The organism is Colwellia sp. BRX8-4, assembly GCF_014077345.1.
GTDB lineage: Bacteria > Pseudomonadota > Gammaproteobacteria > Enterobacterales > Alteromonadaceae > Colwellia_A.
The window spans coordinates 1-57,671 of sequence record NZ_JACGVS010000011.1; the positions used below are offsets into that span (position 1 = coordinate 1).

Consider the following 57,671-nt stretch of genomic DNA (forward strand, 5'->3'; position numbering starts at 1 on the left):
GTCTAGCGACAATAGCACTGTGGCACCACCTGATCCCATTCCGAACTCAGAAGTGAAACGCAGTAGCGCCGATGGTAGTGTGGGAGTTCCCATGTGAGAGTAGGACATTGCTAGGCTCCTAATTAAGTTTAATAATAACCACTTGAATGGTATTGTTAAGCGGCTGTTTAAGATAATACAACTAACAAGTTGAATTATCGGCCCCGTGGAGGGGTTCCCGAGTGGCCAAAGGGACCAGATTGTAAATCTGATGGCTCAGCCTTCGGTGGTTCGAATCCACCTCCCTCCACCACTTTATGCAAACATAAATCCTTACTATTTAATAATATTAGCGCTTAGCTAATTTTTATCATATCTGAATACTTATCACTTAACTTTTTAAACCTAATATAAAACTCACTAGTAGAATCGATCAAGGTTAATGCTTTAATTAATATCTCAGCCTGTGCTAGATCGCCAACCCTCTCATTATCTTTTTCAAACGAAACAAGTAACACTTGCAATAAATTCAACTTAATCCCAGTGTGATTAGGAAAATGAACCAGTGCATCATTGAGTTTATCAATCGCCAGACTGTATTTATGCTTCTTATATAGACTAACACCTAACTCTAATGCGCTTTGTGCCGCAATCCTTTCATGGTCAGAATAAGGCTTATCTGCAATAGTGTTTAATTGTGTCAGTATTGGGGAATTATCTTGATTTACATGAGCTAGCTCAGTTAGTAGGTTATCAGCATAAGACTTCTTTCCCATAGCCATGAGTGATTTGGCTATTGCAATTGTACCTACTGATGATATTTGATGTTTACAGTTTATTAGTAACAACTCAGCTTCTTTTAGTGCTTCTTTAGCAAGCCTTGGATCTTTAATTTTATCATACAACCTTGCTGCTAATAATTTACTATGAATCTTAATCTCTATGGTATTAAAGTCCCTGACCATATCAGTAAGTAATTTAAAAGCTTTGTTACTTAGTCTGCGTGATTTTTGAGGTTCTAGATCTGTCATGGACTCAAGTAGCGCTTCGACAAAATGTAAGGTGTTATCAGGTTTTCTATGAACAGAGTGAAAGGCAAGCGCTGCAGTTTTAGCAAAAGCTTGTGTTGCTTTATCGAAGTTCTGATTTGTTAAACATAAGTCTGCATATTTTTCTAGACGCGGTACAGAAAGAGGTGAAACAACCAAAGCATTTTCTAAAATTGCTTCTGCTAACAGAGGCTCTTTATTTAATTGGTAGGTATTGGCTAGCCAATCGTAAGCTGACAAATAAAGTGGATTATTTTCTATTACCGTATTAAAACAATCAGCGGCCAAGTTATAATCATGATCGAGTAATGCTATCTTTCCTAGGCCAATTGCCGCCCACTGACAATTAGGAGAACAAGCGTAAGTCTCGTAAATATCTCGGGCCCTATCAAATTGTTTTAACTCAAAGTATTGTCTAGATTGAATTCCTAAACATTCATTTTTATAAATTGAATTTATGGAGATAATATCTTGGCATAATGAAATAACTTGTTGGGAGTCGTTGTTATCCATCGCGTTATATATATCAAGCATAGCTGTTTTTTTAGCGAAACATCGCGCTAATCGAATGTTAAGATCGTTAAGTGTATATGGCTTAGCAAGGTATTCATCGGGTTTATGTTCGAGGGCAGCTAACACCATAGCTTGTGAAACCTCAGCGGTTATCATAACGATAGCGCAATGACGTGAGATAAACTTTTTAGACCTTAATTCTTCAAGAATATGTTGACCATTTTTTTTATCTTCGCCCAGGTCATAACCTAATAATATAACGTCAAACTGAATTTTTTCACAAAGTATTAATACATCTGAGGCGCGGTTACTCGTATCAACACTAAGAGCACCAAGCGTGTAAGCGAATAATTTCAATGCATCACGTGATTGGCTGATACTTTCAACGATTAAAAAACGCATCTTGCTGTATGCAATCTTGTTCATAAACTCCCTTGAATATTCTTTTATCTGTAGAGACTTTTAGCGGAATTAAAACCACTTGTCTAGCTTTGCAACTGACAATAATTAAATATTAGGATATATAGCTTATTTGCTTGCAGATAACCCTTCTCGTAATTGCACTTATAATAGCTATACTGTATTCTGCAACGCCGCTGTACATTGGCTAACTTCCACTTTTTATAAAGAGATTTATCTATGGGTTTTACCTCGTTGGGCTTATCTGCCCCGATTCAAAAAGCGATTGCTGAAAAAGGTTATACCGAACCATCACCAATTCAAGCACAAGCAATTCCCGCCGTACTAAGTGGGAAAGATGTCATGGCAGCAGCACAGACGGGAACCGGTAAAACAGCAGGGTTTACACTACCAATATTAGAACGTTTATCAGGTGGCAACAAGCCACAGGCTAATCAAGTACGCACACTAATCTTAACGCCAACACGAGAGTTAGCGGCACAGATATATGAAAATGTCGAAATGTACGGTAAGTACTTACCTTTAACTGCGACAGTGGTCTTTGGTGGTGTGAAAATTAATCCACAAATGATGCGCCTTCGCCAAGGTGTCGATATATTGGTGGCAACACCAGGAAGATTGCTTGATTTATATAATCAAAAAGCAGTCAGCTTTAAGCAACTTGAAATACTAGTGTTAGATGAAGCGGACCGTATGTTAGATATGGGCTTTCTTCGCGATATTAAAAAGGTATTATCGGTCTTACCTAAGCAACGTCAGAATCTTTTATTCTCTGCAACCTTTTCAGAAGATATCCGTGATCTTGCGCGAGGGTTAGTAAATAATCCTGTTGAGATCTCTGTTAGCCCACGAAATACCACCGCTGAAAAAGTTGAACAGGTAATTTATCCTGTTGATAAAAAGAAAAAGCCAGCCTTGTTAACAGCACTCATTAAAGATAATGAATGGCCACAGGTCTTAGTGTTTATGAAAACTAAACATGGAGCAAATAAGTTAACCAAACAATTAGAGGCTGAAGGTATAAGAGCAGCGGCTATTCATGGTAATAAAAGCCAAGGAGCTAGAACTAAAGCATTAGCTAACTTTAAAGATGGTACAGTGAATGTTTTAGTTGCTACCGATATTGCAGCGCGCGGTATTGATATTGACCAGTTACCACAAGTTGTTAACTTTGAATTACCTAACGTTGCAGAAGATTATGTTCATAGAATCGGTAGAACTGGTCGAGCGGGTGCAAGTGGTAAAGCGGTTTCATTAGTCTGTTCAGAAGAAATTGATTTATTAAACGATGTAGAGCATTTAATTCAAACCCATATACCTCGTGAAATAGTGCCAGGATTTGAACCTTTTAATTTTTTATTAGAATCACGTCCTTTAAAACCTTTAAAAGCAAATAAGCCTAAAAAAGCAAAAACTGAACATCATGACGGACAACGTTCTGCCGATAATGCACGAGGTCATAAGCCGCAAAGTAAAAATCCTCGTCATAGAAATGACAGTAACGCGAATAAAGATTCAAATGCAGGTGGTCGTCGTAAAAACCCAGCAAGTACAGCACCAAAAAGTAATAGCGACCCATACTCTGCGTCACGCTAGTTTAGAAAATTAAATTAGGGCTCTTAATGAGCCTTATTTAATTTTGCTAATAGTTGATCTAGGTTATTTGCAAATGCCTGTCTGTCAGCTTGACTGATCGGGGGTGCACCGCCAGTTTGAATACCGCTAGAACGTAAAGTATCCATAAAGTCACGCATGTTGAGTCTTTGCCTGATGTTACTCTCGGTATAAAGTTCGCCACGAGGGTTTAGGGCTAAACAGCCTTTCTCTACAGCTTCTGCTGCTAAGGGAATATCTGCCGTGATCACTAAATCATGCTTTGCTGAACGCTTAACTATTTCATCATCGGCAACATCAAAACCAGCATTAACCTGTATAAAAGAAATAAATTTTGAGGGTGGCGTTTTAATGAAATGATTAGCGACTAAGATTGTTTCAATCTTTGCACGTTCAGCAGCACGAAATAATATTTCTTTAATAACAGTTGGACAAGCGTCGGCATCGACCCAAATTTTCATTATATTCCCTATTACATTTATTTTTTGCACTCGTTAGGTGCAAACTATTGCTATTTTAATCTGATGATTGCTGTTATACCTAATAGATTTCAGATAATAATATATATACCAAGCTGGAACGATACCTGCTTAGTACGATAAAAATATTTAACAAGAGAGTTAACCAATGAACAAACCACAAAGAGATATTACCCTAAGATTTCTAGCTGAACCACAAGATGTAAATTTTGGTGGTAAAGTTCACGGTGGTGCCGTAATGAAATGGATCGATTTAGCCGCTTATGCATGTTCAGCCGGTTGGAGTGGTCGTTATTGTGTAACTGCTTATGCAGGGGGGATACGTTTTATTGCCCCAATTCATGTTGGCAGCTTAGTTGAAGTAGAGGCTAAAGTCATTTATACCGGCAATTCATCAATGCATATCGCGTTAGAAGTAAATGCCTGTGATCCAAAGTTACTTAATCGCACATTAACAACCCATTGTATTGTTATTATGGTGGCTGTTGACGAAAACGGTAAGTCAGAAAAAATCCCTAAATGGATCCCTGAGTCGCCAGAAGATATTAAACAAAATGAGTCAGCGATAAAATTAATGGAAATGCGTAAACTCATCGGCGAAGAAATGCAAATCTTTGTAGAATAGTATGTAACCTAATACAAATCTGATAGGAATATTTTATAGTGCAAGCTCTAGACGAACAACAAATCAAACTTGTTTTAAATTACGATGATGCTCAACGAGCCAATTACTTTCTGAAAGAAGTTGTCGTAAATAATGAAATTTGGATATTAAAAGACGAGCACGGCTGTGTGATGCTTAATACCGAAGATGAAGATTGCGTACCTGTCTGGCCAAATAAAGAATTTGCCCAGGCTTGGGCCACAGATGAATGGCAAGAATGTCAGCCAGAAGCTATTTCATTAAGTAAATGGTTTAGTCACTGGTCGCATGGTTTGGCAGACGATGAATTAGCCTTAGTGGTGTTTCCTAGTCAAAATGAGCAAGGGTTAGTTTTTTACCCAGATGAGCTTGAACAAGAACTAAAAAACAAACAAAAAAATCAATCAGCCAAAGGTCAGCGTTAATTACATGAGTTTTACTTCTTTAGCATTAGATAAGAGCCTAACCAACGCTGTAAAAGCACTTGGTTATGATGAGGCCACCCCTATTCAGTTAAAAGCTATTCCTGCGATCTTAGCTGGAAAAGATATTATGGCTGGAGCGCAAACAGGAACAGGAAAAACAGCGGCCTTTGCTTTACCTATTTTACAAAAGTTAATGGCAACACTTCCTGAAAATCGTCCTGTTCGAGCTTTAGTGTTAACGCCTACACGTGAACTTGCTCAACAAGTCTATAAAAGTTTTGTTAGTTATGCTGAAAACACAGAACTCAATATTGCTGTTGCTTACGGTGGTGTCAGTATTAACCCACAAATCACTGCATTAAACAAAGGTGTGGATGTTTTAGTGGCAACCCCCGGACGATTACTTGACCATATTATTAATGGCTCTTTAGCGTTAACGGAACTGGAATTTTTAGTCTTTGATGAAGCTGACCGTATGTTAGATATGGGCTTTAAAGATGAGATAGACCGTATCTTAAATCGGGTACCACTTAAGCGCCAAACCCTCTTGTTTTCAGCAACTTTCGACGATGCAATTTTTAAACTGAGTAAAAACTTATTAACCGATCCTGAGTTAATTGAAGTCAGTGAGCGAAATGCAGCGGCAGCAAAAGTAGAGCAAATTCTTTATACCGTTGATAGTGATCGAAAGCGTGAATTAACCTCATTTTTAATCGGTTCAAAGAATTGGAAACAAGTACTTATCTTCACCCGTACTAAGGTAACTGCCGACGCATTAGCGAAAGAAATGTGTAAAGACGGTATTAAAACGCAATCGATTCATGGCGATAAATCTCAAGGCGCAAGAGAAAAAGCCTTAGCAGAGTTTAAAGAAGGAAAAACCCGTGCCTTAGTGGCTACCGATGTTGCCTCTCGTGGTTTAGATATTGCAAACTTAAATTATGTCATTAACTACGAACTCCCTTATATTGCTGAAGATTATATTCATAGAATAGGAAGAACGGGTCGAGCAGGTAATGAAGGGGTAGCTGTTTCGTTGATGAGCCCTAGCGAAGAGTGGTTATTAGAAGCGGTTGAAAAGGTACTCGATACGCGCTTATTGCAGCAATGGTATCCTGGTTATGAACCTGACTTAACAAAAACAGAAAAGCCCGCCCGTAAAGGTGGCCAAAAACAGCGCGATAGAAAAAAAGCGTTAGGTGAGCATAGTGACGCTAAAAAACGCTCAGGACCGAAAAATAAATACACCAGAAGATAGTTAGCGTATTAAACGCCATATCACTGCAATTGAGTTTCTAAACAATAGATTCTTAATTTGCAGTGAATACTTTATAGGTCTTCTTTTACATATTACAAGGTAAAGAGGTGCGCGACTAATGCGGTGTAGTCAGCGAAAAAGTTTTTATCATCAAGGGCTTTAGAATTTATCAAATATTTACCATTAACCACCATAGTCGGAACACCGGTTAATTGACGAGCCGCTGATAACTTATCCTGAGTCTGCTTATTACGCTTAGCTTCACTAATAATGCTAAAATTTTTCATGCCTTTATCAAATTTAGCACCATCTCCGCCACTCAATACAAAAATGTTACGAATATCTTCTTCGCTATTTATCGTTGCACGCTCGGTCTGTAAATAGTTAAAAATGGCAGGAGAGAATTTTTTAGCAACAGCCGTCTTCTCGGCAATAATAAGGGCTTTACTTAGCATAAACTGAATTTCTGGCGAAGTTTGTTGCATAAAGTCCACGTGCGTTTTTTCCAGCTTCACCCCTTTGGGCAATACCTTTTCGAATTCATTTAAATAGGGCTCATAAGCGCGACACGCAGGACAGTAATAAGAGAAGTATTCACGCAGCTCAGGATTGTTGGTCGTTTGTTCAGATATAACCGTATAGTGCTTACCTTCTTCAAATTTACTGTCTTGTGCTGCAATCGCTGTCGCAGCGAATAAGGTCAAGGCGATGAATCCGCCAAATAGTGTTTTAAGAGCTTTCATGGTTATCCTCAGAGAATCATTTATTAATTTTTATTGTTGCGAGTATAGACCAAAGTAAAAAGCGTCGGTTCATCGTAAAATGTAAAAGTTTATTACGAAAATTTTTTATCGAAAGTCATTATTTAAAATGAATTAAAAGACATAAGTTTAAATTATTTGAAATAATAGTTAAACGTTGTTGAATTGTAGCTGTTTTGTTTTTTAGTACATTACTATTTTTATCAGCAAATGGTTTGTTTATTTCATTATTATCAGTGGTTAATGTTTTTTGTGGCTTTTCCATTATCTATCCTTATTTGTGGGTGTAAGACTATTCTGTCAAAACAAAAAATGACAAACCAACGATATAAACTTACACTTAATATAAGTAAAACTTATGGGTAATAAGTAAAAATGGATCAACGACTCAAGTATTTAAATGCAATGCGTACCTTTGAAAGTGCTGCTCGACATAAAAGCTATAGTCAAGCGGCAGAGGAGTTGTTTGTTTCTCAAGCGGCGGTTAGCCAACAAATGCGGCAATTGGAAAACGTTTTATCCGTAAAATTATTCGTTCGTACCGGCCGTAAAATGTTGTTAACGCCAAGCGGTGAGACTTTGTATGAGTCGACACATCAAGCGCTTAACACCTTAATAAAAGGGCTTAACAGTATTCAACAAGAAGATATTGCTGGCGATTTAACGATTACGTCAACACAAGCATTTTGTTCTTTATGGTTAATGCCTCGTTTATATAAATTTTCTCAAGTACATCCGGATGTTAATGTACGCATATTAGGCTCAAATCAGAAAGAAGATTTACAACAAAAACATATAGATTTGGCGATACGCTTTGGTGTTAAAAAACAAGTGTCCAACGCTGACAATCTCGTCATGGAAGATTTTGGTGAAGACGTTGTTTATCCCGTTTGCTCCCCCAAGTTATTACAGCACATGTGGCTTCAAAGCCCCAAAGACCTCCTAGACTGCACCTTAGTTAGCTTAGCTAATGAGCAGGTAGTTACTTGGGATAAATGGTTTGAGCATGCAGGCGTCAAAGGCTTTGAAAACATGACTAAGAAAACAGAAGTTACCTCGAGCGACATGGCCTTAAATGCGGTATTAAGTGGTCATGGCGTTACACTTGCTGCCAGTGCAATGTTTTCACAATACATTCAGACTAAGCAATTAGTTGTGCCTTTTAAAATTAAGCATCCAGTGATTTGGAAACGCTATTTGGCTTACGACCCCAATTCAGCCAAGCGCAAACGTATTGAGGTTTTTATTGACTGGGTGCGCGCCGAAATGGCAAGCTCAGCACCGAAAGTATTATTAAGATAATTTTGCTTTCGTTACATTTATCTAAGGAATATCAGTAGATGCCCTGTATTTTAGTTATTGATGACCGTCCAGATATCCGTCTAAGTTTAGCGGTATTGTTAGAAGATCATCACTACACCGTTATTGAAGCCGACAACCCTCAAGTTGCACAAGTGAAATTAAAAAACCATGCTATATCCTTGATATTGCTTGATATGAACTATCAATTAGACACAACGTCTGGTGAAGAAGGTTTAGCTTTTCTTACTTGGTTACAAAACTCTTCATTTGGACATACACCAACAATAGCAATGACCGCTTGGTCGAACACCGACCTAGTCGTAAAAGCAATGAACTTAGGTGCCAACGACTTTATTGAAAAGCCTTGGCGTAATAAACACTTATTACACACCGTGGCGCAGCAGCTCAATCTTTTAAACCTTTCAAGTCAAAATAAAAAATTAAAACAACAACTTATCAATGAAAATTGTGACGACTATGTCTGGCAATCACCCGTTATGACGCAATTATTGAAAAAAGTAAAAGCGGTGGCACATACAGATGTCAGTATTTTATTAACCGGTGATAATGGCACAGGTAAAAGCGAACTTGCTCGTTTTATTCATCAAGAATCACCGCGTAATAACGAAGCTTTTATTGCCGTAAATATGGGCGCTATCAGCGAGTCACTGTTTGAAAGCGAGATGTTTGGCCATAAAAAAGGCGCTTTTACTGATGCCAAACAAAACCGTATTGGGCGTTTTGAACTCGCTGAAAATGGTACTTTATTTTTGGATGAAATCGCCAATATTCCACTTTCCCAACAAGCTAAACTACTACGTGTATTAGAAAATGGAGAATACGAAACCCTTGGGTCAAGCCTGACACAAAAAACAAATACTCGTATAATATCAGCGACTAATGGTGACTTTACTCAGTTACTAAGTACTGAGCTATTTAGAGAAGATTTATATTATCGTCTTAATACTATTGAATTTAGAGTGCCGTCGTTAAAAGAACGCACGGAAGATATTTTATTGTTAGCGCAATTCTTTGTTGATAAATTCACTAAAAAATATCAAAGGTCTGTTCGCTCTATATCGCACGGTGCACAGCAAGCTATGCTTGATTACCATTGGCCAGGAAATGTGAGGGAAATGAGCCATTTAGTTGAACGAGCGGTATTGTTAGCTGAACATGAACAGTTATTGGCAGAAGATTTGCACATTAGAAATGTCAGTCCTATGGGTGCAGTCGAAAACTTAGCCAATAATGCGCTTCAAAATAATGAGCCGAGTAATCAATTACCATTAATGACATTGGCTGAAGCGGAAGTTGCTATGGTTAAATTAGCGCTCAAACAAAGCGCAGGAAATGTACCTCAAGCCGCGATATTACTGGGTTTAACAAAAGCGTCGATGTATCGACGTGTGGAGAAATATGGCCTTGCTAAAAACTAATTCTCTAGAAAGCTTTATACAAAAAAAACTTGCTATACTCTGTACTGTTATTTTGTTGTTAAGTGGTTATATTTTGTGGCTTTTAACGATAAAGTGGCAGTGGATCGTTATTGTTGAATTAGTGCTTTTTACGATTTGTTTTGGCTTTACTTTGTCAATAAAGCAGCGTGTGATGCGATCTTTTACTCGTGCTTCTTTACATATAGATGCCATTACTCAAGAAGATTATAACCAATTTGGAAAATCAACTTTCCCAAAGGGTAAAGTTAGCGAATTTCATCAGCAATTGAAACAACTGAGTGAAAAGTTACAAACACAAAAGTCTCATTATGATCAGCAGGCTTTTCTGGTTTATCAATTGATCTCACAGTTAGATACACCAGTTTTGATATTTAATGAAAAACAACAGCTTACACTTGGTAACGAAGCGTTTTATTATCTGTTTAAGCAACCATGGCAAATGTTTCGTCACGCCACTGCCGATTTATTGGGTTTACATTACAATGACGGACACTGGAAGTTCATAGAACAAGCGAAACAAAACCGCTGGCAAATACGTCACAGTGAATTTATAGATGATGGTGAAAATCATCAACTGCTGCTTTTTATTGATATTGAACCCGCATTGCGAGAAAGCCAATTAAATGCCTGGCAGCAAATCATTCGCGTACTCGGCCATGAGATCCGTAATTCATTAACACCAGTATCTTCGATGGCAGAGACACTAGCAGACAAAGCAAGAAACGAAAGAGACAAAATGGTGCTTGGTGTTATTACCGAGCGTTGTTTGCATTTACAATCTTTTGTGAACCGTTACTCGTCGTTATCACAAAAGTTACAAATAAATTGCCAGTGGTTGTCTGTAGAGCACGTTATTAAGTCTGTTTCGGGTTTGTTCTCCGATATAAATATTACCCTCAACGCGCGTGTTAATGAATTTTGGGCAGATGGCGAATTTATAGAACAAATTTTTATTAACTTATTTAAAAATGCTAAAGAGGCAGGCGCCACTGAAATAGCGGTTAGCCTTGCTTTAGAAGATCAATATTACATTATTGAAATTACCGACGATGGCCATGGTTTCTCTAACATGAACAACTTATTTGTTCCGCTCTATTCAACTAAACCACAAGGGCAAGGAATAGGGTTAAGCTTTTGTCGTAATATCATTGAACAGCATCATGGGGTAATGGAACTGCATAATAATAACGAGAGTGGTCAACTGCAATCAGGCGTTACCGTAATGATGATTCTACCTAAGCCCAACATTAACAAGGGTTAGCAGCGAGTTCAATTATGAACTAGGTAAAAGTTCGAAAATGAACTTTTGTTTATCTGAGTAAGCTGAACCAATGAAACTGGTTTAACAATATGTTGATTTGTAAATAATATTTATTGTCATTTAATAGTGAAGTTTTGCTATAGTGATAAAAATTACAATAAGGACAATAAATAAAATGAAATTATTTACAAAAATAGTAGCCGCGAGTATTTTTACTGTATTAGCTACAGGTGCAATCGCTAACTCAGCAAGCTCTTTAAAACATGCAGAAAAAGCGACTGATTTACGCCAATCAATATTTAGTTTGTTGGGCAGCAACATGGGTCCTTTAGGCGGTATGGCTAAAGGAAAAATTGAATTTGACGCGGAAAAAGTATCAACGCATGCTTTACGCATTAATCAATTATCACTGATGATTGCCGACTATACCCGCACGAACACTTCGGCACATAAAGTGAAGACTGAAGCACTCGACAAAATTTGGGAACAACCTGATGCATTTTCAAAACGTATTGATGACTTAACACAAGCATCGGCTAATTTGCAAAAAGCAGCTTTAAGCGGAGATGAAAGTCTTATTAAAAAAGCGATTGGTGGTGTAGGTAAAACCTGCGGCGGCTGCCATGATGATTTTAAAGCAGAATAGTGCTTAACCCGTGACCATTTAAACGACTTTAGTACTTTGAAGTCTGATGGTTTAGGGGTTTATTAACACAAATTAATAAGTGATTTCAGCGGTGTAAAACATCCTGTAATCACCTATCGTTAAAATAACAAATGTATTAGTAGTAATATTCTTCTATAACCGGTGCATTCAGCACCACCAGCCAATAAACAAAAACCACAGCCACTATTACCATTAAAAGCGCAATCCATAACTTAGAGTGTTTGATCACATTTGTTTTATCTACTTTAGCGGCAAGCTTTTTTCCTGTGATCATTGGGAGTATTATCGATTGCTTTTTCACTCGCTCATAATAGGCGATTGCCAATAGGTGCATAGCAATGGCTGCAATCATAAAATCAAAGACATTGTGATGTAAAAACATCATAACTTGTTCGACTTCTTTGCTAACACTATCGTAGTAAGGTCCAGAAGAAAATACATCGTCATTGATAAATAAACCACTTATTGCCTGTAAACTGATGAGAAAAATCATCAAAAAAACCATCAAACTGCCTAATGGATTATGACCACTACTATTTTTAACTTGATTGTTTTTTAGATCACCAATGTAGTTAATAAGGCGCTTAGGTGTTGGAAAAAAAGATCTAAACTGCGAGTGTTTAGTACCGAAGAATCCCCACAAAGTTCTGAAAACAAGTAAGCCTAAAGCGAAATAGCCAAGTTTCATATGAATATCAATCAGGTCATTGTCTTGATCAGAAGTGTACCAAGAGGCAATAACAGTAAAGGCAAATAGCCAATGAAAAAGTCGTAAAGGTAAATCCCAAATAAGAACATGTTTCAGCAAGAGTCTATCCCAAATAGAAATAAAGTATTAATTGTAATGGCTACAAATTATGAAGTAAAAAGGAATCACCGAATTACTTCACATCAATAACGAAATATTTTGAGTTCATTATCGAACTAGTACGAGAATAAGATTGTCGATTTAATGTTTTACATTGATTTATATAGGAAATATTATTGGCACGAAATTAGCTATATCAATATATATAGAAAGACGGTTAAGCAACAACCAAGAGAATAATGTGGATATTTTAAAACAGAAACCTAAAAAAACATTGCTCAATAACAAAGGACTAATAGTAACGATCGCCGTTGTTATTGTTATTGTATTGGTAAGTTATGCAAAAGCGTCACTTAATAGTGTCAGCCTAGCGAGAAAAGATTTATTGCTTGCAACGGTAAAGCAAGGAAATATAGACGTTACCGTAGAAGGATACGGCAAGTTAACCTCAGATAAATTGCAATTAATTACTACCCTCACCAAAGCAACGGTTGAAGAAATCGTATTGAAACCTGGCGCTACTGTTACCAAAGAAAGCGTAATCGTAAAATTAGCGAACCCAGAACTGCAGCAACAAGTGCAAAGTGCTGAATATTCAGTAGCTGAGTCAAGAGCCAATTTACGCCAACTAAAATTAAACCAAAGACGTGAAACACTCACCGAAAAGTCAAATTATTTAGAACTTGTATCACAGCATAAAGGGGCTCGTTTAACGTTAACGGCACAAAATAAATTGGTAAAAAGCGGTATTGTCAAACAAATAGACTATCAAGAAAGCATATTGCGTGAAGATCAGTTAAAAGAACGAATTGAAATTTTTAAAGAACGTAATGAACAGCTTAAAGAAGTACATAAAGAGGCGATAAATATACAACTAGAACGAATTAAGCAAGTTGAACAAAGACTAACAATCGCTAAAGAGCGGAAAAATAAATTAGTGGTAAAGGCCGGTTTTGACGGTGTACTACAACGTTTATCTGTAAATTTAGGGCAAAGCTTGTCTCCAGGGCAAGAAGTCGCCTTAATTGGTAGTGTTACCGAATTAATTGCGTTGATCCGCGTGCCACAAAACCAAGTGCAATTAGTTAAAATTGGTCAGAACGTTATCGTTGATACCCGACAAGAACTCATTGAGGGGAAAGTTAAGCGTATTGACCCTATTGTTGACCAAAACACCGTCGAGGTGGAGATATCATTCCCTGGAAAACTACCTAAAAGTGCAAGGCCCGAACAAAATATTGATGCGGTGATCACGGCTAAAGTACTCAAAAACATTTACTACATCGACCGACCTGCCAATGTGCAAGCGCAGAGTGACACTTCGCTGTATCGGCTTAATAAAGAAATGTCTGAAGCTATAAGAGTCAATATAAGTTTTGGGGAAAAAACGGGACGATTTATTGAAATAAGTGCGGGAGCCAACTTGGGCGACCAATTTATTATTTCAGATTTAAGTAACTATAAAACAGCCAAAATTTCGATTTTATAATTGAGTCATAAAATTACAAAAGGATAGGTACATGAGCACAGCCATTTTATTATTAAAAAATATCGGTAAAATTTTTGAAACCGAAGAACTTGAAACACATGCTTTGAAATCAATTAACTTAACCGTTAATAAAGGAGACTATGTTTCAATATCTGGTCCTTCTGGCTGTGGTAAATCAACACTTTTATCAATTATGGGCTTACTGGATGTAAGTAGCAGTGGAGAGTATTTCATTGAAGGTGTCAATGTTACTGACCTATCCCTAGATCAAGCTGCAGAAGTTAGAAATGCAAAGATTGGTTTTATATTTCAATCGTTTAATTTAATAGACGAGCTTTCAGTTTTCGACAACGTGGCTTTGCCACTGCGCTACCATGCCGACAAGCCTAATAACGCGACAATCAAAAAACGTGTTATAGAATGTTTAGAAAAAGTAGGCCTGTCACACCGTATTAGTCACAAACCAAACCAACTTTCTGGCGGTCAACAACAACGTGTTGCCATTGCTCGTGCGTTAGTTGCTAATCCTGCAGTGCTATTAGTGGATGAACCAACGGGTAACCTTGATTCAAAAAGTGCTGACCAAGTTATGGATGTACTCGACCAATTAAATAAAGCGGGTACAACCATTTGTATGGTAACGCATGATCCGCGCTATGCAGATATGGCACGTACTAAAGTACAGCTTCTTGATGGCGCTATTTTACACTCGCCGGGTGTAAAACTAGTCGGGTAAATCGGCTAACTCAATAAGTACTTTGTACCGTCATACTGAACTTATTTCAGTATCTAAAGTTGTTGAAAAGTTTAAAAACCAGATCCTGAAACAAGTTCAGGATGACGCTATTTTAGACCCGCTGGGTGTAAAACTAGCGAGATAACTCACCCTGAACCTTATTTAGGGTGATGGTCAGAAGATAGGGTCATGAAAAATGAACAGTTATTTAATCAAACAAGCGTATTTAAGCTTAAAGCAAAAACCGATTTTTGTGCTTAGTGTGGTTTCTACCATGGGCGTAACCTTAGGTGCATTATTATGTGTGCTGACCTTAGCGTATGTCATGTTAATAAAACCCTTACCGTATCCTGACCAAGAGCGTTTATATAATGTTGAACATCAATTAATCAGTAATGAAAATGCTATTGATGGCCGCGCATTTACCTACCCTAATCTAATGCATTTATATAACCAGCAATCGTTATTTGAGCAAAGTGTTTTAATGTATGTTGATGGCGGGGTCATTACTTCTTTGCCAAGCGAACCCATGGTGGCAATATCATTTATAACGCCGCAATGGTTTTCATTGTTCTCTGCAAAAATGGAGTTAGGGAAGGGATTTGCAGAAAGTGAAAAAGTTAACAGTTATAACCCCGTTGCCGTTTTAACTTATGAAACATGGCATAATAAGTTTAATGGCGACATTAATGTACTTGAAAAAAGCCTGACGTTAAGCGGAAATAACTACCGAATTATTGGTGTACTCGCAGAAAATAACATTGAAGCGCCACTCGCCGGCGCTGGTTTTAAAACCGAGTTATATCTTCCATGGGATTATAATTCGGTAAGTGAAAGAGAACGAAAACGTTGGGGAAATGATGATAGCGGTTTGATATATGTTGGTAAGCTGAATAAGCAATATGCGGAATATTCCAAGCCACAAATTGATCAAATACTAACAAAGGTCGTCAATGAGAATTGGCAAAGTAAGGTATCGGGTCATGACTTTTTTAAAAATTGGTCGATCGTACTTGAAACACAAACATTAAAATCTTTTATTGTTAGCGATGGTGAACGTAGTGTTTACTTATTATTGATTGGATCATTAGGTTTACTATTTATTGCTTGCGCTAACATCGCCAATTTATTTGTTTCACGAACAGTAGAACGTCAACAACAACTTGCTATTTCTGCAGCTGTTGGGGCTTCTAAAGCACAATTATTTCGCAATATTTTAGCTGAAACAGGGCTGTTAATGTTTGCCGCTATTATACTCGCGCAGGTTGTTATTTTTGTTGGTTTTAGTGTTTTACAATATTACCTTGGTGATTTTCTACCACGCATTGATGAACTTGAACTCAATGCATTTTCATTTTCAGCTTCTATTTTACTCTTAGTCTTGTTAACACTTACCTTCTCACATTTATGTTTGAAAATGATCAACTATCATGCACTTAACGCTACGTTGCAATCAGGTGGCAAAGGCAGTGGTATTCAAGTGTCAAAGCGTGTGCGAAACTTCTTAATTAGCAGTCAAATAGCGACAGCAACCGCCTTAGTCTTTATTAATGTCGTTTTGTATAAAGACGCCAATGAATTAGTAAACCAACCTTTGGGTTATCAAACAAATAACATTACTTCGGTCGTATTGGCATTACCCAATGTTGAAAGCGAGATAAAAGCACAAAAACTTACTGCCCTTAAAGCTGAGTTATTAGCCCATCCGAAAATAAAAAAGGTAAGCCAAGCGATGCGACCCACAGGCTTTGGTACTTTGGCATTAACAGCTATGGAAACAGACAATCGTTATACTGTGCTAGGGAAAGATATTGACGATCAATACTTTAGCATGCTCAAACAAGCGATTATTGAAGGTGACAACTTTAGTGCTGCAGATATTAAAGACGACAGAAAAGTGATGATTGTTAATGATGTTTTTGCACAAAGATTAGCGCCAAATGGCAGTGCGATTGGCTTTAAATTTAAAAATGGTGTTGAAGTTATTGGTGTTGTAAAAAGTATTAATATGCCTGGCATACAGAGAGTAGAGTCTCGTTTTTATTACCCCGCAAGTTTGGCAAGAAATATGTTGCTAATAGAACAGCATCAAGGGCAAATATTTAATCGTGATGAAATGATTAGTGCGATGAAAAGCGTTGATAAAAAATTAAGTTTATTCACCTTCACATCACTCAATGAATATAAAGACCGTCGATTATTTTCTTCAGTAACTACAGCCGTTACGACACTAGTATTGGCTATTTTAACGTTATTACTATCAGGTTTAGGTTTGTACGGTATTCTTAACTATTCTAGCCAAATGCGTCGTTTTGAAATTGGTACTCGTATGGCTATTGGTGCAAAGGGTAAAGATATTGTTAGCTTAGTCTTTAAAGATAATGCTGGCGCATTAGGCATTGGTTTAGTGGTAAGTTTTGTTGTATTACTTGTTTTGTATCTTGGTTTTAGTGACAGTTTAAATACTTATATTAGTTTAGAACTTTTGCCGTTATTTATTCTCACAGTGGGAGCAATATCACTGCTTTCATCACTTGCCTGTTATGTGCCGTTACGCCCGTTTATTAAAAACCCCGTTATTCATGCCTTAAAGGGGAGTGAATAATGAATTTATTTATCTATCAGTTAAAACAAGCATTTTTAAGCCTTAAGAAAAAACCAGGCTTTGTTTTTAGTGTTGTTTCAACCATGGGCGTTACGTTAGGCGCGTTGTTATGTGTGTTAACACTAGCCTATTTATTGTTGATTGAGCCATTGCCATACCCTGAGCAAGATCGACTTTTGGTTGCTGAGCATAAGGTTCTTGGCGATAAAAAAGAGACCAAAACAGTTGCTTATAGTTATGCTGGCTTGGTGCATTTATACCAGAGTAAAGCCGCATTTGAACAAGCGGCCATCATGTATTATGACCAAGATGTGATCCTTTCTCACCTTAACCAACCACTCGTCAATACCACTTATACCACGCCGGAGTTACATCAACTGTTAGCGTCGACTATGGCAACAGGTCGAATGTTTACGGCTAGCGAAGCTCTGGATGCCAATAATCCAGTAGCTATGCTCAGTTATAATACTTGGCAGCAAAAATATGATGGCAGTGCGGATATTCTTGAACAAAAAATCAATATCAGGGGTGTTAGTTATCGCATTGTTGGTGTATTGGCAGAAGGTTTTGTTGAACCTGAATTAGCTGAAATTGGGCGTGAAACGCAAGTTTGGCTGCCATGGGATTATAATCAGACTGACCAAGTAAGCAGAAAAAGTTTTTTGAGCATAAAAGGTAACTTTAAATTTATTGGTCAATTGAAAAAAGGGCTTAGCAAAAGCCAAGCACAACAACTTTTAACCCCTTTAGTGAGTAAACGCTGGCAAGAAGGTGTTGCTGATATGGAATTCTTCAATGATTGGTCAATCGATATGCGAGTCCGCTCAGTGAAGGACGTTATGCTCGGGGATAGTGAGTCTATTGCGGTAATGCTGTTAGCGGGTGTGATTGGTTTAGTATTGATTGCCTGCGCAAATATCTCTAATTTGTTTATCGCACGTACTGCAGAAAAGCAACGTCAAATGGCGATTCAAGCAGCGATTGGTGCCACTAAGAAACATTTATTTAAAGCGATGTTGGCTGAAACCAGTTTACTGATGTTGATGTCGATCATACTCGCCTTGATAGTTGCTAAGGGCGGGTTTTATATTATGCAGCAATATTTGGCCTTGGTATTACCGCGAGTTGACGAGCTATCTCTTAATCCGATAACGCTTAGCTGTGCGGCACTAGCAACCATTATTCTTGCATTGTTTTTTGCTAAATTAAGTACTCGTATTATCAATTATCGTGCACTCAATGCTAGCTTACAAAGTAGTGGTAAGGGCAGTGGTTTACAGGTATCAATAAAGACACGCCAAGTCTTAATCGCCAGCCAAGTGGCATTAGCGACGCTATTAGTATTTGCCAACTTGAGCTTACTTAAAGATGCCGTTAAAACCATTAATGCACCGATAGGTTTTAGCACCAATAATATCTCGATTTTAACGCTAAACTTCTCTTCAACCCAATTATCTAGCCAGGAAGAGGTCATCGCCATTATGGCTGAGATCATAGAAAAGCTTAAAGCCTTACCACAGGTGGAAGCCATTGCGCATGGGAGTTCACCTTTAGATGGCTTTGGTATTAAATTGCTAACCAAACTTGATGATAATGAAGGGCATTCACCGTATTTAAAAAGAATTGATCATAGATATTTTAAACTAATTGAACAACCGCTATTACAAGGTGAAAATTTTACCAAGCTAGATAGACGAGATAACAACTATTCGATGATTGTTAACCAAGCGTTTGCTAAGCAGTTAACACCTGACGGTGATGTCATAGGTATGCGGCTAGTATCGATAAATGAGCCTGAATTTAAAATAATAGGTATTGTTAAAGATATTGCTATTCCCGGCGATACTCCGTTTGGCAGCGACGATGTAGCTGCGCCTATACCAAGGGCCTATGTGCCTGATAATCTAAACGACAACAAATTTATGCTTAAAATAAAGGCAGGTCAGTCTATAAGTCGCGAAGAACTGGGGAAATTGTTAGCTGGGATTGACTCAAGATATTCTGTTTTTAGTTTCAATACCGCCAATGATCTTCTTACCAAAAGCTTGTTCACCGAAATAACGACCGCAGTAACAACCGCAGCTTTATCGTTAATCACTTTTTCTCTCGCCGGTCTCGGTTTATATGGTGTTTTAAGTTATAGCACTCAAATGCGCCGCCTTGAATTAGGTACACGTATGGCTGTTGGTGCAAAACGCCGTGACTTAATATTACTGATCATAAAAGACAACGTGAAGCCGATTTTTTTTGGGATATTGTTTAGCTTAATTATTTTATTCACAGCGTATTTATTCTTTAGTGTTGAACTTTCATCGTATATCAACACGCAATTAGCGCCAATGTTTGTCGCGACACTCCTATTAATTTCTACTCTTTCGTTATTGGCTTGTTATTTACCATTAAGACGATTTATTAATTCTCCTGCGATAAGCAACTTACAAGGAAGTGAATAATGAACTTATTTACCTATCAACTAAAACATGCATTTTTAAGCCTTAAGAAAAAGCCAGGCTTTGTTTTTAGTGTTGTTTCCACCATGGGCATTACCTTAGGCGCTTTGCTGAGTGTGTTAACGCTAGCTTATGTGATGCTAATTAAGCCCTTGCCGTATCCTGATCAAGACAGATTATACCGTGTCGACAGCCAACAGTTTGATGCTGCTGGCGCTTTAAATGTTACTGCTTTTAGTTACCCGAGTCTCGTGCATTTATACAGGCATCAACAAGAGAAGAACCAGCAGGTTTTCGACCAAGTGGCTTTATCAATTTATGACGATGAAGTACTAACGTCACTCGCCACACAGCCAACATTATCAACCGCCTATGTTACCCCTGAATGGTTTAAGCTTACTGCGGCAAGCATGGCTATAGGGCGACCATTTTCTGAGTCTGAGCACATTAATAGTAATATTCCTGTTGCGGTATTAAGTTATCAAACATGGGTGAATGACTTTGCTGAAGCAACGGATATTCTCGATGAAAAAGTGACTTTTCGTGGTATAAGTTTTCAGGTTATTGGTGTTTTGTCGTCAGCGTTTATTGAACCTAAAATATCAACCATTGGCCGAGAAACCAACGTTTGGTTACCTTTTAACTTTAATGCTGGCGGCGAAACGTATCGAGCACGTTGGTGGGACAGGGCGAATAACTTAACCTTTATTGGCAAACTTGCTAAAGATGAAAATGTTGCACAAGCGCAAGCGAAAGTTACCCAGCTAGTGAATGAAACCTGGCAAGAGAATATCGACCAAAATGGCTACAACAAAGGTTGGCATATCGAAGTGAAATTATTGTCATTTCAATCAGTAATTTTAGGTGATAGTGGCCGTAGCGCTTATTTATTGTTATTAGGCGTTATTGGCTTGTTAGCCATCGCATTTATTAATATCGCTAACTTACAACTGTCACGCACGGTTGAAAAAAAGAACCAATTAGCTTTACGTGCAGCGGTTGGTGCTAAACGTAAAGACCTTTTTAGTGTGCTTTTTGCTGAATCATTTCTGCTGATGTTTGGTGTATTGTTACTCGCCTTACTTATTGCGCAAGTAGGTTTTGGTGTATTGCAAACAAACTTGCAACAGGTATTGCCTCGCGTTAATGAGCTAAGCCTTGGCTTATTCACCTTAACCAGCGCGGTAATAACCTCTTTGCTCTTAGCCATTCTATTTGCTTTGTTAAGTTACCGAGCGATAGACTTACGTCGCTTAAATAAAAGCATTCAAACCAGCGGTAAAGGAACAGGGCTGCAAGTGTCGAAAGGGATGCGTACTTTCTTAGTGATCAGTCAAGTTACCGTGGCTACCGTATTAATTTTTATTAATATAAATTTATTAAAAACATCATTACAAACTATTTACGATCCGTCAGTGATGAACGTTGAGCAATTAAGCAGTGTAGTACTGACTCAATCTGATGCCGTTGAATTAACGCGCGCAGAGAGCTCTGCTATTACCGCAGAGATTCAACAAAAAATTTCAGAATTACCGCAAGTGAGTGTGGCGAGTAGAAATAGTTCACCGTTAACCGATGGTGAAGGTACTTGGTCGCTAACCGAAGTAACCTCTAATCAAACCGTATTACCGCTGGGTAAAAGCGTCGATAGTCATTATTTCTCATTAATGGGACAGAATTTATTAATGGGCGATAACTTCATTGAAAGTCACTTTACTGACCGAGCGCCAGTACTGATTATTAATGAGCAACTCGCCAAGCAATTAGTTACCGAGGAACAAGGTAATTTAAGTGCAGCACTCGGTAAGCAGCTTTCTTTTGGTGGCCCTAGCGCGTATACCATTATAGGTATCGTTAACGATCATAAATTGCCGGGAAAAACATCTATTCCAACGCGTGTTTACATGCCTAATTTAAGTCGTTCTAACTTACTGATTAAACTAAAAGACAATCAAACGTTAACGCGAGAACAGTTAGTGTTTGCGATTAAATCGACCAGTAAATCGATCAGTTTATTTGAATTCTCAACCTTAGCACAGCAAAAGGCTCAACGATTATTTAGCCAGTATACGGCGGCAATTACTACTGCAACACTCACGGTTATTACCTTCGTTTTATCAGCGATTGGTCTGTATGGCATTTTAAGTTACAGCACCCAAATGCGCCGTTTTGAAATTGGAACACGCATGGCCATTGGCGCTAAACGAAGCGACTTAATTAAATTGATTATTAAAGACAATGCCAGTGCAATATTATTGGGCGTACTGCTGAGTGTTGGCGTGTTGTCTCTATTAACCATTGGTTTTAGTGAACAAGTCAGCCACTACATCACCTTAGAATTACTGCCGGTGTTTATAGTGACCTTAGCGATGATCAGCATGCTGTCGTTATTTGCCTGCTACTTTCCTTTGCGTCAATACATTAACAAACCAGTGATCCATGCATTAAAGGGTAGCGAATAATGACGTTCACTATCACGACTTTAATTCTATATGCGTCTACTAATCTTTTCGTAATTAATGCTTGTATGATTTTTGTACCAATGGTATAAAAAATAATGGAATAAAAAAAGAGTATACAATGGAATACAGTGAATCAACAATTGAAGGTAGTATAATCAATGAGTTAACTTGTCCTGATTGTGGTTGTAAGCATCATCAGGTGAAAGGCGTGATTAAATATGCCTTCTTTTTTATTGAGTCTATTCCATTTTACCCGGTTAAAAAAAGTACTATTATTCAATGTCAGCAATGCTGGGTTCAAACCGATGCAGCGACTTTACCAAAACAGCGTGTCAAAGAATTGTCAAAAAATCTATTTCCCGCTTGGCGATTGTTCAGTAAATTTTTAGGATCGCTTTTAACGTTAATGTTCCTAGGTTACTTAGTACAAGGTGAAATCAAGCAACATCAATTGTCTGATCAGTTTATCGAAAACCCTGCTGTTAATGACTTCTACCATGTTGATTTTCGGTATCTTTCTAGTGAGTTACGACCCAATGAAAAATACCGTGTTGGGAAGGTTACTGATATTACCGGTGATGTAGCAACCGTGGTCTATAGCCGATTATTTTATCGTATGCAGCATGGTGCAGATGAAAGCATTAGAGTCGGGCATGTAACCCACTTTAGTTTTTTTTCAAGAAAAGAATATCATTACAGTTTTGCTGAATTACATAAAATGCGCACGCAAGGTGCTATTTATCGGGTTGAAAGACCGATTAAAAATGAATTAAGGGGTAAGCCCGTTGTAACCGCGAAAAAGCGTTTTTTAAGTAGTACTTACTTCCCTGGCGCAAGACAGAACAATTCAGGTTTAGCTTTTTTAGAAGCGAGCTATATAGATAACCATATCGAATTAGCCTTTGAAAAATTCAACCTCTCAGCTGAAAGAGGCTATAAGCTTGGGCAAGTTAATTTAGCTGAACTTTACATCACAGGTAAGCATGGTGAGCAAGATTTAAACCAAGCACTATTTTGGTTACAAGAAGCAGCCTTACAAGACCACCAACCCGCCATAGATAAATACCTTATTGTTTGCCAGCAAGTTGCACAGTGCAGTAAAAGTGTCTTTATCAAGGTATTATCAGAGCAAGGTGTTAATTTTCATATAGACAAATAGAACCTAAATAGACTTGGTGGGTATAGATTTAAAAGTAAGAGGCTGCAATATCGGATTTATTGTCGATGTTCATTAAGAAAACATATTCTTTATGCGGCTAAGGAGCTTTCCATCACTTTGCGCAGACTCATCGTATTCGTAAGGTGAATCTAATACGGCTAAACGCAATGAATACGTGCCTCCGTGTCCCCAAGGCCACCATAACGCTATAATCGCTGGTGTTGAATCTGTGGCAGGTCGAGCTAAAATAAGTTGATCTTTGTTAAGTTTAATTAAGGGACCTAAGTATTCTTTAATTTCTTGTGGTGCTTTTTTTGCCGTTTTTTTATTCCATTCATGTTGAAATTGTTGGCGAAGTGCGTCTAGCGTTTTATCTTTTTTATCACGAGAGAATTCAGACAGCATAGCGGAAAATCTGTCTTCCCAGCGCCATGTTAATTGCTCGCCTAATAAATGAATTATGGGATGAGTAAACTCTTCGATTTTTTCTTGGCAATATGACACAAACAAGTCCTATAAAATACGCTAAAAAGAAACTAGCTCTTAGCATAACAACAAATTATAGCCGATATATTACAACTGAATCACCATAAAAATAAAGCCTTTATTGGTAATAATTATCATTTGTAATAAATGTAATATAAAAGTGATTAAAATGTAAACTTACAATAAGCAATTGAAAGAAGTAAAGTTAATGGTTAGGTTAACTTTACTTCTCGCATAACTTTTACCGGTTAGGAGTTAGGACTCCATTTATTTTTATCGCTATTTTCTTTTGGTTTATCTGCGCCAAGCCATGCCAATATAAATGCTTTTTGTGATTCACTTATCTCTTCATCATCTAGGGCTATTACTTTCACTTCTGGATTTTCAATAAAGGTAATCGTGGTTGATAGTTTTTCGCCACGTTGAATGTATTCAATCGTTGTACTTTCACCCGGTTTAAATTGCTCTAATGCACTTGTCCATTGACTGTAGTTACCTATAGTTCTTCGACCTACTTTAACTATTTGGTCAGTACGTTCAAGACCTGCTTGATAAAGAGGAGAGCCAATTTTTATTGGTTTCTCAATAATGGCAGCTTCACCATTAAAATTAAATTTAACCTGACCTAAAAAAGCATCACCTGGGTGAGCACTAACTATTTTTAAGCCAGCATGAGTTAATAGTGATGCGTAATCAGGTTTTACTTGTCCATAAATATATTGCTCAAAGAACTGCTTAGCAAAGGCATCATTATTTAATAAAGTCCCTAAGGTGTGGCGCAAATCTTCACGGGTGTAAGGAATTTCTGGTTTACCAAAATCTGTCCACATTTTTCTCATAAAATCATCAAGTGATTTTCCTGGAAATTGCTGGCGAATAGATAAATCTAGTGCTAATGCCATGGCACTGCCATAGCTGTAATAGCTGAAAAAGATATTACTAAAATTAGTTTTATCAATAGAAGTACCCGCATCGGTAAACGTTGCCAGCATACTCGCACCTTCAGGGGTGAAAAATTGTCGACCAGGTACTTGCTCAACCTGATTAACCGTCTTGGTAACAGCTTTTAAGTATTCATCAACCGTAGACTCTTGCGCTCTGCGGATCATTAATTTGTCATAGTAAGAAGTAAAACCTTCGGCGAACCATAAGTTTGTTGTCATGTTATGAGCACTGAAGTTAAAAGGTTCTAATGCTTTAGGTCTTATGCGTTCAACATTCCAAGCATGAAAGAACTCATGTGATAAGGTGCCTAATTGTGAAAAATTCCCTTCATCTAATGATTGAGTATTAGTGAGAATTGTTGAGTTTCTATGCTCCATGCCATCGCGATTGACGTGGGGTAAATAACAGGCAATAAAAGTGTATTCTCCGTAATCAAAAGCAGGTAATTCGCCATAAACTTTAATTTGTTCAGCAACTACAGCTTTAGCTTGACGGGTAAATTCAACTAAATCTTCCTCGAGACCATCGTGATGCACAGCTAAGTTAATTTGGTAATCTTTGCCACTTGAGTGAACAGTCCAGCTTTTTACTTGGTGGTCACTAAGCTCTGTTGGGCTGTCCATAAAATAGGCTAAGTTGGGGGCAGTGAAGGTATATTTATCTTGGGTTTTTTGTAGCTGAGTGGCCACTTTCCATGTTGAACTAAAAGGTTCAAATGTTACTTTTATAGGACGCTTCTCATGGTTTGATGCCCACATAAACGTAGCAGGAATATTCAAGTGAGCATGTGTTCTGTCTATTTGAGCATAAGTACCATCAGCGCGGTCACCAAATAAGGTGTACGTTACGGTTACCTCACCATCGTGATTGTCGATTGCCCACTGATAAGGGTTAGGTCGCGTAATTTCTAAGGGCTCGCCCATACTGTTTACAGCAGTCACGTTATAAACGTTTTTAGCAAATTCATGTAAAGCATAGCGCCCTGGAGAGGTGCGGCTCATTTGAACGGTCAAAACTTGGCTTTCAATGTCTGGAAAGGTTACCGAAATTCGCGCTTCATGATGAACCGCGTTTTCGAAAGTCACTTTATAATGTGTAACGTTGTCTTTAACAGGTAATGAGTGACTTGAAAAAGACACTATTAATGCTAAAAGAACTGTGGGGGCAATTCTCATTTTTTAATCCTAAGCGTTTTATATTGTATAATTATTGGCTTAGTGTAGAGAATTATTACTATTTTTTACAGTAGTACTTTTAACAATAATGAAAGTAAGCAAGCCATATCATTAAAAAAAGCTCATAATAAACAATATTATAGCGTTAGCATTTTATTGGTGGTATTAATTAACTGATCTCTTGTTTCCGGTTCAATTGAAGCATGGCCAGCAATTGTACTGAACAATGTAGAATTTGGCAGTTGTTGATGTAAGAGCCAAGCATTGTCAAAAGGGCAGACAATATCGTAACGGCCATGAACAATAACCATAGGAATATTTTCAATCTTATGACAATTTTTTAGTATCTGATTTTCCGACAAAAAGCAGCCATGCACCATATAATGAGCTTCATGGCGAGAGAGAGTCCAAGAAGAATCATCGCCGGTGAGTGCAGCAACAAACTCTTCGTTAGGCTTTAGCGTGCAACAACGGATCTCCCATTTAGCCCATGCTTGAGCAACTCGCTCTGCAGCTACTTTATCGTCACCTGTCATAATGTCGTAGGCTGTTTTAACACCGGTCTGAATTTCACCATTAGGCAGAGCATCAAGATACTCTTGCCAATAATCAGGAAAAATTCGAGTACCACCTCCGCCTTCAAATGCCCATCGAGTATCCTCGGCACGCCCTAAAAAAATACCGCGTAATACCAAGCTGATCACTGATTCAGGGTGAGTTTGTGCATAGACTAAAGCCAGTGTTGATCCCCAAGAACCACCAAAAGCATGCCATTTTTTAATCTTTAGCTTTAGACGAATTTTCTCAATATCGGCAACTAATAACTGAGTATTATTATTATCTAAACTACCAAAAGGCAACGAACGACCACAGCCACGTTGGTCAAATAATATAATGAGATATTTCTCAGGATCAAAGAAACGTCGGTCATTGGCTGAACTCCCGGCTCCTGGTCCACCATGAATAAAAACAACGGCTTGTCCTTTTGGATTACCACATTGTTCTACATAGAGTTTATGTTGGTCACCAACGGGTAATAAAAAATGATCAAAAGGTGTGATTTCTGGATAAAGTTCGTTCATTGCTACGCTCATCGTTAATAATGAAATGAATTAATCTCACTAGGGTTAATGTTATCGCTATCTAGCTAGTTCATGAATAAATACATAGTTACACTGGAGTATAAATTATTTATAAAGTGCAGGTAAATCGGTAGGTAAATACCACCGCTACTATAGCGTGATACACCTAAAATAATGGCTAAAGGAAATAATACCACGAGTATGTTTATATCGTACTGGCCCGCATGAATTAAAGTAAATAACACACTGGTTATAATAATCGTAACAATAACACCTAAAGGCGAGCTTGCTAATCCTTTAAAGATAAAGCCCCTAAAAATAAGTTCTTCAAAAAATGGGGCGGCTATCACGACGGCAATAAAGAGCAAGAATAGATAATCAGTAGTGTTATAAATATTTATCATACTTTGTGGCGTTTTTATACCTAAGGCATCTGAGGCAAAGTAAGAAAAGATAAAATAACCTATTAGGACAAGATTATAATTAATGAAGTTGGCTTTATTTGGCCATTTGTTAAAACCTAAATAGGCCGCAGCTGTTGTTAGCTTTCTTCTTGCTGCGCAATAAAAGATCAAGGGGGTTAAACATAAAGCCGTGATCAGATAGTTAATCGCATTAAAGTCACCATCGAGTGCTAATCTTTGACTTATTTTTACTCCAGCGGTTAGGACGCGATCTATACTCATTGCTGGTGCGGCGACTTCTATGCCTGCGGCTATAGCAAGAACAGTAATCGAAATAATAAAGTAGAGGATAAAAAACAGTAAGGTTAACCCTAACGTTGCTGTAGCGCTCCACGGGCGACGAGTTCCAGTTAATGTTACCGCTATTTTTTGTGCATCAGCTAACATTGCTTTTCCTTGGTATTAGGACATAAAGAGAAAACACTCAGTAGTAACATTTACAGTAAATAGGGAAAGTGTTTTTTTCTCTGTTGATTAAGTGCTTGCAGTGCTAAATATTTAAAAGATTAGCGAGTTGAGAATTTCGTTAAAGTGCTGTGAAGTTATCTTTTTCAGTTAAATTAAATTTTCTAATACATGCTTGGCAGATACAACTTTTACCCTTGGCTTTATCAGGAACTTGTTGAATTAAGGCTTTGGGCACTTTTTCTAAAGTGCACCAACATTGCTGAGGTGAATTGACATCACAACGATTTTTTTGTTGGCAAAGAGGGCAGTTGCTGGTCTCTATATTTATAGTCATAGATTATTTACGCTTGAATTGTAGGGCGACAGTGTAGCTCGACAAGCATAGCAAGAAAAACCTAAGCTGACTTTACTTTTATGGGTAGTGTAGTTTTTTGATTCGCATGGCTAATGTTGTTAAAAATGTTGCTTTATTGACCTCATTAAAGGCAAACTAGCTAGATAATAAAAACAAAAAGGATTTTTTTTGCGTATTTTCAATTCTTTACCCCCAATAAAAATATTTATCGTTAGTGCCTTATTACTCTTACTGAGCGGCTTAACGCACGGCGAAAAATATGATGACATTTATATTGAAGCAGCCCCTACTTGGGTTGAGTCTCGTGATATCACACTAGCAAAAGACATTCCCGTAGACGAAATAACCGATGGTGTATTTTATCAATTACTGGATTCACAAAGGAAATTATCTGAAAAACAACAAAGTGCTTGGTATTCTCGCTATGTTCAAACAGTTGTAAACCAAGCTGGTGTTGATTATATCTCGCAAATAAATCTCGATTTTGACCCTACTTACCGAAAGCTGGTACTCAATACCTTGTTCGTTATTCGAGATGGGCAACGTATTGACAAATTGTCGAGTGCAAAGATTTCATTATTAAACCGAGAAACCGAATTAGAAAATCAAATTTACAATGGCTCCTTAACACTCAATATCCTTATTGACGATATTCAAGAGGGTGACACCATTGATTATAGTTTTACGCGTTATGGCGACAACCCGGTTTATAAAGGTATTTTCGCTTATAGCCGAACACTGAGTTGGAGTGTACCAATACGAGATCAATTTGTTCGAGTGCTTTGGGGGAAAAGTAAGCCTTTATTTTCCAGCACGCGCAATGTGTCAGTGCCAATTACAGAAAAAAAACTGGGTGAGTACACCGAATACCAAGTGCATATGCATAACGCTGAAACACTGTCATCAGCAAGCGAAGTGCCGGGTTGGTATGAACCTTATGGCTTAGTATCCTTTAGTGAAAGTAAAAACTGGGGCGATGTTGCTGTCTGGGCTGAAACCTTATATCAACCGAGTGAACAACATAAAACGATTATTGAAATTGCTAATGAGCTTCAGCAAAAAAATAAAAGCCAAGCAGAGCAAATTGCAGCAGCATTAAAATATACGCAAGACAATATACGCTATGTTGGCTTAGAAATGGGGGTTAATTCCCATTTACCGACACCGGCCCATGAAACCTTAGCGTTGAAATATGGCGACTGTAAAGACAAAGCCTTATTGTTTATTACGCTGTTAAAGGCATTGGGCATTGATGCATATCCCGCCTTAGTTAATACCGAAGAAACTAAATTTCTTGTTGAACAACTCCCTGCGGTTAATTTGTTTAATCACGTTATTGTTACCTTAGAATTTAATGGTAAACGTATTTGGTTAGATCCGACGTTAAGTTATCAAGAAGGGCGTTTAGCCTACCTTTTTCAACCCGATTATGGATTTGCGTTGGTAGTCAAACCGGGAGAAACAGCATTAACATCAATGGCTAATAGTCAGTCAAATTCTTATACTCATGTTGAAGACCGTTATGTTATTGGCGAAAATGTAGAGCAAGCAGTACCCTATTATATTGTCAGTGAATATTTAGGTGATACCGCGCAAACTAAGCACAGTCAAATTGAACAAGCGGGTAAAAAGAAACTTTCCACAGACTATGAAACCTTTTATCAAAGTACTTATCCTAAATTAACAGCTACTTCCGCCGTTGATATTACAACAGATTATTCAACAGGCGTTTTGAAATTAGCCGAAAGCTACACGATTAACGAATTTTGGAAAAAAGGAGAGGTTGATTATGAAAGAAGCTTCTATCCTACGGATATCAGAAATGCTGTTTATAAGCCCAAGCAAGTCGCAAGAGTTGCGCCGCTGTGGTTCGCTTACCCAAATAATATTATTAATAAAATCACCTTAGAATTCGAAGAACAAAACTGGGAATTTGATGATGATAGCTTCGTTGAAGACAATGATTTTTTCTTTTTTAAACGCGATGTTTCCTTTACCGATAATATCTTAAACTTAACCTTTGAATACCGCTCTAAGACTGATCATATTCCGGCAAATGAAGTGGAAAGTTATCTTGCTGCAAGAAAAACGTTAAGAAGTAAAGCTTACTACGGCATTACTAAATATGCGAAACAGACAGCCAGTACGGTTGACGTTGACGATGAAGAAAGCCCTTTAGCGAGTTGGATGCTTATCGCAATGTGGACTTATGCTATCGGCTTGGTTGCACTTCTTGTTAGCTGGCGAATCGAGTCTAATAAACGACCGGTATTTGCTAATAGTCATTTTTTTCCTGTAGCACTAGTTAAATTTATTACCCTGTCATTTTTTACCTTTGGACTTTATAGTGCCTATTGGATGTATCGAAATTGGCAGGTTATTAAACAAAAGCAGCAAAGCGATATCATGCCAATCGTACGAGGTTTCTTTTCTATCATTTGGTTCTATCCACTATTTTTAGCATTAAAAAATGACAGTATTGAACGTTTTGATAAAAACAAAGTGATGCTGCCTTTTATAGCGGTAATTTTTGCATTGGTGTATTTAATACTCTCATTAGTGGGTAACTATACAGAGCAAAAGGTTTTGAATGTATTGATAATGCTATTACCTTTACTCTTCATTCCTTTTGTAAAATACATTAATAGTATTAACGATCGAAACAGTGAGGCCATTCAGTACAATTCAAGATGGAATATACACAGCATTGTTGCGATTATATTATGTTTACCACTGCTGAGTTTTACCGTCGCCCAAGAAACGCCTTTTTTGCCAAGTGATTCGGTTATTTCGCAAAATGAAATTATGCAACACGACATGAAATATCTTTATCGACAGAATGTTGTTGCTGCCGATGAAACGATCCATTATTTTTATAGTGATGCTTTTCTAACTATTCGTGATGACGGAAATGGCTTTACCGATAAAGAAGTTTTCTCTTATTGGCAAGATGACAATGATGGTTTCCAGCTTGAAAAAGTCCAATTTCATGAGATTAAAGACATCAGTGTTACTTATGGCAAAGCAACAGATGAAAATACCATAGTGACGGTTACTCGTCTTGATGACACTAACTTTAAACTGTTTGTTGCTTCGACAAATACAGGCGATAAATTATTTGTCGATAAGTTAACGGCACTCTGGGAGTTAGCTAAGGTACGTTAGCGGTATCTTTGTAATGGGATAAGTAAATGATGGATATTTCAATTGAGAAGATAATCATTGAGTCTTTAGCATTAACTAAAGATGGAGTCGGAATTTTCAATAGAGATGATCGTCTCATTTATTGTAATGATGCTATCGGTCGATTATTTGGTATGTCTGCTGAAGAGGCGCTTAACAAAAGCTTTTCTGAGCTAAGTGCAGACTGCTTCAATCGTTCAAAAGGGATTAATATTGAATTTACAACTATAGAAGCTTGGTTATCTAATGCCTCAGCGAAGAGAAGAAGTTGTCCTTATAGAACGTTTGAAGTCGATACCCAAGAAGATCAGTGGTTTCTCGTTACCGAACAGATTGTTCACAATGATTACCTTTATATGTACATCACAGATATTACAGAAAAAAAGGCAAACGCGAGAGCGTTACAGCTTATGTCTGAACAATTTCAAAAGCTTGCTACTACAGACTCTCTTACCGGTATTTATAATCGCCGTTATTTTTATGAAAAAGCTGAGGCCGAGTTCAATCGAAGTAGCAGGAAAAACAAAATATTTTCAATAATGTTTCTGGACTTAGATAAGTTCAAGCATATTAATGATAAATTTGGTCACGCCGCCGGTGATGCATTTTTAAAGGGGTTTGCAGACAATGTTCAGACGCACCTAAGAAACTATGATACTTTTGCTAGGGTGGGTGGAGAAGAATTTGCCATATTATTACCTAATACTGACAAAGATAATGCCAGTATCATTGCCGAACGAATAAGAGCATCAATAGAAGCCCTTATTATTCCTTTTGAAAATGAATCATTAAAGATCACGGTATCAGTGGGTGTGGTAGAAAGTTCAAATGAGATCAAATCGATTGACCAAATAATGAATAATGCAGATAAACGCTTATACCAAGCGAAATGTAATGGTCGTAACCAGATTTGTTAAAAAGGGGTTTAACAAAAATCTGCATAACTACTGATGAGTAGTGGTTTTATAGGGCGTAGTTCTTAGTTGAGTCAGTAGACGTTAGAATAACAACCCGAATAGCGCAGACTAAGATACTATTATTTATCACACTACCGCCAAGCCGGTCGCCACTCCTTGAGCCCAGCACGCTTGAAAATTATAACCACCCAACCAACCCGTAACGTCAATCACTTCACCAATAAAATACAAATCATCGCTCTTTTTGGCGGCAAAAGATTTTGAAGATAATTCGTCGGTATCAACACCGCCAAGTGTAACTTCCGCTGTTCGATAACCTTCAGTACCATTAGGCTTGATTTGCCATTGGTGAATAAAAGCATGAATGGCTTGAATTTCTGCATGGTTGAGTTGGTTAACCGCTTTGTCAGGAATGTCTTTGCTTTCAATTAAGCACTCAATGAACCTTTTTGGTAGTAAGGTCGCGAGCAAATTTTTAAGCGATTTTTGCGCTTGATGCTGGCGCCATTCAGCGATGATGTCATTTAAGCTGTGATCGGGTAACAAATTAATGGTTACTGCTTGACCTGCTTGCCAAAAAGAGGATATTTGCAAAATGGCGGGGCCAGACAAACCTCGATGGGTAAATAAAATATTTTCTTTAAAGGTTTCGCCGCTGTCACTAGCGACTTCGGTAAATATACTTATACCAGATAAACCATCAAAGCGGGTTTTATCGTGATCATGTAAAGTAAAAGGCACTAATGCCGCTGTTGTTGGTAATACATTCAAGCCAAACTGTTCTGCTATTTTATAGCCAATAGGACTTGCGCCAAGCTTCGGCATTGTTAAGCCACCAGAGGCGACCACTAATGATTTACAGCTATAACTCGCTTCTGTTGTTTGGACTTGGTAACCACTGTCAGTTTTAGTGACTGAAAGTACTTCATTACGCATTTTAACTTCAACGCCTGCCCAATCACATTCGGTCATCAAAACGTCAACAATATCTTTTGCACTGTCATCACAAAATAACTGCCCTAATGTTTTATGATGATAATTTACGCCATGGCGTTCAACAAGTTCAATGAAGTCTTGTGCTGAATAACGACTTAATGCTGATTTTATGAAGTGAGGATTTTGGCAAATATAGTGTTCAGCACCGGCATCTTCATTAGTGAAATTACAGCGTCCGCCACCACTGATCAGTATTTTACGGCCTGGTTTCTTGCCCATATCGACGACAACGACTTTTTTGCCTCTATAACCAGCTGTTGCGGCACACATCAATCCTGCAGCACCGGCACCAATAACTAACACGTCAATTTGCAAAGCATTTTCCTATGATTTTAAGTTTACTTTATTTCTTATAAATCATTATATCTTGAATAGTCGTGTTATTACACGAGATGTTGTTTAAACAAAAAGCCGCCAAGATAAAGAAATGCAAAGATTGTGTAAATGTCAGAACTAATCAGCAGCACGTGACTCTATTGCCATTGAAACTGCCAAAATTTCATTGGCAATATTTAAACGGCTAATAAAGCGCAGACAACAATAAAGAGTTAGGTGAGTCAATGAATACTAAAAAGTACATACTTTGCATTAAAAGAATAAAGTTTTTAATGGTAACGACGGTAATATTAAGTCTTTCAGCCTGCGGTGGGTCTGATAGTGACTCTAATGCAGAAGGTTATGTGAAGCTCTACAACACCACGAAGAATTCTCCTGCGATCTATTTAACGATAGATGAAGATTTTTCGACAAGTGACGATGAAATTGAGTTTACTTATAACGGTGTCCCTTATGGCAGTGCATCAAACGCAAACATTGTAGACAATGGCTCTTACTTCTATGAGCTGGCGTGGCAAGATGGCGATAGCACAGACAGTAGCGACTTAACGGTCGTTTATACCGATAGTATAAAAATTAACAATGATGCGATTCAATTGATTGTTATCGGAGAAGATATTTTAGCGCCTTCAGTGACCACTTACGATATAGATATTATTGATGATGAAGATGATGATACCTACGATCGCTTCAATTTTAGAGTGCTGAACATGCATGACGATAGCGAAGGTATCGATGTCTATTTATCTAAAGCAGATGAAACCTTCAATGAAGCTAACTTTATTGGCAGCTATAGTTATCAAGAATTATCGGTTAATCAAAAATTTGACCAAGATGATTATATTTTTTATATCACGACACCAGGAAGCACTGAAATTTTGTTTCAATCGAATGATATAAGCTTTTCATACAGTAGCCAATATATCATCGCAATACGCGAAAATAATGGCGTGGGAAGCTCACCATATATGCTTGATAAAATGTCTAATTCACTCATAGAATCATTTATTAATACCGACTCAGAAGCAAAACTTAATGCGTACAATGCGATTGGTAAGCATGATTTACTACCTGATTATCAAGGTGAATTTTCCTTATATTTAAATGGTGTAGACGACTCGCCAGAAATTGAAGCCTTATCGCTAGGTGAGCTAAGTCAGCCGATTGAACTTGTTAAAGGAGACTACAGTGTCGATTTGGTCGTCGGTGATGGAAATGAACTATTGTTGAAAAACCATTTACTTTCTTTAGGAGAAAATAGCCATAAAACCGCTTTCTTTTATATTGATGAAGTGGCCGTCGATGACGATGGAGATGGTGATGTTGATGAAGACGGTGATGGTAATATTGATGAGATACAGCTAGATGTGCATTCGTTAGTCGTTAGCAATAGTAGTAGAACGAGTATTTATGATCATGAAATTAAAATGGTTAATCTTGTCGACAGTACTGAATTTGGTGCGTTTACTATTTATTTTGTCCGAAGTGATGAAACCATTGAAAGTGCTTTTTATAAAACAGCCGTTAGCTTTGCCAACAGCGAACTCGTGTATTTAAAAAATAATACCTACCAAGTTTATGTGGTTGCTCAAGACAACAGCAGTGAGATCATCTTAAATGCTTTTGAACTCATCCTAGATGAAGAATCGAAAGAACAATTTATGGTTGTTGAAGTTGATGATACTGCTCCTACTGGTTATAAAGTGAGTTTGTTTGATCAAACAATATAATGTTGGTATCTGATAAAATTATAATCGCCGATGTAGAAATTTTTCCGGGTAGTCGAGAAGTTTATTGCTGCAACCAGTTGGTTACACTGACCGGATTAGAATTTAATTTATTGTGGTTGCTGATGAGTGATTTTCCACAACTAGTTACCCGTGAAAGTATCGCTGAGCATATATTTAAGCGTAGCCTGGTCGAGTCTAATCGAAGTATTAATATGCATATTTCAACCATCAGGAAAAAGTTATTGGTGAACACTGACAAATCACGGATTAAAACTTTTCGTGGTGAAGGATATGTTTTTTAACGAATAATGAGAGGTTATTATTTAAAAAGGCTTCATATAGAAGCCTTTTTTATGCGGTATATTATTGATTGTGACTAAACGGGTGCGCCCGTCATGATACTTGTAGTACCTACTTTAGCCATTTCGGCTAAATCTTTATCAACAAAAAATAAAGCATGGCCGTCTTGACCTACTAAGTTAATTTTATCTAAGACACTTTTAAACAAAGTCTCCTCTTCATGTTGCTCAGCTACATACCATTGCAAGAAATTAAACGTTGAATAGTCTTGGTTAGTAAAGGCTTGATGCGCTAAAGAATTGATACGTTCGGTAATTGAACATTCATGTTCATAAGTTTTTTCGAAAACGTCAGCTAATGACTTATATTCGTGTGGCGGCGCATCTATGGTACCTATAATAGGTAATGCCCCTGTTTCACTGACATAAGTAAATAAGCGTGTCATGTGGTCCATTTCTTCTGCTGCATGTTTACGCATAAATATTGCTGCACCTTCAAAGCCTTTTTCTTCACACCAGGCACTCATTTGTAAGTACAAGTTGGAAGAGTAAAACTCTAAGTTGATCTGTTTATTTAGTTGTTTGACCATTTCAGGTTTTAACATGTTGGTACCTCATTAAAAAATATCAGTAAATTTTGCCTGTTCTATGGCTGGGACACAAGCTATAAAGTGTAACATTTTTGATTTGTAAGATTTAAAAGTCATAAAAAACAATATGATAAACAACACAAATCATTATCATTACATCTCATCTATAGTGTTTTTAGAATAGATTCAGCGGTACTTACTTCAAATTCTTTAGGCTTTTCAATATGTAAATTTGTTACTGTACCGTTTTCAATGACCATAGCATAACGCTGAGAACGTAAACCACCAAATCCTGCGGTCTCCATACTTAAACCAAGTGCTTTAGTGTAACTGCCGTCGCCATCAGCAAGCATCATAATATTTTCAGCATTTTGTGCTTCGCCCCACGCATTCATTACAAAAGCATCATTTACCGATAAACAGATAATGGCATCGACACCTTTAGCTTTTAATTCATCCGCTGATACCACATAGCCGGGTAAATGAGCGGCTGAACAAGTTGGGGTGAAAGCACCGGGAACGGCAAATAGCACCACTTTTTTGTTGGCAAAAAGCTCATCGGTATTATGGGTAATCATGTTGCCGTCTTTTAACTGTGACAATTCGCCTGAAGGCATGGGTTTATTTTCTTCAATCATAAAATTCTTCTCATTTAACGTTAACTATGTTGATGGGGTAAAGGCAGTATTATCGCTTTACATAAAAAATCTTTGCTGTTTGCAGAACGCGCACAGTCTTTACAAATAAAACATGGTTTATCAACAATACGAGCAAGTTCGTGAAGACTTTTTTCTATGTCTTTTTTTTTCCACTTACAAAGCGCCTTTGCCATAAACTATCCTAAAATGAATATCATTACTTGTTTCATTTTAGGATATAGCGCACCGACATGCATCTATTTATCGTTAAAAACGGTTAAATTAATTAGCAGCATGATTAAGTGTTATGCGCTTTTATCGAGCGTTAAGCCAATATCGCTAACATGGTTATTCACATCAATTGAAATGATATTAGCAAGCTTTTGAGAGTTGCTCACTTCTTCATCAACATTACTCATCGCTTGCTCAAAAGCGATAAAATGTTGGCGTTGCAGCGTTATTTGCGTCAGAGAGTCTTGTGCGACCGTGGCGGATATTTTAGCCTGTCCGGTCACTTCTAACGCAGTTTCTTGTAATTGGTCAGCAATTGTTTTTTGATTGAGGGATGCTGTTTCTATATCAATAATTGTTTTTTCAATTGAATTACTGGCACTTTGCAGTTGGTCTAAGCGTTGTGATATCTGTTTAAGTGAATCTTGAGTTTTACCGGCTAGTTGCCTGACTTCATCGGCAACGACAGAAAAACCTCTGCCGTGTTCACCCGCTCTTGCGGCTTCAATTGCCGCGTTTAAAGCCAGTAGGTTAGTTTGGTCGGCAATGGCACTAATAACGTCAACAATAGAGGTAACACTATCAACAGATTGAAAGAGTGAGGTTATTGCGCTTTTACTTTGTTGTGCCGCGATGCTGGTTGAGTCGCTTGCGGCGAGCACTTGTGCAACTCGGCTTTGACTTGTTTCCATTGCCTGTTGCGTGGCTTTTGCGTTATTAACAACTTGTTCTGATAAAGCATTGACTGTTTCAGTTGCTTGCCCAAGTGCATCCATTATTTCACGAGCACCTTGCACATGCGTGCTGGTACTATTTGACGATTGATAAATGTTTTTAACTTGGCTTTCCATGGTTGTTAATGCTTTGGCGACCAAATCAAGCTGTTGTGCTTTTGCTTTATCATCTTGTGCAAGTTTGTTGACCATTTTATTAAAACTGGACGATATTTCTCCAAGCTCAGTTTCCGCTGAAATATCAGTAATGTTATCAACCTTTCCTTGTTCAACAAGTTGAACAAAACCATTTCGTAATTTACGTAACGGATTTAAAATAACACTGCGTTGCAACCAGTAATTGGCGACTAAGAAACAGATTAAAAAGGATAGCAAACCAATAACTATTCGATAAAGTTGCTGATTCAACACTTGTTGTTTCTTTAGTATTTCTGTTTCAGCGATAAGAATAATATCTTCTAATGCAGTAACATTTTTCTTGAGTAGTGCTAAGCCAGCGGTGCGCTGATTCTGTGAGTTTAGGGTGTTTTCAAACTCACTTTGATAACGATTAATGAGTGAATTGAGTTCATCAATCGCTTCTTCACTGATGTCTTCTTTGTCATCGTCATTGGAAAAAAAGTCATCTTCATCAGTATTACTGTCGCTTTCAAGGAAAATAGCCAATAAAGGATAGTTTGTTAATTGTTGATGCCGTTGTGCTAATTCTTGTAATGCATTTTTAAAGCCGGTATCGCTAATGTTTTGGCTAAGGAACAACTTTTCACGCGTGTTGATTAAATAGTTTAATGCGCGAGCAATAGTGCCGATTGTCACTAAATAATTTATGCGTTGCTGTTCGTCTAGCGCCTCACTTTCAGAGGCATATTTTATCAGCGAGTGAGTAATAGCTACCATATTCTGTTCGCTGTTACGAAGCAAAGCGAGTGGGTTACCACTTAACTTACCCATGGCACGATACTTTGTTTCAATATTTTTATTAAGTTTGCCCGCTTCTTCAGTAATGTTATGGCTTAAGTTACCAATATCTAAGCTTGTTGATCGTGTAATTATTTCGTTGAGTTGCTCTTGTGCTGCATTAAGCATGCTGGCATCACCAGTTTGTAGATAGGTTGCAATGGTGCGATAAAACTTAACGGTGGTTAACGTTTTTAATGCATGATATTCAGCGTACTGGCCCCGACTTGATGTAAGAGAAGTTCCAACATGATACATAGTTGCAACGAATATAACGGCAAAAATACTAATGGCAATAACAGACAGTCGTGAAAAACTTGATACTCGCATAGTCAATCCTTGAAGGGTATTCACAGATAAATTAATGCCGATTCTTACTGATCTTTGTTGCGGTTTTATGACAAATGTTTACTGAACAAGTATGAAGTGTGTTGTGGTTAGATCTGATTGATTTTAACTCAAGAGGCTAAAATGTACCGCAAGCCCAGTGAAAGTCGTTTCGAGGGCTTGCGTAAATACAGCGTAGTCCGTTATTCATCTTAACGACTGTTTAAACGAGGGATACAAGGTTAATTGTTTTTAGGAATTGCCTGATTCACATAAACATCAAAACGATTCTTCTTCATTTTTATACTGGTTGAAGGCGATTTAAGTGGCGGTTAAGCTTTTGTACTTTGTGGAAATTACCAATAATTCGAACATCAGCCGCTTTACGTTCTTGCATTTCTTCTAGCAACATAATTATTTTTGTCAGATAAAAAATCACTTCAAAGTTTGACTATTTATTTTCTACCACTCGTAAAAAAAACAATCTGAAAAGCTTTTTAAACACATGAATTTCGTATGATAGGAGAGTGAAGAACCTATGGTAAATTGAATTCTTTCGCACTGAGTTATATACGATTTTTGCCATAAATTTTTTCAAAAAAAAGCTAAAAATCAAAAGAAAACTATACAAAACAACTCGAACACTTATCAAAGAAACAAAAGCAGTTACTCATAAAGTTGAGCAGTTAGCCATATATGTGATTACAATCAAGTAGTTAAAGGAGGAGCGTCTGGTGTACTCATATGCGTGAAAATCTGCTAATAAAGTGGGTGTCAGCTTTATTAAACGCAAGAGATCACGTTTAAAAAAATCACCTAGGTGATATATACTCAGGTTTATTCATTTCTAACAATGAAATAATTTGTTCACTGGATACGGGTTTACTGTAAAAATACCCTTGAATGTAATGACAATTTCTAGAAACCAGGAAGTCAATTTGTTCTTTGGTTTCAGCACCCTCAGCAACACAACTCATGCCTAATTTTTGTGCAAGGCTTATCGTCGCCTCTATTATCGCTTCGTCTGCGTTGTTTTCACCAATGTTAGAGATAAAGCTTCTGTCAATTTTTATAACATCTAACGGGAGTAATCTTAAGTAAGATAGAGACGAATAACCGGTGCCAAAATCATCAAGCGATAACTTGATACCTATAGCTTTTAGCTGATTCATTTTCTCAATCGCTTTTTCAGGTTCAGAGATAAATGCAGATTCAGTAACTTCTAGTTTTATTGCTGAGGTAGGTAAATCAAACTCATTTAATATTCTCGTAATAAAAGTGACAAGTTCTCCTTTACTAAAATGACTAGCAGAAATATTAATGGATAAATAAAAATCAGTTCGAAAGCTACGCCATACTATTAAGTCTTGTAATGCTGTGTTTAACGCTACTTCTGTCATCGAAATAATAAGATTTAAATCTTCGGCTAAAGGAATAAACTCCATGGGAGAAATCATGCCGTTGTCGGTAGGCCAGCGCATTAACATTTCTACGCCAACCGCTTTGCCATAATGTGCATCAACAATGGGTTGGTAATGATTGATAAATTGCTTCTGTTTTACGGCTTGCTTTAAATTTGCTTCAAGAGCAAGTCGTTTAGCTGCTGCTTCAGTCATTGATGGTTCAAAATATTGATAGATATTTCGACCATTTTGTTTCGCACAGTACATTGCAATATCGCTATTTCTTAAAAGCTCAGCTGAATCCATGCCATCTTCAGGGTAAATAGAAATACCAATACTTGAACCAATACAGACCATAGTATCTTGTAGTGTTATCGGTTGCTCAATGGTATCGATAATTTTTTGTGCAATTTGTGAAAGCTTATCTATTGATGAAAAGCTTTCTAGCAATACGACAAACTCATCACCGCCAAGTCTTGCCAGAGTATCTTCTTGACGAAAGACTTTGGTTAATCGTTGTGTGATAACTTTCAATAATCGATCACCAACATCATGACCTAGCGTATCATTGACTTGTTTGAAGCGGTCTAAATCAATAAAAAATATCGCTAAAATATTTTTGTTTCTTGCTGATAATTCTATTGCATGATCAATCCGCTCAATGAGTAAACTCCGATTAGGTAGCCCCGTTAAGTGATCGTAATTAGCCATATAGCGTAGTTCGCTTTCAGCGAGCTTTTGAGCGGTAATATCGGTCATCACCATAATATAATGAAGACTGTTATTACTATTTATACCAACATTAATTTTGACCAGTACATTATATTTATCTCCTGCTGCAGAAGTAACAAGCTCTTCTCCACGCCAATGATCATTTACACCTAAACTTAATGCTACATCGCTATAATATTTTATCTTTTTTCTGTCTATACCAATTAATGAGTCATTAAATGGCTGTTCTTCTTCCCAGCCAAATATATTCCTCATTGCTTGATTTGAAGTCACCTTGGTGAAATCTTGATTAATAATTAATACCCAATCTTTTGTATGTCTAAATGCTTCTCCGTAATATTGGGCACGTTCTTCATCAGCCTTAGATTGAGTGATATTGGTATAGGAACCCGTAACCCGTATAGGCTTTTTATTATCATCAATTTCTACAATTTTCCCTAAATCTTTATACCATCGCCATTCATTATGTTCGCCTTTTAGTCTATAGGTAAAAGTAAAGGTTACATTAACATCAGCTTTATCAATAAATTGTTGCCAAGCAGCAAGAAAGGTCGCTTTATCATCTGGATGAATATCATTGATAAATACTTTTATAGGGAAGGTATAGGCATTTTCTATTAGGCTTACATTATGTTTAAAACGATTAGCAGAAAAACTATTCGTCTGAGCGTGCCAATCCCATACGTCACTGTTACTACCTTTTAATGCTAGCTGTAAACGGTTTTCTCTAAAGACAACTTGTTCATGAGCAGCCAACAGAGCATCACGTTGTTTACGTCTTTTATTTATCCAAAAACTGAATGCAGAGATAACTAAAATAAAATACAGAATATAGGCGGTAGGTGATGCCCAAGGTGCATAAGAAACGTTAAATTTAATATAAGTTAGTGGTGAATAATCGCCTGTAATAGGCGACTTAGCCCGAATAGCTAAAGTATGCTTCCCTGACTCTAAACTTGGAAAAATAATATGATTTTCATAGGTCGAAGGATAGTTCACCGTGCTGTTACTTGTTAAAGAATACTCAAACATTATGTCTTTAGATTTTGAAAAATCAAAGGTGGTAAAATCAACCCTAATGCCCACATCGTCATATTTAAGTTCTACTACCTTATTTGAGTTAAATATATAAGCATCTTCTAAATGCCGTGTAAGTAAATCAACTTTAGTGACAAAAACATTTTTATTTTTGGTCAGGCCTTTTTCTTTTAAGGCCAAAGGATCGAAAAAAGAAACGCCATTCACCGAACCGTAAACCAATTCATCGGTTGATGATTTTGCATGCGCGCCACCATTAAATTCCATACCTAAAAAGCCATGATGAATACCAAATTTTCTGATATGAAAAGAGCGTGTATCAATCGAATAAATACCATCATGAGTTGAGATCCAAAGGTCTCCTTGCGAGTCCTGCTGTAGACCATATAGATTGTTGTCTAGAATACTGTTTTGATTGTTGAAAGTATGAAGAACCTCCTGTGTTTCTAGGGAGATACCATAAATACCTTTTGATGTATGGGCTACCCATAGCAGAGATTTTTCAGCATCAACTACAAAACTATCAATAAAAGACCACTCAGTTTCGCTCATGTTGATATGTTCATATATTTTCTTAAACGTTTGATACTGAGTATTAAACATCCATAATGCTTTTGTTGTACTAAACCAAATTTCTTTATCCTGATTTGGTGATTTGAAAAAAAACCAAATATCTTTAATGCCAGCATCAGTCATTACTTTACTGAAATCAGTTGATTGACCAGATTCTTGATCAATCATAAGTAGTTGATCCGTTTGAGTGAACCAAAGGTATTTATCGGTAGTGAAATAAACGGGGTAATCAACAGTTAGCTTTTCTAAAAAACTTGCTTCAAAAGGTATTGGTATGATTGCTTTGCTTTTAATATCAAAAAGTCTTAATCCTACAGAAGTATTTAACCAAATAGTTTTATTGCTACCATAGTGTAATGAAACTATATTGCTTGCGGTAAATGTCGTCTTTGAGTTTTTCAGGGCGAAGAATTGTTCAACGTGTTGGGTGTTTCTATTTAGTAAATTTAAGCCATTATCGGTTGAAATCCAGAATAAGTTATCATCGTTTTTATCAGGCAAAATGCCCGTAACATTATTACTGGTTAAGCTGTTGTCACGACCTTTGTAATAATTATAATTCTCAACTAAGCCTAAGTTAGGATTCCATTTTAACAAACCTTGGCTATTACTCACTAGCCAGTAGTAGCCATCTTGGTCGACAATTAATGACTTAACCGTATTATTCGCAAAAGAGGGAGCATATTCATCAAAGCTGAATAAAAATTGTCCTTGCTGCGTAACAGCGTTATATCGATACAGCCCATCCGCAGCACCAATAATTAATAGTTCCTTTTCTATAAAAAAATCCCAGACCGATAGATGTTTAAAAATAGTTTGATACTGCGGTAATTCATTATCTTCTCCCATTGCAAAAAGCGAGTCGATTTGTTGAATATTTAATGAGTAAACACCATCGTTTGTTCCCAAAAACAAGGTCTGATTAAGAATACTTAAGGTATAAATTTTATTTGCTTGTATAGGTTTTAGATCAGCACTTTGCGCAGTTATCTTGGTGATTTGAGGTAATTTAGCTACTTGGCCTGTTGATAATTGATAAACAATAGTGCCTTCTTTACTGGCTATATATAGATAGTTGTTATGTAAAATGATTTGATATATTGCAGAATCACCTAGATACTTTTTTAAGTTAACAATTTGTTTATAAACTTTAGTTTTAACATCAATAGTCGCTATGTATTTACTTGTCGCAAGCCAAACGGTTCCATCTTTTTGTGGCAAGTAATCCATAACCCAATCATCAGACTCTAATTGATTGTTATTTAAGAGTAGGTCAAACTCATTAGTGCTTTTATTAAAGCTATACAAACCTTTACCATAGAGGTGTAACCACATTAATCCATTCGCTGATTGGACTGTTTTTCCTGCACTATATTGTGAAAAATCGTTATCAGGTCCTTCTATTTTAGTGAAGGTATATCCGTCATATAGTTCAAGGCCAGACTCTGTTGATATCCAAAGAAACCCATCATCATCCTGACTAATGCTATTAATAGATACTTGGGATAACCCGTCCTTAACCGTAATTTGATCGAGTGTTATTTTGTTAAATTTTGCATAACTAATCATTGGACATATTAAAATAACAGCAACTATAAAATTGATTACATTAAAGTAACTTTTTTTAGGTTGAGTATATTTCAAATTAATACCACTACTTATTAGCTCTGAACAATAAAAGTAAGATAATACTTTTAGGTAAGTATAAACAACTATATGTTAGATTTAAAAATCCCACAACTTCCAGCACTTGTCTTTGTATATGTGTTTCATCATTAATTTATAAAATAACCACGTCGTTTACACTGTTGCCATGTAATATGAGTTTTACCTTTCGAGTATCTAGTAAACGGCATAGGGCCATTAATTTTTGTTGGTAACACTATATCTATCATGTTGTAAGTGATTACATTATAATCACTTGGTAATTGATAAATTGTCAAAAGACAATCGTGAAATTGAATCTATAATCGATTTCATTTTTTCTATAGAAAAAGTCTATCAGTGAGTTTTGTTAATATATTAATGAAACAACAAAGCACCAGCTTTGCATAGTATGACTTTACCTTAGACTTATTAATTTAATTAACTAAAGTAGCAATAAAGGTAAATATTATGTTTAACAAAAACTTTACAATTCCATTTTTATTCACCCCTATTATATTGGCAATTTCCGCTTGTGGGGGCAGTGATAATTCATCACCACAACCCTCTGAGCAAGCAAAATTTTCTTTAGGGATTAGTGATGCACCTATTGATGAGGCGGATTCAGTCTTTATTGAAATAGATGAAATTACTATTTCAGGGACAGAGACTACAGTCATTACTGAATTTACTAATGACAATAATGAAATTGTAGAAACCATTAAAGTTAACTTACTTGATTTTCAGGGTACAGACCAACTTAAAATTGTTGATGAAGCTCAAGGTGTAACTATGGCCCCAGGCACCTATTCGATGGAATTACTGGTAGTCGATGCCGGCTCATATGTACTGCTTGAAAATGATGCGACCGAATACTCTATTAAAGTCCCTAGCTCTAGACTACGTTTAGGAGATTTTGAAATTGCGTCAACTTCTATCCAAGTCGGCGATACCCCAGCTTATACTATTGAATTTAGTTTACGCGAGTCATTAGTGATGCGCGGTAATGCACCCACAAAAAATGGTTTTATTATTAAACCTCATGGCGTTCACATTGTTAGCGAATATGGAACATTGAAGGGTAATGTTTCTGCTGATAATACTAATTTAGGTAGCTGTATCGTTTATCTATATGAAGGTGAACCAACCGAATTAGGTGATAGTTATGATGCAGATGATGAAACTTTCGTCGGTGATGCACCGACAGCGACGGCACCACTTATTTCAACACTAGTAGCCGTAGATGGAACTTACAGCATAGGGTTTGTTCCAACAGGAAGTTACACTGTTGCACTAATGTGTGGTACAAATATCGATGACAACATTCAATATAACGCCTTAACCATACCTTCTCCTGTTGGAAATGTAGCTACAGTAGGCATTATCAAAGGTGATGTTAAAACGGTCGACTTTTAAATAAACTGATATTAACCGATCATAAGGCCAGAAAGTTAAAAAGTGTTCACTATGAAGTTCTAAAATATATTAAAAAATGTCAGCAACTAGCGACTGCTGACTTAAAGAAAGCCAACCACTATCCTCAACAATGTGGACAGAGTGCTCATTTAGAGTGTTGGTTGAATATCAGAAATTATGATTGTTTTTCTAACTGATTTTACACTGAGAAATCATAAACTATAGATCTATAGATTGAACGAAAGGGTAAACCGTGTAGGTAATTACTTGGATGGGCTTGGAAGGAAGTTCGTTTACAATTTTAGCCCATACCATTTTGAAAGATTTTCAGCACTAGATAGGGAGTACGTTGTAAACGAGTATCGCTAATTATTTTTTGGGATCGCTTGGTTGACATAAACATCAAAACGATTTTTTTTCATTTTTATACTGGTTGAAGGCGATTTGTTATTTAATGGTGGCGCATAGCTTGGACGTTTAACCACAACACGGTACTTTGCTAATTTCAATGCCGGTTCAAGCAAATCATCCGCATCTAAGTCTTCACCGACGAGTGATTGGAATACGCGCATTTCTTTTTTCACTGCGGCCGATTTTTCACGATGTGGATACATAGGGTCGAGATAAATAACATCAGGTTGTTGAGTGAATGACAACTCTTCAATCGTTGCCGCATGAACTAGTGACATACGACTGGCAATATCACTGACCTCACTGTTCAATTTAGCGCGCTCTAAGCCATTTTCTAGCAGTGCTGCGACAATAGGCATACGTTCTTTCATGGTTACTGTACAACCTAAGGTAGCCAATACAAAAGAGTCTCGTCCTAAGCCTGCGGTAGCGTCTAGTACATGTGGAGTAAAACCATGTTTTAGTCCAATCGCTTTAGCTATATCTTGGCCGCGTCCACCACCAAATTTTCGTCGGTGGGCAACCGCGCCATCAACAAAGTCTACTTTAATACCACCGAGTTTAGGCTCATCAAGCTTGATCAGTTCTAATTCTTGAAAGTTGACTTGTAATAAAAACAGTAAGTTTGGATGCTTAGTAACTGAAGCGCTGTCACCGATATAGGCTAATTGCCATTTTTTAGCAATTTTTTTAGCTAAATCAACATCGGTTTTATCAAGGTACCCAACCGCTATTCTAGACATATCCATTAATCAAACTCTACTTGAACATTGTTATCGCCGGTTGCATAGGCAACTAAGCGGCTGAGTTGACTCAGTGATAAGTCACTTTCACTTTGCCATTGATTAAAAGCATTTTGAATGGCAACTAAGCTTTTTTTACTTTGCAGTCCGCCGTCAATAATTTTATTGGCACGGAAATAGGCTTCAATGTCACGGGTAAGTAAAAAGGTATCTTTACCGATAGCACGTAAAGCGTAGGGGCCAGTATTGCCCCCTAAACGTTGACCTTTTTTCTTTAAGTAATCCCATAAACCTATCATGTCATTGCTTGGCCATGCCGCAATAAATTTAGCAAAACTATCGTGCTGGCTATTATCGCTATGTATTTCATCAAACATCATATGGGCATTAGCTTGAATAGTTTTTACTTTATTAAAGTTGCGAATAATTCGCGCATCTGCCGCTTTACGTTCTTGCATTTCCTCAGGCATCATTAAGACTTTAGCGAGATCAAAATTAAAAAACATTTCTTCAAAGTTTGGCCATTTATTTTCTACTACACGCCAGACAAAACCACTTTGAAAGATCTTTTTGCTAAAGGCCGATAAAATTCTATCGTCTCCTAACTTGGCAACTAAATGATCTTGTTGGTTATCACCTAATAAGAGGTTGAGTATAGCCGCACCACCTTTACGTTCGGCGGCGCGTTGATAAAGTGAGTCAAATTTTTCCATTATTTAGGGCCACTCATTATCCTTCAATACCACAATGTCTGAGTAAAGCATCAATCTCAGGCTCACGGCCACGAAAGGCTTTAAATAAGACACTGGGTTCTTGAGACCCGCCTTTTTCTAATATATTAGTTAAGAAATCATTACCCACTTTCGGGTTAAAAATGCCTTCTTCCTCAAAACGACTAAAGGCATCTGCAGATAATACTTCTGCCCATTTGTAACTATAGTAACCGGCTGAATAACCGCCACCAAAAATATGACCAAAACCATGTTGAAAGCGATTAAAGTCGGCGGCTTTCAATACTGAATATTCTTCACGCACTTGATTTAATGTTTGCTGAATATACCCAGAGTTATCTTGTGCAGGTTGGTAATCTTTATGCATTTTAAAATCAAAAATACTGAATTCTAATTGACGTAACATTTGCATCGCAGATTGGTAATTCTTTGCCGCTAACATTTTATCAAGCATAGCTTGCGGTAGTGGTTCACCCGTTTGGTAGTGTCCTGAGATAAAGGCTAATGCCTCTGGCTGCCAACACCAATTTTCTAAAAATTGGCTAGGCAACTCTACTGCATCCCACGGCACACCATCGATACCTGAAACGCCACTGGTGTTGATTTGTGTCAGCATATGGTGAATACCATGGCCAAATTCGTGAAATAAAGTAACCACTTCGTCATGGGTAAATAGCGCAGGCTTATCACCAATAGGCTTATTAAAATTACAGGTTAGGTAGGCAACAGGGTATTGAATATCACCATTGGCTAATTCACGACGACTTTTACAATCGTCCATCCATGCGCCACCACGTTTGTGGGCGCGGGCGTATAAATCTAAATAAAAGCGGCCACGCAAATTATTATCGCGATCGTATACTTGATAAAACTTCACATCTTTGTGCCAAGTGTCGATGTTAGCTACTTGGTTAATTGTCATGCCAAATAAACGATGAACAACTTCAAATAAGCCAGCTACAACTTTTTCTTCTGGAAAATAAGGGCGACATTCTTCGTCTGAAATAGCATAACGGCTTTGCTTTAATTTTTCACTATAGTAGGGCAGATCCCAAGCTTGTAAGTCTGTTTGGTTAAATTCTTTTTCAGCGAAAGCTTTAACTTCATCTAAGTCTTGTTGACCTTGAACCTTCGATTTTACCGCTAGGTTTTCTAGAAAGTCTAAAACCTCAGAGGTTGATGATGCCATTTTGGTAGCAATTGATTTCTCAGCAAAGTTATTAAAGCCCAATAGCTGTGCTAATTCATGACGAAGTAGTAATAGCTCGTTCATGATGTCGCTGTTATCGAATTTTCCGGCATTGGGACCTTGGTCTGAAGCGCGAGTAACAAAGCCACGATAGAGCTGTTCACGTAATGTCGCATTGCTACAATAAGTCATTACGGGTAAATAACTAGGGATATCTAAGGTGAATAGCCAGCCTTGTTTTTCTTGTTCTTTTGCTAGTTCTGCTGCGGCTTCTATAGCGCTGTCAGGTAAGCCAGTAAGTTCACTTTTATCGGTAATATTAACGCTATAAGCGTGCGTAGCATCGAGTACATTATTGCCAAATGTTGAGCTTAACTCCGATAAACGAGTAACGATTTCACCGTATCGTTTTTTATCATTATCGTTTAATGCGATGCCCGACAATTTAAAATCACGTAAGGCATTCTCAATGACTTTCTTTTGAGGAATACTTAATTGTGAATATTCATCACTGTTGGCAAATTGTTGGTAGGCTTGATATAACCCTTGATGCTGGCCCACAAAAGTACTGTATTCAGATAACAGTGGTAAACATGACTCGTATGCGTCACGTAGTTTGTCACTATTAACCACCGAATTCATGTGGGATACCGGCGACCACAGCTTACTTAACGTATCGTCAGCTTCGTCCGTAGGCATAACTAAGTTTGCCCAGGTAAATGTTTTTTCTTCAAGCACTGCTGCAATCACTTTTTTGCATTCTGCTATCGCATGCTCAACAGCAGGCTTGATATGTTCAGGCTTTATTTGAGAAAACTGGGGTAAATCTGAAACTGTTAATAATGGATTGCTCATAATGCGGTATTCTTTATTAAATGATGATGTAGATGTAAGACCTTAATGGGAAAGATTCAAGGTGTAGCGCTTTTTGTTTTCAATCTATTTTACTTAAAATTGATCACCTTAAAAAAATAAATGCTACTGTCTATGTTAATACGTTGTTTGTTATTGTTAATTAGGCTCTTTATTTACCCTTTTAGTTCGGATAAATATTTATTTTAATTGTATTTTACTTATACTAAAAATATATGATTTGTCTTCGTCATGAGTTTCTCGAGGTGTTATGTTTCGTTTTTTTTCTGTGAATTCCTTATATTCACTTTTTTTACTGTGCGCTATGCTTTTCACAAATACTGCACAAGCAGAGGTGAATAATTTATATTTAGAAAACTTGTCAGTTGAGCATGGCTTGTCTCAAGGCTCGGTTAAAACTATTTTTCAAGATGATGAAGGTTTTATTTGGGTTGGCACTGAAAATGGTTTGAATATGTATGACGGTTATAATTTTCGCAGTTTACCTGGGCCAGATAATGATTTTGAAAATTATGAAACGTACCGGATTATTCAAGATAAGGACAAATTACTTTGGATCAACATCGTTGATAAAGGGCTAATTACTTACAATAAAAAAACAGATACCTACCAAAAAATTCTACAAACAGATCCGCTAAATAAAGATTATTATATAGCGGATATGGTCGAGGGCAACAATAATGACTTTTTTATTGCCAGTGCAAAAACTATCATCGTGTATAACAAAATATCTCAAAAAAGTACGCGTCTATTAGATTTATCAAATGAGCTTCCTGCGGTTAATAATATTTATGAAATATTGTTACATCAAAATATTTTATATATTGCGACACGTATTGGCACTTTTGCCTTAAATGTTGACACTAAAAAATGGAAAAAATTACCTGCCATTACCGCGACTGAAATTAGCTCAGACAGCTTTAGTGCGGTAGGGGCGAATAAAGTATTTAACTTGCATGTAAGTGCGAATAATCATTTGTATTTGGGTACAGACAATGGTGTTTATAGCTTGCCGGTTAGTAAAATTAACAATTATTTAGTGGGTGATCTTCAATTACCCACTTACAAAATGGTAACTGACGGTGTTTCAAGTTGGCAGTTTTATGACGATGGCGATAACGTATATCAAGGCAGTCATTTAGGGTTTTCTGCTATTGATACAAAAACAGACACCACAGAATTTCTTTTTTCGTTTAATGAGTTTTTTGACCATATTAAAAGCAGTGATGTAGTTGCTATTATGAAAGACAAACAAGGGGTGTTTTGGTTGGGCTCTCAGGCTACCGGTCTTTATAAATGGAATCCTAAACTGAGCTTAGTAACCAACTATCGTTATAAAAAAGACAGTGAAAAAAGTTTAACAGACAACCTTGTTTGGTCTATTACGGCGAAAAGGAGTGACCCTGAACAGTTATGGATAGGCACTCAAAATGGTCTTAATTTACTCGATACGCGTCACGATACCATGTTGCACTATTTAACAACCGAGACCCCTAAAACGATTTATCATCGTGGGAACATAGATCATCTTTATGAAGATTTGGAGCAACGCTTATGGCTTTCTACCGGTAAAGGGGTGGTGTTATTTGATATAGCGCTCAAAAAAATTATTGATATTCCGTATGACGTTAAAGTAAAAGAGCTGCTTGCGTTAGGTCAGTATGATTTCTTTTATGATCGTTATAATACGTTGTGGAGTATTACGGAAAAAGGTGTCAATCGCATTTCATTAACAACGGGCGCTATTGACCCACTTGATGAAATGACTGCGAGCATTGCGGAAGATAAGGTTTTTACTTTACTCGGCTATTTACCTAATAGTGATAAAATGCTTTTTTCTACCAATAATTCATTATGGTTTTTTGATCTTGAAACACGAACAAGTACCATGATTTATCAAAATCCTAAGATTAAAGAAAGTGAATGGATATCTATAGAAAATGTGGCTTTTGATAAAAAAGGCCTGCTATGGTTTAGTTTTGCTGGTAAAGAACTGGTCGGTTTAGACAGTAAAACGTTTGAAAAAAAATATGTATATGACAAAAATAATTCCAATGTGGGACTCAATATTTACGGTTTAATGGTAGACCCTGAAGGTGATCTTTGGTTTTCCAGCCATAACGGTATTTATATGCTAAACGCTGAAACACACCATCTTCGTAATTTTGGTATCAGTGATGGTTTAGTGGGTAAAGAGTTCAATAGTGGTGCTTTCTACGAAATGTATAATCACACATTTGCCTATGGTGCCATGAACGGCTTAACCATTTTTGACCCTCTGGTTTTAAAGACAAAACAAGATGATGAGCAACTGAGTGTACATGCCACTAATATTAACGTGTTATCACGTGATTTAGCTTTGCCTTTTGTGCTGAGTAATGGTGATACCGTTCAGTTAAACTATGATGATGTCGGTATTCGTATTGACTTCTCGCCATTATCTTACAACAACACGAATAATTTCCTGTTTGAATACAAGTTACAAGGTGCTGATAACATAAGTTATCCATTAACCACTGAAAATCACATTACTTTTCCGAGCTTACCTTCAGGGGAGCATTCGCTGGTAGTGCGTATCCAATCAGCTGAAACTAAAAAATATTCTGAAGCTTTTGTTATTAACTTCGTGGTGAAATATGCTCTTTGGTCTTCGCCGCTAGCTTACTTAGTTTATATTGTGCTCTTGTTGACTTTATTTATGCTGTGGTATGCAAAGCGCCAACAAAATACGCGTTTATTACTTGCCGCACATGAAGAGGTAAAATACCGAGAAAATAGATTGCAGCTAGCCTTAACTGGTAGTAATAGTGAAGTGTGGGATTGGCAAAGCGATAATAACTTAATGTTCGCTAAACGAGCCTCTGAAGAATTAGGTTATAGTGACCTTAAATATTCTTATAGCTTTAATGAGCATTTGTCGTTAATTCACAAAGATGAACGTGAATTGTTTCATTCACGATGGTTACAGTTTTTGGGTGCGGCTGATGTTAAGGTAAGCTTTTCATGCAGTTACCGAATGAAAAAATCCAATGGTCATTGGTTGTGGTTTAAAGACCTTGGAAAAATTGTGGCAACTGACACTAAAGGCAAGCCAACCAGAATTACCGGCGCGTATACAAATATTACCCAGTCGTTAGCCGACGCCGAACGTGCTCACTTCTATGGTGAAGCTTTTAAGAAAACCAAAGATTGGGTCTTAATTATTAGTGACAACTTTAGTCGGGTCATCGCGAATGAGTCCTTGCGTGAGGTTTTTGCTTGGCAAGATGAAGAGTTCGCTTTCGATGCGAAATTATTTGGATTAACCAACGATCGCTTTGAGTTTTATAAGACCTTATTTTCTCATTTAAAGGCTGGGGATGATTGGCGAGGTGAAGAGCTAATAACAACAAAGGCTGGTGAAGAATTCCATGTTATTTTAACGGTCAGTGCCAGCCTTAATGAGTCAACGAATAGTATTTATTTTGTTTGTATTTTTACCGATATAACCGCGCAAAAGCATGCAGAAAAAGAGCTGCGTTATTTAGCCAATTATGACCATTTAACGGATTTACCTAATCGTTCATTATTGCTCGACAGAATAAAACATGCAATGGACTATTCTGCCCGCATGTCACAATCCATTGCTTTGTTTTTTATTGATCTAGACAGGTTTAAACAAGTTAATGATTCATTGGGTCATGACTGTGGCGATTTGCTCTTACAAGAAGTCACCAGGCGTTTAAAAGCAGTTCTGAGGGTTGATGATACCGTTGCTCGCATTGGCGGTGATGAATTCGTTGTTCTGCTAGAGTCTTTTCGCGGCCATGGTCAGCTGGGTCGAGTTGCACAGAAGGTGATTACTGCCGTTGGCGAGCCGGTGCTATTAAACGGCAATACCATCAGTGTTGGTGCTAGTATAGGTATTGCACTTTTCCCCGAAGATGCCAAAGATAGTGATGAGTTGCTTCGTCACGCCGATGTCGCTATGTATCATTCTAAGCAACTTGGCCGTAATACCTTTCAATTTTATACACCCCGTATGAATGTTGAAGCAAGTGAGCGGTTACTTGCTGAATCAACGCTTAAGTTGGCTTTTGAAAACAGCGAATTTATTAATTATTATCAGCCTATTGTTGACTCATATAAAGGTAAGGCCGTTGGCGCCGAATTATTATTACGCTGGCAAAGTGGCGACAAGTTAATTCCACCCGATAATTTTATTCCACTTTCAGAAGATCTAGGTTTGATTATACCTATGACTGAAGCGGCTATTTTACGTGGTGTAATAGATTTGAAAAAATGGCGGGCAATTCGCCCTGATATCTATTTATCAATTAATTTGTCTGTTCAGCACTTTCTTGAAGACAATTTAATTCATTATTTAAAAAATATTTTACAAGAACATGATTTACCTCCAGAAGCGCTTAAGTTTGAAGTCACTGAAAGCATGCTTATTTCTGATCCTGATAAAGCTATTGCAACTATGACCGCGCTTGATAAATTAGGTGTGGTACTTGCTTTAGATGATTTTGGTACCGGTTACTCATCCTTGTCTTATTTAAAGAAGCTACCTTTAAAAATATTAAAAATTGACCGGAGCTTTATTTCTGGCATTGGCATTAACTCTGCTGATGAAGCGATTGTTGCTGCGACGTTAGTCTTGGCAAAAAACTTGAAAATGATTTGTATTGCCGAAGGTGTAGAAAATGAAATACAACTGAAATTTTTAGGTGAAAAACACTGTCACCTTATCCAAGGCTACCTTTATAGTAAGCCAGTTGGAGCTGCGAAAATTGAACAATTTTTGCATGATGACATTATCGCGATAAAAGTGAATAAGCCAGAATAGCTAATTGGCTTGAATAACGCTTGTTTAGCCACATATATAACTCATACATTTTTTTAGGAATAATAACATGACTCAACATTTTGACTTTCTTGCCATTGGCGCAGGAAGTGGCGGTATTGCTTCTGCAAATCGCGCAGCAAAGCTCGGTAAAAAAGCAGCAGTAATAGAAGCTAAGCAAATTGGTGGCACGTGTGTCAATGTGGGTTGTGTGCCGAAAAAAGCCATGTGGTATGCCGGGCAAATTGCCGATGCGTTACACTACTCTGCTGATTACGGTTTTAATGCGCCGTTACAAGGTTTTAATTGGAGCACGTTAGTTAAAAACAGGGAAGCTTATATAGAGCGCATTCATGCAGCCTATGCTCGTGGTTTTGCCAGTAACGGTGTTACTGTCATTGATGGTTTTGCCAAATTTATCAATAAAAACACTGTCGAAGTTAATGGCGAACAAATTACCGCTGACCATATTGTTATTGCTACCGGTGGTCGTCCGAGCATTCCAAGTATTGAAGGTGCAGAGCATGGTATCGATTCTGACGGCTTTTTCGCATTAACAGAACAACCTAAAAGTGTTGCGGTTGTTGGGGCAGGTTATATTGCCGTAGAACTTGCTGGCGTATTTCATGCTTTAGGCACCACCTCACATTTATTAGTGCGTAAAGAAAAGCCACTACGTGGTTTTGACGATATGCTCAGTGACACGTTAGTCGAACAAATGGCAAAACATGGTCCAACACTGCATACCCACAGTACACCCAGTCATGTTGAAAAACACGATAATGGTCAACTGACCATCCATTTGGAAAATGGTAAGTCTGTTGGGCCTGTTGACTCTTTAATTTGGGCAATAGGGCGAGAGCCAGCAACAGATAAAATTAATCTTGAGTTGGCTGGCGTCGCAATGAACGAACAAGGCTTTATTTCAACAGACAAATACCAAAATACGAATGTTAAAGGTATCTATGCAGTCGGTGACAATACTGGTCGTGCACAATTAACACCGGTCGCTGTTGCCGCAGGTCGTCGCTTATGTGAACGTTTATTTAATAATAAACCTGACGAGCATTTAGACTATTCAAATATTGCCACGGTTGTGTTTAGTCACCCAGTTATTGGTACGGTTGGCCTATCTGAAAAAGAAGCGCTTGACGAATACGGCGTAGAAGAGGTTAAGGTTTACAATTCACAGTTCACTGCTTTGTATCAGGCGATGACTGAAGATTATCGTGATCCTACGCGTATGAAACTTATTTGTGTTGGTAAAGAAGAAAAAATTGTTGGCATTCACAGTATTGGCTTTGGTAGTGATGAATTGTTGCAAGGGTTTGCGGTTGCCATGAAAATGGGCGCAACTAAAGCCGACTTTGATAACACTATTGCGATACATCCAACAAGTGCAGAAGAGTTTGTTACCATGAATTAAGTGGCGTTAACCACACCATACAAAGTTGTGTTGGCGTCATCTTCTGGCTATTAATGATGACGCTCGACACTACTTTAACTAGCGCTAATAAATCCGCCGCTTAAAGTGTAAAACGCTCTACTGAGCTGGTTAGAGAATGCGCTAAAGTACTGACATCTTCACTTCTTTTGTGCATATTACTCGCTTCCATAGCATTCTTATTTGCCGCATCAGCCGTTTCATTCATTGTTTGTTCTATTTGCTCACTATAAACCAACTGCTCTTGTGCTGCAGTAGTAATACTTTTGCTCATCGAGTCAATTGCTTTTAAGGTGTCCTCAATTTGGTTAATAGCATGGCTTAATTGCTGACTTTGAGCCACACATTCACTGGCTTGTGTTTGGCCTTCAGAAATCGCCTTGACCGCAATAGTAGTATCTTTTTGTAAATTATTAATCATCACTTGTATTTCAGCGGTGGACGCCTGAGTGCGAGAAGCTAATGATCTTACCTCATCAGCAACCACTGAAAAGCCACGACCTTGCTCTCCGGCTCTTGCTGCTTCAATAGCCGCGTTTAAAGCAAGTAAGTTAGTCTGCTCAGCAATACCACCAATGGTATCTAAAATACTACCTATGCTGCGACTATGCTGGCTAAGTAATTCCATGACTTCCACTGATTCACCCAGTCGAGTTGATAATTGCTTAATACGCTGGCTGTTATCGTTAGCAATATTATTAATGTCTTGGCTGCGTTGTGATGCTTCAGTGACATGGGAAGCGGTAGTCACTGCTTCATCTTTTACCATACTTGAACTAGCAAACATTTGTTCAGCAAGCTGTTTGGCATTATCAATACGGGTAATTTGTTGACTGGCGGATTCTGATATAAACAAACTTTGTTGATTGGTTAACGCCGCAGATTCATCAAGCGAATGGGCGTCTTTATTAATGGCGTTAAGTAATTGAGTTAGATCATCAGATAACTTATTAATATTAGTAATCAGCCCGCCAAACTCATCATCACTGCGTTTTTCCATGCGCTTTGACAAGTTACCACTAGCGATTAATGCCAAGGCTTTGTTTACTGCCCGTAATGGACCAATCATGGCTTTAGTTGTGACATAAGTAATAAAGCTCGCCATAACAATAAATATTAACGCTAAAACGATGGCTAAAGTTTTTCCTCTTTCAATTTCTTCTTGGGCATTGTTTTGAAAATGAGCAAAACGTTTATTCGCTAATAAAACTAATTCATCTAGCTTGGCATAGCTTAAATTATAAGATTGGGTT

The 57,671-nt window shown here is 37.4% G+C and carries 41 protein-coding genes, 1 tRNA gene and 1 rRNA gene (1 of these 43 running past the window's edge); 23 read left to right on the forward strand and 20 right to left on the reverse strand.

Annotated features, from left to right (window positions below):
* The first annotated feature begins 1 nt into the window (after nucleotide 1).
* Together rrf and H4J56_RS10735 are read left to right on the forward strand one after the other, a co-directional pair.
* Nucleotides 2-116: ribosomal RNA gene (gene rrf / locus H4J56_RS10730) — 5S ribosomal RNA — on the forward strand.
* Between the two features lie 91 nt (nucleotides 117-207).
* Nucleotides 208-292: transfer RNA gene (locus H4J56_RS10735), tRNA-Tyr, on the forward strand.
* Nucleotides 293-335: 43 nt separating this feature from the next.
* On the opposite strand, the gene H4J56_RS10740 is transcribed toward H4J56_RS10735, so the two are convergent.
* Nucleotides 336-1,967, reverse strand: a complete 1,632-nt coding sequence (locus H4J56_RS10740; protein ID WP_182251046.1) for a tetratricopeptide repeat-containing response regulator — start codon at nucleotides 1,965-1,967, stop codon at nucleotides 336-338.
* Between the two features lie 213 nt (nucleotides 1,968-2,180).
* On the opposite strand from H4J56_RS10740, the gene H4J56_RS10745 reads away from it, so the two are divergent.
* Nucleotides 2,181-3,557, forward strand: coding sequence for a DEAD/DEAH box helicase (locus H4J56_RS10745; protein ID WP_182251045.1), 1,377 nt, complete (start codon nucleotides 2,181-2,183; stop codon nucleotides 3,555-3,557).
* 23 nt (nucleotides 3,558-3,580) lie between these two features.
* Here the strand turns inward: H4J56_RS10745 and H4J56_RS10750 are convergent, their stop codons facing one another.
* Nucleotides 3,581-4,036 carry a YaiI/YqxD family protein gene (locus H4J56_RS10750; protein ID WP_070375252.1) on the reverse strand — a complete coding sequence of 152 codons (456 nt, stop codon included), beginning with the start codon at nucleotides 4,034-4,036 and terminating at the stop codon, nucleotides 3,581-3,583.
* A gap of 166 nt (nucleotides 4,037-4,202) precedes the next feature.
* Between H4J56_RS10750 and H4J56_RS10755 the strand changes: the two genes are divergently transcribed.
* The 3 genes from H4J56_RS10755 to H4J56_RS10765 are packed head-to-tail and all read left to right on the forward strand — an operon-like array spanning nucleotide 4,203 to nucleotide 6,380.
* Nucleotides 4,203-4,679: an acyl-CoA thioesterase gene (locus tag H4J56_RS10755; RefSeq protein WP_070375251.1), complete on the forward strand. Its 477-nt coding sequence runs from the start codon at nucleotides 4,203-4,205 to the stop codon at nucleotides 4,677-4,679.
* Between the two features lie 35 nt (nucleotides 4,680-4,714).
* Complete coding sequence (locus H4J56_RS10760; protein WP_070375250.1) at nucleotides 4,715-5,122, forward strand: DUF2750 domain-containing protein; 408 nt, start codon at nucleotides 4,715-4,717, stop codon at nucleotides 5,120-5,122.
* 4 nt (nucleotides 5,123-5,126) lie between these two features.
* Entirely contained in the window at nucleotides 5,127-6,380 is a 1,254-nt protein-coding gene (locus H4J56_RS10765) for a DEAD/DEAH box helicase (protein ID WP_070375249.1), read from the forward strand.
* Between the two features lie 92 nt (nucleotides 6,381-6,472).
* On the opposite strand, the gene H4J56_RS10770 is transcribed toward H4J56_RS10765, so the two are convergent.
* A complete protein-coding gene (locus H4J56_RS10770) occupies nucleotides 6,473-7,123 on the reverse strand; it encodes a thiol:disulfide interchange protein DsbA/DsbL (RefSeq protein WP_182259303.1) in 651 nt (216 codons plus the stop codon).
* 118 nt (nucleotides 7,124-7,241) lie between these two features.
* Nucleotides 7,242-7,406, reverse strand: coding sequence for a hypothetical protein (locus H4J56_RS10775; RefSeq protein WP_182259304.1), 165 nt, complete (start codon nucleotides 7,404-7,406; stop codon nucleotides 7,242-7,244).
* 110 nt (nucleotides 7,407-7,516) lie between these two features.
* Here H4J56_RS10775 and H4J56_RS10780 point away from each other — a divergent pair, with 110 nt between their 5' ends.
* From H4J56_RS10780 to H4J56_RS10795, 4 genes are all read left to right on the forward strand, one after another.
* A complete protein-coding gene (locus H4J56_RS10780) occupies nucleotides 7,517-8,443 on the forward strand; it encodes a LysR substrate-binding domain-containing protein (protein WP_182259305.1) in 927 nt (308 codons plus the stop codon).
* Between the two features lie 38 nt (nucleotides 8,444-8,481).
* Nucleotides 8,482-9,882: a sigma-54 dependent transcriptional regulator gene (locus H4J56_RS10785; protein ID WP_182259306.1), complete on the forward strand. Its 1,401-nt coding sequence runs from the start codon at nucleotides 8,482-8,484 to the stop codon at nucleotides 9,880-9,882.
* On the forward strand, nucleotides 9,863-11,164 hold the full coding sequence (locus tag H4J56_RS10790; protein WP_182259307.1) for a PAS domain-containing sensor histidine kinase: 1,302 nt from the start codon (nucleotides 9,863-9,865) through the stop codon (nucleotides 11,162-11,164). Before H4J56_RS10785 ends, H4J56_RS10790 begins: the two co-directional genes overlap by 20 nt.
* Before the next feature lie 175 nt (nucleotides 11,165-11,339).
* Complete coding sequence (locus tag H4J56_RS10795; RefSeq protein ID WP_182221414.1) at nucleotides 11,340-11,810, forward strand: cytochrome c; 471 nt, start codon at nucleotides 11,340-11,342, stop codon at nucleotides 11,808-11,810.
* A gap of 136 nt (nucleotides 11,811-11,946) precedes the next feature.
* On the opposite strand, the gene H4J56_RS10800 is transcribed toward H4J56_RS10795, so the two are convergent.
* Nucleotides 11,947-12,639: a cytochrome b/b6 domain-containing protein gene (locus tag H4J56_RS10800; protein ID WP_220465941.1), complete on the reverse strand. Its 693-nt coding sequence runs from the start codon at nucleotides 12,637-12,639 to the stop codon at nucleotides 11,947-11,949.
* Between the two features lie 241 nt (nucleotides 12,640-12,880).
* On the opposite strand from H4J56_RS10800, the gene H4J56_RS10805 reads away from it, so the two are divergent.
* From H4J56_RS10805 to H4J56_RS10830, 6 genes are all read left to right on the forward strand, one after another.
* Nucleotides 12,881-14,128, forward strand: coding sequence for an HlyD family efflux transporter periplasmic adaptor subunit (locus H4J56_RS10805; protein WP_182259308.1), 1,248 nt, complete (start codon nucleotides 12,881-12,883; stop codon nucleotides 14,126-14,128).
* Nucleotides 14,129-14,159: 31 nt separating this feature from the next.
* Nucleotides 14,160-14,864, forward strand: coding sequence for an ABC transporter ATP-binding protein (locus H4J56_RS10810; RefSeq protein ID WP_182221416.1), 705 nt, complete (start codon nucleotides 14,160-14,162; stop codon nucleotides 14,862-14,864).
* A gap of 196 nt (nucleotides 14,865-15,060) precedes the next feature.
* Nucleotides 15,061-17,469: an ABC transporter permease gene (locus H4J56_RS10815; RefSeq protein WP_182259309.1), complete on the forward strand. Its 2,409-nt coding sequence runs from the start codon at nucleotides 15,061-15,063 to the stop codon at nucleotides 17,467-17,469.
* Nucleotides 17,469-19,922 carry an ABC transporter permease gene (locus H4J56_RS10820; RefSeq protein ID WP_182259310.1) on the forward strand — a complete coding sequence of 818 codons (2,454 nt, stop codon included), beginning with the start codon at nucleotides 17,469-17,471 and terminating at the stop codon, nucleotides 19,920-19,922. The genes H4J56_RS10815 and H4J56_RS10820 overlap by 1 nt, the downstream gene beginning before the upstream one ends.
* Nucleotides 19,922-22,381: an ABC transporter permease gene (locus H4J56_RS10825; RefSeq protein ID WP_182259311.1), complete on the forward strand. Its 2,460-nt coding sequence runs from the start codon at nucleotides 19,922-19,924 to the stop codon at nucleotides 22,379-22,381. Before H4J56_RS10820 ends, H4J56_RS10825 begins: the two co-directional genes overlap by 1 nt.
* A gap of 118 nt (nucleotides 22,382-22,499) precedes the next feature.
* Nucleotides 22,500-23,540: a tetratricopeptide repeat protein gene (locus H4J56_RS10830; protein WP_182251034.1), complete on the forward strand. Its 1,041-nt coding sequence runs from the start codon at nucleotides 22,500-22,502 to the stop codon at nucleotides 23,538-23,540.
* 72 nt (nucleotides 23,541-23,612) lie between these two features.
* On the opposite strand, the gene H4J56_RS10835 is transcribed toward H4J56_RS10830, so the two are convergent.
* The 5 genes from H4J56_RS10835 to H4J56_RS10855 all read right to left on the reverse strand — a co-directional run bounded on the left by H4J56_RS10835 (nucleotide 23,613) and on the right by H4J56_RS10855 (nucleotide 28,434).
* Nucleotides 23,613-24,044 (reverse strand): hypothetical protein, encoded by a 432-nt coding sequence (locus H4J56_RS10835; RefSeq protein ID WP_182215298.1) that lies wholly within the window; start codon nucleotides 24,042-24,044, stop codon nucleotides 23,613-23,615.
* Between the two features lie 230 nt (nucleotides 24,045-24,274).
* Complete coding sequence (locus tag H4J56_RS10840; protein ID WP_182259312.1) at nucleotides 24,275-26,146, reverse strand: M61 family metallopeptidase; 1,872 nt, start codon at nucleotides 26,144-26,146, stop codon at nucleotides 24,275-24,277.
* Between the two features lie 137 nt (nucleotides 26,147-26,283).
* On the reverse strand, nucleotides 26,284-27,228 hold the full coding sequence (gene pip, locus H4J56_RS10845; RefSeq protein WP_182259313.1) for a prolyl aminopeptidase: 945 nt from the start codon (nucleotides 27,226-27,228) through the stop codon (nucleotides 26,284-26,286).
* Between the two features lie 65 nt (nucleotides 27,229-27,293).
* Nucleotides 27,294-28,079, reverse strand: coding sequence for a CPBP family intramembrane glutamic endopeptidase (locus H4J56_RS10850; protein ID WP_182215303.1), 786 nt, complete (start codon nucleotides 28,077-28,079; stop codon nucleotides 27,294-27,296).
* 139 nt (nucleotides 28,080-28,218) lie between these two features.
* Nucleotides 28,219-28,434, reverse strand: coding sequence for a cysteine-rich CWC family protein (locus tag H4J56_RS10855; protein ID WP_182215305.1), 216 nt, complete (start codon nucleotides 28,432-28,434; stop codon nucleotides 28,219-28,221).
* 189 nt (nucleotides 28,435-28,623) lie between these two features.
* Between H4J56_RS10855 and H4J56_RS10860 the strand changes: the two genes are divergently transcribed.
* Together H4J56_RS10860 and H4J56_RS10865 are read left to right on the forward strand one after the other, a co-directional pair.
* Nucleotides 28,624-31,620 carry a DUF3857 domain-containing protein gene (locus H4J56_RS10860; protein ID WP_182215306.1) on the forward strand — a complete coding sequence of 999 codons (2,997 nt, stop codon included), beginning with the start codon at nucleotides 28,624-28,626 and terminating at the stop codon, nucleotides 31,618-31,620.
* Nucleotides 31,621-31,646: 26 nt separating this feature from the next.
* Nucleotides 31,647-32,555: a GGDEF domain-containing protein gene (locus tag H4J56_RS10865; RefSeq protein WP_182215308.1), complete on the forward strand. Its 909-nt coding sequence runs from the start codon at nucleotides 31,647-31,649 to the stop codon at nucleotides 32,553-32,555.
* A gap of 126 nt (nucleotides 32,556-32,681) precedes the next feature.
* On the opposite strand, the gene H4J56_RS10870 is transcribed toward H4J56_RS10865, so the two are convergent.
* On the reverse strand, nucleotides 32,682-33,866 hold the full coding sequence (locus H4J56_RS10870) for an NAD(P)/FAD-dependent oxidoreductase (RefSeq protein WP_259364703.1): 1,185 nt from the start codon (nucleotides 33,864-33,866) through the stop codon (nucleotides 32,682-32,684).
* Between the two features lie 245 nt (nucleotides 33,867-34,111).
* On the opposite strand from H4J56_RS10870, the gene H4J56_RS10875 reads away from it, so the two are divergent.
* Both H4J56_RS10875 and H4J56_RS10880 read left to right on the forward strand, forming a co-directional pair.
* A complete protein-coding gene (locus tag H4J56_RS10875) occupies nucleotides 34,112-35,617 on the forward strand; it encodes a hypothetical protein (RefSeq protein ID WP_182230600.1) in 1,506 nt (501 codons plus the stop codon).
* Nucleotides 35,617-35,919: a winged helix-turn-helix domain-containing protein gene (locus H4J56_RS10880; RefSeq protein WP_182215312.1), complete on the forward strand. Its 303-nt coding sequence runs from the start codon at nucleotides 35,617-35,619 to the stop codon at nucleotides 35,917-35,919. Before H4J56_RS10875 ends, H4J56_RS10880 begins: the two co-directional genes overlap by 1 nt.
* A gap of 74 nt (nucleotides 35,920-35,993) precedes the next feature.
* Here H4J56_RS10880 and ftnA read toward each other — a convergent pair whose 3' ends face one another.
* The 5 genes from ftnA to H4J56_RS10905 all read right to left on the reverse strand — a co-directional run bounded on the left by ftnA (nucleotide 35,994) and on the right by H4J56_RS10905 (nucleotide 44,783).
* The gene (gene ftnA / locus H4J56_RS10885; RefSeq protein ID WP_182215314.1) at nucleotides 35,994-36,521 is read right to left on the reverse strand and encodes a non-heme ferritin; all 528 of its coding nucleotides are present in this window, start codon (nucleotides 36,519-36,521) and stop codon (nucleotides 35,994-35,996) included.
* A gap of 149 nt (nucleotides 36,522-36,670) precedes the next feature.
* Nucleotides 36,671-37,144, reverse strand: coding sequence for a peroxiredoxin (locus H4J56_RS10890; RefSeq protein ID WP_182215316.1), 474 nt, complete (start codon nucleotides 37,142-37,144; stop codon nucleotides 36,671-36,673).
* 20 nt (nucleotides 37,145-37,164) lie between these two features.
* Nucleotides 37,165-37,338: a hypothetical protein gene (locus tag H4J56_RS10895; protein WP_182215318.1), complete on the reverse strand. Its 174-nt coding sequence runs from the start codon at nucleotides 37,336-37,338 to the stop codon at nucleotides 37,165-37,167.
* A 111-nt stretch (nucleotides 37,339-37,449) separates the two neighbouring features.
* Nucleotides 37,450-39,396, reverse strand: a complete 1,947-nt coding sequence (locus H4J56_RS10900; protein WP_182215320.1) for a methyl-accepting chemotaxis protein — start codon at nucleotides 39,394-39,396, stop codon at nucleotides 37,450-37,452.
* Between the two features lie 809 nt (nucleotides 39,397-40,205).
* Nucleotides 40,206-44,783: an EAL domain-containing protein gene (locus H4J56_RS10905; RefSeq protein ID WP_182215322.1), complete on the reverse strand. Its 4,578-nt coding sequence runs from the start codon at nucleotides 44,781-44,783 to the stop codon at nucleotides 40,206-40,208.
* Between the two features lie 471 nt (nucleotides 44,784-45,254).
* On the opposite strand from H4J56_RS10905, the gene H4J56_RS10910 reads away from it, so the two are divergent.
* Nucleotides 45,255-46,199: a DUF4382 domain-containing protein gene (locus H4J56_RS10910; protein ID WP_182215323.1), complete on the forward strand. Its 945-nt coding sequence runs from the start codon at nucleotides 45,255-45,257 to the stop codon at nucleotides 46,197-46,199.
* A gap of 365 nt (nucleotides 46,200-46,564) precedes the next feature.
* On the opposite strand, the gene H4J56_RS10915 is transcribed toward H4J56_RS10910, so the two are convergent.
* From H4J56_RS10915 to prlC, 3 genes are read right to left on the reverse strand one after another with little or no spacing between them, the layout of a single operon-like run.
* Nucleotides 46,565-47,353 carry a class I SAM-dependent methyltransferase gene (locus H4J56_RS10915; protein ID WP_182215390.1) on the reverse strand — a complete coding sequence of 263 codons (789 nt, stop codon included), beginning with the start codon at nucleotides 47,351-47,353 and terminating at the stop codon, nucleotides 46,565-46,567.
* Between the two features lie 5 nt (nucleotides 47,354-47,358).
* Nucleotides 47,359-48,066, reverse strand: a complete 708-nt coding sequence (locus tag H4J56_RS10920; RefSeq protein ID WP_182215325.1) for a DNA-3-methyladenine glycosylase I — start codon at nucleotides 48,064-48,066, stop codon at nucleotides 47,359-47,361.
* 16 nt (nucleotides 48,067-48,082) lie between these two features.
* Nucleotides 48,083-50,128 (reverse strand): oligopeptidase A, encoded by a 2,046-nt coding sequence (gene prlC / locus H4J56_RS10925; protein WP_182215327.1) that lies wholly within the window; start codon nucleotides 50,126-50,128, stop codon nucleotides 48,083-48,085.
* Between the two features lie 322 nt (nucleotides 50,129-50,450).
* Between prlC and H4J56_RS10930 the strand changes: the two genes are divergently transcribed.
* Nucleotides 50,451-54,977, forward strand: a complete 4,527-nt coding sequence (locus H4J56_RS10930) for an EAL domain-containing protein (protein WP_182259314.1) — start codon at nucleotides 50,451-50,453, stop codon at nucleotides 54,975-54,977.
* 67 nt (nucleotides 54,978-55,044) lie between these two features.
* Nucleotides 55,045-56,400 carry a glutathione-disulfide reductase gene (gene gorA, locus H4J56_RS10935; RefSeq protein ID WP_182215330.1) on the forward strand — a complete coding sequence of 452 codons (1,356 nt, stop codon included), beginning with the start codon at nucleotides 55,045-55,047 and terminating at the stop codon, nucleotides 56,398-56,400.
* 100 nt (nucleotides 56,401-56,500) lie between these two features.
* On the opposite strand, the gene H4J56_RS10940 is transcribed toward gorA, so the two are convergent.
* Nucleotides 56,501-57,671: the 3' portion of a methyl-accepting chemotaxis protein gene (locus tag H4J56_RS10940; protein WP_182230597.1), read on the reverse strand. The gene runs 857 nt beyond the window's last position; 1,171 of the gene's 2,028 nt are visible here — the last part of the coding sequence; its start codon lies beyond the right edge, outside the window; it ends in the stop codon at nucleotides 56,501-56,503.

Excerpts from the sequence above, each read along its gene's own strand:
- H4J56_RS10740 (WP_182251046.1), bottom strand. The coding sequence starts at position 1,967 with ATGAACAAGATTGCATACAGCAAGATGCGTTTTTTAATCGTTGAAAGT.
- H4J56_RS10745 (WP_182251045.1), top strand. The coding sequence starts at position 2,181 with ATGGGTTTTACCTCGTTGGGCTTATCTGCCCCGATTCAAAAAGCGATT.
- H4J56_RS10750 (WP_070375252.1), bottom strand. The coding sequence starts at position 4,036 with ATGAAAATTTGGGTCGATGCCGACGCTTGTCCAACTGTTATTAAAGAA.
- H4J56_RS10755 (WP_070375251.1), top strand. The coding sequence starts at position 4,203 with ATGAACAAACCACAAAGAGATATTACCCTAAGATTTCTAGCTGAACCA.
- H4J56_RS10765 (WP_070375249.1), top strand. The coding sequence starts at position 5,127 with ATGAGTTTTACTTCTTTAGCATTAGATAAGAGCCTAACCAACGCTGTA.
- H4J56_RS10770 (WP_182259303.1), bottom strand. The coding sequence starts at position 7,123 with ATGAAAGCTCTTAAAACACTATTTGGCGGATTCATCGCCTTGACCTTA.
- H4J56_RS10775 (WP_182259304.1), bottom strand. The coding sequence starts at position 7,406 with ATGGAAAAGCCACAAAAAACATTAACCACTGATAATAATGAAATAAAC.
- H4J56_RS10780 (WP_182259305.1), top strand. The coding sequence starts at position 7,517 with ATGGATCAACGACTCAAGTATTTAAATGCAATGCGTACCTTTGAAAGT.
- H4J56_RS10785 (WP_182259306.1), top strand. The coding sequence starts at position 8,482 with ATGCCCTGTATTTTAGTTATTGATGACCGTCCAGATATCCGTCTAAGT.
- H4J56_RS10790 (WP_182259307.1), top strand. The coding sequence starts at position 9,863 with ATGGCCTTGCTAAAAACTAATTCTCTAGAAAGCTTTATACAAAAAAAA.
- H4J56_RS10795 (WP_182221414.1), top strand. The coding sequence starts at position 11,340 with ATGAAATTATTTACAAAAATAGTAGCCGCGAGTATTTTTACTGTATTA.
- H4J56_RS10810 (WP_182221416.1), top strand. The coding sequence starts at position 14,160 with ATGAGCACAGCCATTTTATTATTAAAAAATATCGGTAAAATTTTTGAA.
- H4J56_RS10815 (WP_182259309.1), top strand. The coding sequence starts at position 15,061 with ATGAACAGTTATTTAATCAAACAAGCGTATTTAAGCTTAAAGCAAAAA.
- H4J56_RS10820 (WP_182259310.1), top strand. The coding sequence starts at position 17,469 with ATGAATTTATTTATCTATCAGTTAAAACAAGCATTTTTAAGCCTTAAG.
- H4J56_RS10825 (WP_182259311.1), top strand. The coding sequence starts at position 19,922 with ATGAACTTATTTACCTATCAACTAAAACATGCATTTTTAAGCCTTAAG.
- H4J56_RS10830 (WP_182251034.1), top strand. The coding sequence starts at position 22,500 with ATGGAATACAGTGAATCAACAATTGAAGGTAGTATAATCAATGAGTTA.
- H4J56_RS10840 (WP_182259312.1), bottom strand. The coding sequence starts at position 26,146 with ATGAGAATTGCCCCCACAGTTCTTTTAGCATTAATAGTGTCTTTTTCA.
- pip (WP_182259313.1), bottom strand. The coding sequence starts at position 27,228 with ATGAACGAACTTTATCCAGAAATCACACCTTTTGATCATTTTTTATTA.
- H4J56_RS10850 (WP_182215303.1), bottom strand. The coding sequence starts at position 28,079 with ATGTTAGCTGATGCACAAAAAATAGCGGTAACATTAACTGGAACTCGT.
- H4J56_RS10855 (WP_182215305.1), bottom strand. The coding sequence starts at position 28,434 with ATGACTATAAATATAGAGACCAGCAACTGCCCTCTTTGCCAACAAAAA.
- H4J56_RS10865 (WP_182215308.1), top strand. The coding sequence starts at position 31,647 with ATGATGGATATTTCAATTGAGAAGATAATCATTGAGTCTTTAGCATTA.
- H4J56_RS10875 (WP_182230600.1), top strand. The coding sequence starts at position 34,112 with ATGAATACTAAAAAGTACATACTTTGCATTAAAAGAATAAAGTTTTTA.
- H4J56_RS10880 (WP_182215312.1), top strand. The coding sequence starts at position 35,617 with ATGTTGGTATCTGATAAAATTATAATCGCCGATGTAGAAATTTTTCCG.
- ftnA (WP_182215314.1), bottom strand. The coding sequence starts at position 36,521 with ATGTTAAAACCTGAAATGGTCAAACAACTAAATAAACAGATCAACTTA.
- H4J56_RS10890 (WP_182215316.1), bottom strand. The coding sequence starts at position 37,144 with ATGATTGAAGAAAATAAACCCATGCCTTCAGGCGAATTGTCACAGTTA.
- H4J56_RS10895 (WP_182215318.1), bottom strand. The coding sequence starts at position 37,338 with ATGGCAAAGGCGCTTTGTAAGTGGAAAAAAAAAGACATAGAAAAAAGT.
- H4J56_RS10900 (WP_182215320.1), bottom strand. The coding sequence starts at position 39,396 with ATGCGAGTATCAAGTTTTTCACGACTGTCTGTTATTGCCATTAGTATT.
- H4J56_RS10910 (WP_182215323.1), top strand. The coding sequence starts at position 45,255 with ATGTTTAACAAAAACTTTACAATTCCATTTTTATTCACCCCTATTATA.
- H4J56_RS10915 (WP_182215390.1), bottom strand. The coding sequence starts at position 47,353 with ATGTCTAGAATAGCGGTTGGGTACCTTGATAAAACCGATGTTGATTTA.
- H4J56_RS10920 (WP_182215325.1), bottom strand. The coding sequence starts at position 48,066 with ATGGAAAAATTTGACTCACTTTATCAACGCGCCGCCGAACGTAAAGGT.
- prlC (WP_182215327.1), bottom strand. The coding sequence starts at position 50,128 with ATGAGCAATCCATTATTAACAGTTTCAGATTTACCCCAGTTTTCTCAA.
- H4J56_RS10930 (WP_182259314.1), top strand. The coding sequence starts at position 50,451 with ATGCTTTTCACAAATACTGCACAAGCAGAGGTGAATAATTTATATTTA.
- gorA (WP_182215330.1), top strand. The coding sequence starts at position 55,045 with ATGACTCAACATTTTGACTTTCTTGCCATTGGCGCAGGAAGTGGCGGT.